The following is a 55,721-nucleotide window of genomic DNA, read 5'->3' as shown; positions in this document are numbered from 1 at the left end:
CACCCCGAATGCCCCGCGCCGGTTCCACTTCATCTCAGGGCTCCCGCGCGCCGGCACCACGCTGCTCGCGGCCATCCTGAACCAGAATCCGCGCTTTCGCGCCGGCATGACCAGCCCTGTCGCCGACATCATGGGGGTTGTGGTGGCGGAGGCCAGCAGCAGGAACGATTTCGCGTTCGATGTCTCGGACGAACAGCGCGTGGCCTTGCTGCGCGGCCTGGTAGAGAATTTTTACTCGGTCGATCCTCGCCCCGAAGCCATCTTCGACATGAGCCGCCTGTGGTGCAGCCGCATGGGCCTGCTCAACACGCTGTTCCCGGGCGTGAAGGTCATTGCGTGCGTGCGCCAGCTGGCATGGGTGCTCGACAGCATGGAACGGCTGGTGCTCAAGCAACCGGTGAGCGTCAGCAAGGTGTTCCGCTACGACACGAATACCACGGTGTATTCGCGGGTCGAAGCGCTGACCGACCCGCGTGGCATGGTCGGCTTCGCCTACCAGGCCACGAAGGAAGCGTTCTACGGCGAGCACGCCCGCGACCACCTGCTGCTGCTCACCTACGAGAGCCTGGTGCGTGACCCCGAAGCGGCAATGCGGGCGGTGTACGCATTCCTCGGCGAACCGTGGTTCGCGCACGACTTCGACAACATCGAATACAGCGCCGATGAGTTCGATGCGCGCGTCGGCATGCCCGGCCTGCACTCCGTCCGCGCCAAAGTGGAAGCCGTCGAGCGCACGCCGGTATTGCCACGCGAAGTGTTCGGACGTTTCGCCAACGAGGCGTTCTGGGCGGATCCCAAGAACAACATCAACCAGGTGGCCATCGTCTGACCGTGCGGGCCGCGCGAGACGGCGGCGGCCGCTTACGTTTCTGTCACATTCGTCAAAGCATGCTCCTGCCACCGTTCCATACAGGGGTATACCCATGCGCGCAGGTCTCATCATCGTCGGCGTCATCCTTATCGGCCTGGGTATCTGGGTCGTCGCCGGCAATGGCAGCTACAAGAAAACCGATACGCTCGTGCAGATCGGCTCGGCCAAGGTCGAGGCGACCCACGACAAGTCGCTGCCGCAGTGGGTGGGTATTGCGGGCATCGTGATCGGCGGCATCGTCGCCGTGGCGGGCATCGCCCAGAAGCGCTAACGGCGCCCCGGAGGGGCTGTGGGCAGGTCCCGGAGCCCCCTCTCCGCTACAATGGGCGGATGGACGTATCCCATCTTCTCGACGGCCTGAACGACGCGCAGCGCGAGGCCGTCAGCGCCCCGCCGGGCCATTACCTGATCCTCGCGGGCGCCGGTTCCGGTAAGACCCGCGTGCTCACCCACCGCATCGGCTGGCTCACCCAGGTTGAGCGCGTGCCGCCGTGGGCCATCCTCTCGGTCACATTTACCAACAAGGCCGCAGGCGAGATGCGCTCGCGCCTGGATGGCATCGTGGCCGGCGGCACCCAGGGCCTCACCGTGGGCACCTTCCACGGCATCGCCCACCGCCTGCTGCGCCGCCACTGGCGCGAGGCCGGGCTGGTCGAAGGCTTCCAGATCCTGGATTCGGATGACCAGCAGCGGCTGATCAAGCGCGTTATCGCTGGCATGGGCCTGGATGAAGCGCGCTTCCCGCCGCGCCAGGCCGCCTGGCAGATCAACCAGTGGAAGGACGAGGGCAAGCGTCCCGACGGGATCGAGCATCGCGACCACCCGGTCACCCGCACCTTTGTCGAGGTCTACAAGGCCTACGAACAGCAATGCCAGCGCGCGGGCCTGGTCGATTTCGCCGAATTGCTGCTGCGCGCCCACGAGCTCTGGCTGAAGGATCCGCACGTCCTCAAGCACTACCAGGACCGCTGGCGTTACCTGCTGATCGATGAGTTCCAGGATACGAACACGCTGCAGTACGCGTGGATCCGCGTGCTGGCCGGCACCACCGGCCAGGTCTTCGTGGTGGGCGATGACGACCAGGCGATCTACGGCTGGCGTGGCGCAAAGGTGGAGAATGTGCAGCAGTTCCTGCGCGATTTCCCGGGTGCGAAGACCATCCGCCTGGAGCAGAACTACCGTTCCACCTCGACCATTCTCAATGCCGCGAACGCCGTCATCGCCCGGAATGGCGGGCGCCTGGGCAAGCAGCTGTGGACCGATGGCGATGAGGGCGACCGCATCGCACTGTACGCCGCTTACAACGAACAGGACGAAGCGCGCTTCGTCATTGAACGCATCCGCGAATACATCGCCGAGCATGGGAATGCGCGCGATTGCGCCATCCTTTACCGCTCGAACGCCCAATCGCGCAATTTCGAAGAGCAGCTGATCCAGCGCGACCTGCCCTACCGCGTGTACGGCGGCCTGCGCTTCTTCGAGCGCGCGGAAATCAAGGATGCGCTGGCCTACCTTCGCCTCGCCTCCAATCGCCACGACGATGCCGCCTTTGAGCGTGCCGTCAACACGCCGCCCCGCGGCATCGGCGACCGCACGCTGGATGAATTGCGTCGCCGCGCCCGCAGTGAAGGCAGCTCCATGTGGGAGGCCTCGCTCAACGAGATCGCCATGGGCTCCCTGGCCGGCCGCGCCAAGAACGCCGTGCGCGCGTTCCTCGCGCTCATCGATGAAATGCACCGCACGTTCCGCGGCGGCGATGTCGAGGGCGACGAAGCGCCTGCCGGCCTGAGCCTGGCCGAACAGATCGAGCACGCGATCATCCATACCGGCCTGCGCGATTTCTACGAAAACGACAAGCGCGGCAACGGCGAGGCCCGGGTGGAGAACCTGGACGAGCTGGTCAATGTTGCCAGCCGTTTCGAGATGACCCCGGAAGATACCGACGCCGGCCTCAACGAGCTTTCCGCGTTCCTGTCCCACGCCGCGCTCGAAGCCGGTGAAGGCCAGGGCGAAGCCTGGGACGATTGCGTGCAGCTGATGACGCTGCACTCGGCCAAGGGCCTGGAGTTCCCCGTGGTGTTCCTGGTGGGCATGGAAGAGGGCCTGTTCCCCAGCCAGCGCTCCACCGAGGAAGACAACCGGCTGGAAGAGGAGCGGCGCCTGGCCTATGTGGGCATTACCCGCGCACGCGTGAAGCTCTACGTCTCGCACGCCGAATCGCGGCGCATGCATGGCACCGAGATGCTGGCACGCCCCTCGCGCTTCCTGGGCGAGATTCCGCCCGAGCTGATCGACGAGCTGCGCCCACGCGTGCAGGTGTCGCGCCCGGCCTATGCCGATCGCTTTGCCGGGGGCGGTAGCAGCCTGGAGGAGCCGATGCCGGTGAAGCTGGGCCAGCGGGTCAGCCACCCCAAGTTCGGCGAAGGCACCATCGTCAGCGCCGAGGGCGCGGGGGCCCACATGCGGGTCCAGGTCAACTTTGAGGATGAAGGTTCGAAGTGGCTGGTTTACGCTTACGCCAATCTCACCGCGCTGTAAGGGGCTGCATTCGCGGCGCGCGGGGGGACTTTAGGCAGGGCCGCGCCTGCCGCTAACGGGGAATCGGGCGTCGCGTGCGCCCGGGTTGGGGTGACATGACCGTCGTACTAGGGCACGGACGCAGCGCATGACGATACCTTGGTTCCTGGCCCATCTTGGCCTGGATGCATCCGCTGGCGAGCGCGATGTGAAGCGGGCCTACGCCCTTCACCTGAAGGCCATCGATCAGGCGGGAGATCCCGCGGCATTCGACCGGCTGCGCCAGGCCTACGAGGTGGCGCGCAGTTTCGTGTCGGGTGGAGGGGCGCAGGGTGACTTTCCCCTCCCCGAGGAGCTACCTGCTCCGGCAAGCACCCGTGCCGAACCCGGGGCCCCCCTACCCTCCGCAGCACCCGTGGCACACGAAGAAAGCCCCGTGGCCATGGGAACCCGGCTGCTGGACCGCTTCTGCGGGCGGGTTCACGAAGGAAGTGATGCCGATATCACCAACGAACTTGCGTCCTGCCTTGCCGTGTTGCGGCTGCAGCGCCCGGAGGCGGCCGTGGCCTTCGAGGCTGGGCTGGTCGAGCGGCTCGCCGTGGGCGGCATGCGCCAGCGCGCCGCCATCTTCCGCATCGCGCTGGCGCAGTTCGGCTGGAACGATGTCAGCCATTTCCGGCAGCTGGGCGCGGAAGGCCGCTGGGTCGAGACGATCGAACGCCAGCGCCACGAGCTCTCAAAAACGTGGGACGGGCCGCGCCTGCTGAACACGCTCGAAGCGCTAGCCCGGGGGGCGCCCCTGGCCGCCCACGTCGCCCTGTGGCCCGCGGCCAGCGAGGCCCTGGTACGCCAGCGTGAATTCATGGCGCTCCACCTGACCGGCCGGCAGGCGGACGCATGGGAACGCCTGCACGAGCAACGCGTGGCCGCGAACGTGACGGCGCCAGCCCACGGCGCGGGGTACTGGTTCGGGTGGATCCTCCTGGGCTTCCTCGCACTGTGCCTGCTGAGCGCGATCTTTCACTAACCCGGGAACCAGGCGCGGCGTGTTCAAGGCTGCGCGCTGGCTGCCGCTAAACAACGGATGGTGCGCCGGCATGGCGCACGCATGTCAGGGACACGCATGATCGTCGGTATTGACCTTGGTACGACCAACAGCCTCGTCGCCGTCTGGAAAGACGGCGGCCCCCGCCTTGTGCCGAACGCCTTGGGCAGCTTTCTTACACCCTCGTGCGTGGGTATCGATACCGATGGCCATGTCCTGGTAGGCGAGGCAGCGCGCGAGCGCCTGCAAACCCACCCGGGCCTTACTGCGGCGCTGTTCAAGCGCTACATGGGCAGTGCGCGCGTCATGCGGCTCGGCAACCGGGATTTTCGTCCCGAGGAACTTTCGGCGCTGGTGCTCAGATCGCTCAAGGCCGATGCCGAGGCATTCCTCGGCGAGGAAGTGACCGAGGCCGTCATCACGGTCCCCGCCTACTTTTCCGACGCGCAACGAAAGGCCACGCGGGTAGCGGGGGAGCTTGCCGGCCTCAGGGTCGAGCGGTTGCTCAACGAGCCGACCGCCGCAGCGCTCGCCTATGGGATGCACGAGGGCCAGCGAGAAACGCAGTTCCTCGTGTTCGACCTGGGCGGCGGCACGTTCGATGTCTCCATCCTCGAGATGTTCGAAGGCGTGATGGAGGTACGCGCCAGTGCGGGCGACAACATGCTGGGGGGCGAGGACTTCGCCAGCATGATCGCGGAGCTCGCCTTCGCCCGCGGTATTCCCGACGCTGCCCGTGCCGACGCCAGCTTCATGCAGCGGCTAGCCGCGCGCGCGGAAGCCGCGAAACGCGAGCTTGGTGCGCAGGGCAAGGCGTCGTTCGAGATCAGCTGGCAGGGTTCGCAGGCCCGTGTCGAACTCGACGCCGAGGCATTCGAAAAGCTCTCCGAGCCACTGCTGAACCGCCTGTGGCGGCCCATCGAACGTGCGTTGCGCGATGCGCGGATCCGCGCCGCCGATCTCGACAACGTCGTACTGGCTGGCGGCGCAACACGCATGCCCATGATTCGTTCGCTGGCGACGCGCATGTTCGGTCGATTCCCCGCGGTGGGCCTCAACCCCGACGAGGTGGTCGCCCTGGGCGCGGCGGTGCAGGCCGGCCTGAAAATGAAGGACAAGGCGCTCGACGAAACCGTCATGACCGATGTATGTCCCTATACGCTGGGGACCGAGGTCGTGCGATCGCTGGAGCAAGGGACGATCGTCGAGGGTTACTACGCCCCCATCATCGAACGTAATACCGTCGTGCCGGTAAGCAAGGTCCAGCGCTTCTTTCCTGTCCATGCACAGCAGCGCGAGATCCTCATCACCGTGTACCAGGGCGAGTCGCGCATGGTCCGCGACAATATCCGGCTCGGTGAGGTCAAGGTCGCCATCGAGCCTGGCACACCCCACGCCAACGGCGTCGATGTCCGGTTCACCTACGACGTGAACGGCTTGCTCGAAGTAGAAGTCAGCGTCGTGGCGACCGGTGAAACGCGACGCCTTGTGATCGAAAGCGGCCAGGCGCACATGTCGGCTGCGGACATCGCGCGCCGGCTCGAGGCACTCTCGGCGCTCAAGATCCACCCCCGCGATACGCTGGAGAACCGCACCTTGCTCGCACGAGCGGAACGGATGTACGAACAGCTCCTGGGCACGGCACGGGACCATGTCGGCCAGATGATCATGCGCTTCGAGCAGGTACTGGCGACACAGGACGTGCGACTCATTTCGCGGGACGCGGCACAGTTTCGTGATGCGCTCAAGGCCATTGAGTCCGATGGATACTTCGCGCCAGATCACGGAGGCTGAGTCCCGTGCAGACGCCGTGGTTCCTCGAAGCGCTGGCACTGGGGGCGGATGCCGATGCGCCTAGCGTAAGGCAGGCGTATGCCGCGCGCCTCAAAGCCATCGATCCCGCCACGGATCCGGAAGGTTTCGCGCGTCTACGCGAAGCCTACGAGCGGGCGCGGGATTGGCTATCGCGGCCTGGGCAAGCGCCGGAATGCAGTTGCGAGGACGAGGCTGGAACGGTGTCGCCAACGGAGGCGAACGCGCACGGAACGGGCGAGCGCCCCACCGCGCTGGCCGCCCTGGCCGCGCAATGGCTGGAGCAGCTGGGGCAGCGCATCCAGGCTGCGGAGCCGCCCGACCTCGATGCCGAGTTCGATGCCTGCACGCGCGACTTGCGCCAGCACCACCTCGATGCGCCATTCCTGTTCGAGTGCTTGCTCGTGGAAGCGTTGGCCAACCAGCAGCTAGGCCATCGGCTGGCGGTATTCACCGCGGCATCGGCGCGTTTCGGTTGGGGCGAGTTTGCACACCTCAGTTCACTCGGCCGCGGCGGCGCGTGGATCGATGCGGTCGAACGTGAACGGCATGCCTTTGCCGGCATCGATCCGGCGCGGCGTGAGCACGTGCTGCACTGGCTGTCGTACTACGGCGATAACGATACCCCGATACCCGCCCCAGGCGCACGCGCATGGCCGCCCATCCACGATGCACTGGCGCAATATCCACGGTTTCTCGGCCTGTATATTTCCGGATCGCGTGCTGCGGCGTGGAACCGACGGCACGAGGAAGTGGCCGGCGTGGCCCACCGTTTGGCGATGGGCAATGCCGGGCGCGCCCAACACGACGCGGCACATCGCGCGATGCACGCACCCGTGGGAAACCGGCAGAGCCGCGCCCGCCGCAACGCGAGCATCACCTGCGTCATGTTTTTTTTCTTCGCCACGTGGATCGCTGGCCTCACGCGCCGCGCTGAACCCGAGCCTGCGGATGCGATGGCACGGCATGTACCAGGGACGTCTGCTGCAGAGCGGTCACGAGCTTCCGCGTGCATGCAGACGGTGGACGAGATCAAAAGCCTGCTCACGCAACCGACCGACGAACAACTTACCCAACTCCGCGAATGCCGGCTTCTGCTCGATCGATTGCAACGCGCGGAGGCAGCGCCACGCCAGGCGGCGCCCACGTACTAGCATGGAAATGATTCCCTGGCACCTCGAAGCATTGGGCCTGCCTCCCCACGCGGATGCGGTGGCGGTGCGGCGTGCGTACGCCATGCAGTTGCGCCTGATCGACCAGGCATCTGACCGCGCAGGGTTCCAGCGACTTCGCGAGGCCTACCAGGCCGCACTGGCATGGTGCGATGAACACTCCCAAGCCGACGAGCCGGCAAGCGATACCGCGCCGCCGACGTCCGTGGTCGCGATACATGCCACTGAGCAGCCGGGGCCAGGCAAAGACGAGGCGGCTGACGAAGCCATGCGCGGACTTCGCGAGGCCATGCGCCACGCAGGCGAGGCGGCGATCGCCGGGCTCCTCGACCACGCGCTCGCGTCGTTACGCCACGGGTACATCGATGCACCCGGCCAGTTCGAAGATCTGCTGATCGATGCAATGCGCACCTATGCGATCGATCGACGGCCGGCGTTATTCGACGCCGCCTCCCTGGCTTTCCACTGGCATGAAGTTGGCCGCCTGCGTGCTGGCGATCCACGCGCCATCTGGATCGCGCGTGTGCATGCGCAAGCCGAAGACTGGCTCGCACTGGACGCGGGCTGGCGCTCCACATGGGTCGCGTTGCTCACGCGTGCACAGGCGGGTATCGACGACTACACCGTGCGGCGCTGGCCCGATATCGGAAGGTTGTACGAGAGGATTCCCGACTGGCTTACGCTTTACCTGACACCAGCACAACTGCAATCGTGGCAGGACGCGTTCGAAGGGTTGCCACCATCGACGCGCGAGGAGTACATCCAGCGCGCCGCGCCCGTTACCGCCTTGTCTCCGCAGCGCAAAGGGCATACGCCGCGTCGCGGGCGGTTCCGCGTGCCGCCGCTCGCATGGGCCGTTTCCTGGTTTGCCCTCATGCTCTTCTACCTCATTGCGAACGGCATTTTTACGGCCAGCAAGCAGGGGCGTAGCGAACCACTGCCGCATTTCAACGAACCCCCGTTGACGCCACGGGAGTGCGTGGAACTCTACGCGCGTTTCGACACGCCGGACGCCTTCGCCGGCATGGCCCCTGATGAGGTCGTACATGCCAAGCGGCGCGCGCAGCAATGTGCGCTGGCAGGCCATTGGCGGCCACCGGGCGGCGTCAACCGCGCGCCCGGCCGCTGACCGAGCTTACGGGGACAGGCGCGGCACGCCGTGCTGGTCGCGCTCTTCTACCGCCGTTACCCGCGTGTCGATGCGGCCTAGCCGCATCTCGGGCAGGCTCTCCGCCGACTCACCGCGCATAAGCGCGAACGCGTTGCGATAGCAACGCTGCGCGAGCTCGGGCTGCTGCTCGCCTTGGTAGACATCACCCAGCGCCTCCCATGCCGCGGCGCTCGGCGCAATGGCGAGCGCGCGTTCGAGGTAGGGTTTGGCCTTGCCCCAAAGCTGCATGCGCACGCACATGCGGCCCACGGTCGTCAGCAAGACAGGATCGTTCGGGTGCGTGTCGATCCACGCCTCGGCACGGCGTACGCGCTGCTCGAGATCTTCCGAGCCCATGCCGCCATAGGTGGCGACAAGTTCCGGTGACCATTCGCGCCGAAGTGCGGATTCGATCTCATCCATGGCGGCCATGGACTGGCCATAGCGCATGGCCTGGCGAGCGTAGGCATCGATGGCAGAAGGCAGCCGACGCTGGCCCTTCGGGAGTTGCGACCAGAAACCCGTGAGCGATGCGCCATCGGGCTGCGCAACGATGGCCGCCGCCACCACGCGCGATTCCAGGTCGTTGAACGCGGGCGCGCCCAGTTCGCCACTCTTGCGCAGTGGTTCCAGCGCACGCATCGCGTTGCGTGCATCGCCACTGGCCAGCGAGGCCTCGGCGAATTCCACCCAACCGGCCGGGGTGAGCGCGCCACTGTTCGCCTCGGGCGCCAGCAACGCCGCACCCTCGGCGGCACGCCCGGTACGGCGCATGAGCCGCGCACGGAGGACGCGCGCAGCTCGCGGTGTTTCCTGGGCGGCCAGGTCCAGCGTCTCGATCGCGCGCGCCGATTCACCATGCCGTTCCGCGGCTTCGGCCGCAGCCAGCAACGCCGGCCCGCGCACCGAGGGGTAACGCGCAGCACGGTTCAGGTCGCGCTCGGCTTCGCCGTGGCGCCCTTCGATCAGCGCGACAAGGCCATCGGCGAGGCGACGCCGGCTCAGGCGGCGATGGCGGCTGTTCATGGCACCAAACGGCCAGCGGATGAGCGCGACGAGAAACGCGATGGCCGCCCACGCCACGAGCAAGAGCACGACGCCGGTGACGACGGTCATCTGCAACGTCGTGCCACGCAGGTGGATCATGACGTAGCCGGGATCATCCGCGACCCAGTGCCACGCGAACGCCGCGAGCACCGCGACAAGGATGAGCCCTACGATCCAGCGCCAGAGCTTCATGGCGTGGCCTTCGCGGCGGAGGATGCCGCCGCGGGTGCTGCGGCCGGTGCTGCGGCCGGTGCCGCCGGAGCGGGGGCCGAGGTCGAATGCGCGGGTGCCGCCGTGGCAGCGCCACCATTAGCCTTCAGCGCATGCACCGAGCGCAGGTTGCGCAGTTCTTCCAGCGCAGCGCCCAGCTTCGGTTCGCCGCCCTTCGCCTGGCTGGCAAGCAGCGTGGCAATGCGCTGGCGCGCCGTCTGTACCGAGGGTGCCTGGGTGTTGAAGTGCGCCACGAGCGTCGCATCGACGCGCTTGAGCGCGTCGGCACGTGCACGGTCGTCGTAGGCCAGCACGGCCGCTTCGGCATGTGCCACATCAAGGGCAGCAAGTTCACGCGCCAGGCGATCGTCGGCCAGGCCGAGCGGCGTGCCTTCGTCGTGGCTGATGCGCACGATGCTGCCAAGGGCGTTGCCCGCGCGTTGCCAGAACGTCCGGTCTTCGTCGGCGCCCGCCTGGCTGTCGATATTCTTCAGCGGCAAGGTCGGGATCTGCGCGCGCAGGTCGGCTAGTGTCGCCAGGTCGTTTGCCCGAGCCTTCGGTTGCACCGCTTCCAACGCTTCGCGCTCCGCGGTGAGGTTCTGGCGAACCGCGGCAAATGCGCTGTCGTTCACGCCGGCGAGCGTCTTGTCAGCCAGGTCGTAAGCGGAGAGGGCGCCACTGGCATCGCCGAACAACGCGAACCGTTCCTTCGCCATGCGCAGCAGCGATTCGGCCTCATCCAGCAACATGGCGTCATGTCCGCTCAGGCTACGCTCGGAAAGATTCGCCACGGCGTCTTCGAGGTTCTTCGTGCGCTCGGCCATGCCAAGCACTTCCTCGCGCGCCGAGCGGTTCACGCCATCGGCATCGCTAAGGCGGCGACGAAGGTTCGCATTGTCGTCGCGCAGTCCGTCCACCGCCGTCTGCAGCGTATCGACCTGGCCCTTCAGCCCATTGGCGGCGCCAAGGTCCTGGCGCATGGTCCAGACGGTCCACGCGGTGTACCCCGCGGCCCCTGCCGCGGCGAGCGCGAGCAGTATGGCAAACGCCAGGCCGCCACCGCCCCTGCGTGGTGCAGGATCGGGTGCGCGCCGTGCACCGGCGGGCGGGGTGGGAGCGGCCGGGGCCGGGTTGGCCGGGGCGGATTCGGTCGGAGGCGTCTCGGTCGTCATGCCGGGCATGCTAGCAGGCCATACGCCAACGCACGGAATACATCCTTCAACGGCGCGTGAATGACACTTCGGCCGCGGCGGCCAGCAGATCCGCCGGCAAGGCCGACTGGGCAACCACCACCCGCTCGAAACCCATGCCCTGCGCAACCGCACGCAGCCGCTCGCTGCTTACGACCGCGACGGCCTGGACCAGGCGGCGCCAGGCGGGCGCGATGAGCGCCCGGTGCAGGTGATCGAGGGCTTCGGCACTGGAAAGCAGGACCGCCGAGCGACGGGTCAGCTTCAAAAGCGGATCGATATGGCGGCGATCGATCCGGGGGGCCACGCGGTGATACACGTGCACTTCGTCGAGCGTGGCACCGCGGGCGACAAGCTGCTCGCGCAGCACGCCGCGGCCGCCCGGTGCACCGATCAGGGCCACGTGGCGCCCGCTGACACTGGCCAGTTCGGGCAGTGCGAGTACGCCTTCACTGTCCTGCGAAGTTTCTGGGAAGTGGACATTGGCGACACCCACGGTCTTGAGTGCGCGCGCCGTGCCACGGCCCACCGCCACAACCGTCGCGCGCGTGGCCAACGGCAGTACGTCTGCCGCAAAGCGCACCGCGGCGGGGCTGGTGAAGACGAGGACATCGCCCTCCAGCGCGCGGCGCAGGGAGGCATCCACCGCCGTGGCATCTTCCGTGGCCCGGAGCGACAGCCCGGGCACGCTCACGGGAATGCCGCCCAGCTTGCGTACGCGACGGGCAAGCGGGCCCGCCGTCCCGGCAGGACGGGTAATAACCACAGTAACGTTACGTAGCGGATGCGAACGACTCACGGGTTGCTTCCTGCAGGGGGGACCGACGCGGGGACACGCGAGGATAGAAAAAGCAGGTAGCCCCCGACCAATGCCGAAGGTTGGGGCAGGCCGTACGGATGCGAACGGTTAGCCGCGTTACGTAGACTTCCGCGTCTATGACGATGCCCGACCCGACTTTCGCCACTCTCGAACGCTTCATCCTCGACAGTATCCCCCTTGCGCGAGCCATGGGTATCCACATCCCGGGATGCGATGGGGAGCGCCTTGTGATGACCGCGCCGCTGCAGCCCAACATCAACGACAAAGGCTGTGCGTTCGGCGGCAGCCTGGCCAGCCTGATGACCCTGGCATGCTGGGCGCTCGTGGAGGCCAACCTGCGCCGTCGCGGCGATGACTGCGACCTGTTCGTCGGCGATTCGTCGATCCGCTATCTCGACCCGGTCTGGGATGACCTGCGTGCGGAAGCCAGCCTGAGCGTGGGCGGCAGCTGGAAAACGTTCTTCACCACCCTGGACGCCCGTGGCCGGGCCCGTGCCGACCTGTCTTGCGTGGTGCCCGGAACCGGCGAAAAGCCTGCCGCCACCCTGTCGGCACGCTTCGTGGCCAAACGCCGGGCATAATGCCCCCCGACGCCACGTTGGAACCCGCCATGCGCCGCTTTGCCCTGCCCACCCTCGCCCTTGCCTGTGCTGCCACGCTGGGCGGTTGCGCCAGCGATATCCGCAGCGACTCGCTGACCCGCACCCTTAACCAGTACGCATCGGCCATTCGCTGGGGCGATTTCGCGATGGCGCAATCGTTCGTGGACAAGGATTACGCCAAAGATCACCCCATGAGCTCGCTGGAACAGAGCCGGCTTAGCCAGCTGCGGGTGACCGGCTATGACGAGGGCGGCGGCCCCCGCCCCGATGGCGACGACGAGGTGGTCCAGACCGTCCAGATCAACGTGGCGAACGTGAACACCCAGGCCGAGCGGAGCTTTGTCGACCAGCAGCGCTGGCATTACGACAAGGAAAAGAACCGCTGGACCCTGATGACCGGCCTGCCGGACTTCTCCCCCCACTGATCCCTATATAATCGCCGGTTGATCCACGGGACGAGCAAGGACCCGATGAACGACGTACTGCACAAGTTGCCTGAGTTCGCGAGCAACCACCTCGCCCTGGTGGGCCTTTTCGTGGCCATCCTGGTGGCGCTGATCGCCATGGAAGTCGGCACCCTCTTCCGCAAATGGAAGGGTCTCACCCCGGCCGGGCTCACCCAGCTCATCAACCGCGATAACCCGCTGATCATCGATCTCTCGGCCAGCGCGGATTTCGAGAAGGCCCATGTCCCCGGCGCGAAGAACGTGGCCGTCAGCCAGTTCGACCCGGAGCACAAGGACCTCGCCAAGGCGAAAGATCTCCCGGTGGTGCTGATCGACAAGGACGGCCGCACGCTGTCCAAGCCCGCTAACCGGCTGATCAAGGCGGGCTTTACCCGCGTGTTCGTGCTCGATGGCGGCACCTACGCGTGGCAGAACGCCCAGCTGCCCACCGCGAAAGGCAAGAAATAATTCCCTACAGGCCGTGGATACCCGCCCGGCCGTGCAGGATAGCCGCCAGGACATCCGGCGCCACATCGAACGAATCGTAGAACAGCCGGTCTTCCGGCAGGCCGGCATCAAGAAACAGATCCCGCCCTGCCGCGATCATGGCTGGCGGGCCGCTCATGTACAGGTCGAACCCGGAAAGGTCGGGATGATCGGCCAGCAAAGCCTCATGCACCAACCCGTCGCGTAAACCCGCGTCGCGCGCCGCATCCGTGTCCGACAGGACCGGGGTGAATGTGATCCACGGCCGATCGGCAGCCCAGCCGCGGGCCAGGTCGGCCAGGTAAAGGTCTTCGGTGGTCCGCACGCCCCAGTACAGGTGCATGGGGCGCCGCGTACCCAGTGCGATGAAGTGTTCGACAACCGCCTTGACCGGTGCAAAGCCGGTGCCCCCGGCCATGAACAACATGGGCCGCTCGGAATCTTCACGTGGTACGAACGTGCCCAGCGGCGCTTCGATCATCAGGCGATCACCCACCTTGAGCGAGTCGTAAACCCACGATGTGAACCCGCCGCCAGGTACGTGCCGTACGTGCAGTTCCACCAGGCCATCGGGGCGCGGGCCGCTGGCGATTGAGAACGGACGATGCTTGCCGTTATCGAGCACCACATCGAGGTACTGGCCCGGGAGCCAGCGCAGCGGTTCACCCAGCGGGCGCAGCCACAGGCCCACCACATCGGGCGCCAGCATGCGCCGCTCGGCCACCTCGGTTTCCACACGCCGGTGGGGGATGTCCTCCACCGACGCGATCTCGCGGGCCTGGATGGATATATCGCCGCAAGGCACGGCCTGGCACATCAGGATGCCGTGGTGCGCGCGTGCCGTGGCCGAAAGGCCGACCGGCGGGTTGTATGGATAAGCACACGTGCCTTCGACGAGCGTGGCCTTGCAGCTGCCACACACACCGCCACGGCACGAGTACGGGAGAGCGATTCCCGCGCGCTGGGCGGCTTCAAGCACGGTTTCGTCGGCGGCCGCGTCAAAGCGCTTGCCGGAGGCGATCAGGGTTACGGTAGGCACCCGCACATTGTAGGACAATGACGGCTTTCCCATGGAACCGTGCCCGCCGATGGCCATCTGGAAGCAACCGCTCGACCTCGACCGCATCAACGGCTGGAGCCGGAACACGATGATGGAGACGCTGGATATCCGCTTTACGGCGTTCGGCGACGACTGGCTGCGCGGCACCATGCCGGTGGACCACCGCACCCAGCAGCCGTTCGGCCTGCTGCACGGCGGCGCCTCGGTCGTACTGGCGGAAACCCTGGGTAGCTCCGCGGCCCTGCTCACGCTGGATGTGGAGAAGGAAATCGCGGTGGGACTGGACATCAACGCCAACCATATCCGCGGCGTACGGGGCGGCATCGTCACGGGTACGGCCAAGGCCGTGCACCTGGGGCGTACCACCCAGGTCTGGGAGATCCGCATTGAAGAGGACACCGGCAAGCTCGTGTGCCTGTCGCGCCTGACCATGGCCGTGATCCCGTCACCCGGCGGCGCGCCCGGGAACCTGCGCTCGTGAGCCAGGCGGCGCCCTACGCGGCGCTGTCCCCCGATGTGGTGCTGGCGGCCGTGGATGCGGCCGGCACGTGGAGCGATGGCCGCCTGCTCACGCTGAACAGCTACGAGAACCGCGTGTTCCAGGTCGGCCTGGAGGATGGCGGCTTCGTCGTGGTGAAGTTCTACCGCCCCGGGCGCTGGAACGACGCCGCCATCGGCGAGGAGCACGCGTTCGCCCTGGAACTGGCCGCGGCCGAAATACCCATGGTGGCGCCCCTGGTGTTCAACGGGCGAACCATGCTGCGCCATGACGGCTTCCGCTATGCGGTGTACCCGCGGCGCGGCGGCCGTGCGCCATCGCTCGAATCCGCCGACCAGCTCGAATGGCTAGGGCGCCTGCTCGGGCGCATGCATGCGATCGGTGCGCGCGAGCCGTTTCATCACCGCACGACACTGGACCGTGCCACCCTGATCGACGCCCCTGCGCGGGCGGCACTGGGCTCCGACCTTCTGCCCGCCCACCTGTTCGATGCGTACCGCGCGGCGGTCATGCGTGTCGATGACGCGGTCACTACCCGCTTCGACGCCGTGGGGCCCGTGCACCGCCTGCGCCTGCATGGCGATTGCCACCCGGGCAACGTGCTGTGGACGGATGCCGGCCCGCACTTCGTCGACCTGGACGATGCCCGCATGGGCCCCGCCGTGCAGGACCTGTGGATGCTGGCCTCCGACGACGCCATGTTCCAGGCACTGCTGGAAGGCTACGGCCAGTTCCGCGATTTCGACCCCACCGAACTCGCCCTCGTGCCTGCGCTACGCGCCATGCGCCAGGTGCATTACGCGGGGTGGATCGCGGAACGCTGGCACGATCCCGCCTTCCCCGCCGCCTTCCCGTTCGCCGCCGAGGCACGCTGGTGGGAGCAGCACATCGCCGACCTGCACGAGGCGGCCGAGGCACTCTGAACGGCCGTTCGGCCAGCCGATAGCGCGGGCGGCCATAATGCGCCGTCCGCTACCTGGGAGTTCGCATGCATTCGTTTTTCACCCGTGTCATTGCCGTGTTCGAGATTGCCGGTGGCCTGTACGGCCTGGTGCGCCAGGTGGACCACCTGCTCGGCTCGCGCATGAGCGGCCTTGATGCGGTGGTGACCGTGCTCGGCGTGTTGCTGTTCGCGTTCATCCTGGTGGCCGGCGTGCTGCTGGCCAGCAACGATGGCCGCGGTACCCAGATGTCGATCTGGGCCCAGTTCCTGCAGGCACCGCTGGTTGCCACCTCGTTCTTCAGCTACGCCCTTTCCTCGGGCGCCTACGCCAACCTTTCCATGACCCTGCAGCGCTCGCCGCGGCTGGGCTTTGACTGGGCGATCGCCGAACACGGCTGGCTCCTCGCCCTAGGCGGCCCCTCCGCGCCGCACATCGGCATCAACCTGCTGGCGCTCGTCTCCTGGCTCATCCTGCGCTTCGGGCGCTAAGGGCCGGTATCATTCACCGATGAATACCGCCGCAATCCCCCAGATCCAGCTCAAATCCGACCGTGTCCCCGGCCATCCGTGGGTGTGGTCCGCCCAGGTCATCAAGCCCGCCGAGCGCATTCCGCCCGGCAGCGTCGTGGACGTGGTGGACGCGAAAGGCCGCTTCGTGGGCCGCGGCTTCTGGAACGGCCACGCCCGGGTCGCGCTGCGCCTGCTCACCACCTCGCCCGACGAGGCTATCGATCCTGAGTGGATCGCCGCCCGGATCGAGCGTGCGGTGGACCTGCGCCGCAACCTGCTCCGCCTGGACGATGTCAGCGACGCCTGGCGCGTGGTCCACAGCGAGGGCGATGGCCTTTCCGGGCTGGTGGTGGATCGCTATGCCAACCATCTGGTCGTCGAGTATTTCGCCGCCGGCATGTGGCGCTTCCGCGACACGATCCATGCCGAGTTGCAGAAGCATTTCCCGGGCGCATCGCTCTACTGGTTCGCCGAGCAGCATGTGCAGCGCCAGGAATCGTTCGACGTGCGCTCGAACGATGCGCCCGCAGCCGTGGATGTGCACGAGCATGGCCTCGCGTTTCACGCCGCGCCAGGCTTGGGCCACAAGACCGGTTTCTTCGCGGACCAGCGCGACAACCGCCGCCGCTTCGCCGAACTGGCGCGCGGCCGTCGGGTGCTGGATCTGTGCTGCAACGCGGGTGGTTTCGCCGTTCACGCGATGAAGGCCGGGGCACGGGAAGCCACGGGCGTCGATGCTGACGCGGCGATCCTGGAAGTAGCGCGCGAAAACGCCCGGATGAACGGCGTGGACGCCCGCTTCGAACAGGGTGATGTGTTCGAGTGGCTGCGCGCGGCCATCGCCCGCGGTGAAACCTGGGATGCCGTGGTGCTCGACCCGCCCAAGCTCACCCGCGATCGCAACCAGGTGGTCAACGCGCTGAAGAAGTACTTCGCCATGAACCGCACAGCGCTCGATGTCCTGGCGCCGGGCGGCATCCTGCTCACCTGCTCATGCACGGGCCTGGTGGGCGAAGACGATTTCCTGGAGATGATCCGCCGCGTCGCCCTCAATGCCGGGCGCGATATCCAGGTGCTGCACGTGGATGGCGCGGGTGCCGACCACCCGGTGGCCAGCAACGTCCCCGAGAACCGTTACCTGAAGGCCGCGTTCTGCCGGGTGGGCTAATGCCTGACGGCACGTTCACCGTGCCTTGATCGCCGGCCGGCACACACTGCCGGCCATGTCCCGACGACCTCCCGCCAACGCCCTCGTGGTGGCAACCGATGAGCGGGCCCACGCGAAAGCGGCGGGCCTCGTTTACGTGTGCGACACGGATGATGGGATCACACGGTGCAAGCGCGGCAAGAGCTTCCAGTACATGGACGTCGGTGGAAAGCGCGTCACCGATGAGGACGTACTCGCCCGGATCCGTTCACTGGCAATCCCGCCCGCTTACACAAAGGTGTGGATCTGCACCAACCCGCGCGGCCACCTGCAGGCCACCGGGCGCGATGCACGCGCTCGCAAGCAGTACCGCTACCACGCGAAATGGCGCAGCGAGCGCGACCGGGGCAAGTTCACCCGCATTCTCGAATTTGGCGCGGCGTTGCCGGCGCTCCGTAAGCGCCTGCGCAAGGACCTCGCATTAGCCGGGCTGCCACGCGAAAAAGTGCTCGCCCTGGTGGTGAGCCTGCTTGAAGAAACCATGATCCGCATCGGTAACGATGCGTACGCCCGCGAGAACAACTCGTTTGGGCTTACCACGCTCCGTTCGCGACACGTCGCAGCACGCCGAGGCCGTATCGAGTTCCACTTCCGCGGCAAGAGCGGGCAGTGGCGCGATGTCGTGCTGGATGACCGCCGGCTGGTGAAGGCGGTACGTCGGGTGCAGGAATTACCGGGGCAGCGCCTGTTCCAGTACGTGGATGACGAGGGCCAACGGCAGCCCGTGGATTCGGGCATGGTCAACGACTACCTGCGGGAAGTCACCGGCGGCGAATTCACCGCTAAGGATTTCCGCACCTGGGGTGGCACTGTCCAGGCCGTGGCGGTGCTCGCGGCCACTCCAATCCCCGAAGAGGGCGGCGAACGAGCTGTCAAAACGGTGCTTGCGCAGGCGGTGAAGGATGTCGCGGCCGTGCTGGGAAATACTCCGGCGGTGTGCCGCGCATCGTATATCCACCCGGAGGTTTTCCTGGGCTGGGCCGATGGTGACCTTCACCGGCGGGTGCCCCCGACAGGCCCGCACCAGCCACGCAAGTTGGAAACGCTGACCCTGGCTTTCCTCCGCCGACGCCTGCGTGCCGGCAAGCGCTCCCCATGAGGCATATGGACGGCTATAGTGCGCGCACGGGGTTCGCGTTCGATCTTGCAGGGGTTTTGGAAACGATGTGGCGGTGGAGTGTGATTCCCGTGCTGCTGGCCTTGGGCCCGGCCAGCTTTTCCGTGAGTGCGCAGAACGCGCCCACGGCGCCCCCGCTCGTGCCGGTGGATGCGCAAACCCACCGCGGCGTGGTCGACGATACCTGGATCATCGCACCCAGGCGGCTGGCTGACGCCACGCTTGAGGCCGTCAAGAATTATGCCGACGAAGGCGATATCGCGGCAGGTATCTCGCTGCGCTACGGGATCGACCACGCCGAGTGGATCATCGCCGATGTCTTCATCTACCCCGCTGGTCAGGGCGATGAGCCGAAGATGCTGGCCCAGGCCGTGCAGGATTTCCGCGAATCGGTGGCCTTCGCCGAGCGCCAGGAAATCTACCGCAATGTGTGGTGGGGCGACGAATCACCGTATACCGCGAAACTCGCCGGGGGCCGCCACCAGGATGGCCGCTTCCTGCCCATCGTGTTCGATGCCCAGCGCGACATGCTCACCTCGCGCACGTACCTCTTCTACCGGAAGATGTACTTCGTGAAGGTACGCCTGAGCACCACGGTGGAGGCGGTGGATTCCCTCACCGAGAATGCCGACCGGTTTATCGCCAGCCTGCTCGATGGGATCGATATCGTCAGCGTCGGCAGCTGCGGGCGAAAGCTGGATGTGGTCGGCCTGGATGGTGGGGTATCCCCACCGGCAGATATGCCTGACGGCGTGAGCCCGGATGGGTACAGGGTGGCACTGAAAACCACGAAAGCGGGTACCCCGGTATACGGGCCGCAAACCACGAAAACCATGGCGCTGGCACTCAAGCGCCAGGTGGCGACGGGCTGCACCACGTTGCAGTACAACCCACCGCTGGAAGACGACAACCGCACGGTGCTGCACCTTCAGTTCAGCGCCGATGACTGGGGCGCCTCCGCGCACCCGTCGAACTGAAGCGGCCGGGACGCGTCCCACGCCCCGGCCGCTGCCGGGCAGGCCCGGTGGACACACCCCTATCCGTGGGTGCCCCCACCGGGCTACGACGACCCGCGCATGATGCTGTCTTGCCCCGCCAGATGGCTATGGAAGGATTCTGAAAAACGCGGCCGATCGCACCGGCGCGGTGGTCGGCTGACCGGCCGACCGGTCAGGGGCCGGTTCCCGCAAACGTTGCCGGCTATGCCTATCGGCCAGAAGGCAGGGGATATGGCGCCGGCCTACGAAATATCTCAAACTCCGCCCGCGGGACCTTCAGGGGAGGCAGGTCCGCGCCGGCGTCACGTACCAGGGGGTATGCGGGCCGCCACCACGCTTCCATGTCGCCTGCAACCGGCCCGCCTGCGCGCCGGCACGGCTGCATGCGCTTATTTACCGAGGGAATCGAAATGAATCGTCTATGGAAGCACGGCATGGTCGTGGCGTGCGTGGCCAGTATTACGGCCTGCGCATCGATTACCGGTGGCCGCTACCAGAAGGTGGACGTGCACAGCCAGACGTCGTCTGGCGCGCCGATCACCGGTGCGTCCTGCGCGCTCACCAACAACTACGGCACCGTGAACGTCATGACCCCGGGCACGGCCAAGGTGCATCGTTCGGCCACGCCGCTTTCGGTCAACTGCACGAAGGATGGATCGGTCGTCGCGCAGCAGGTCTTCCCCGCGTCGATCCGCGGCATGGTGTGGGGCAATATCCTGATCGGCGGCCTGATCGGCATCGTCATCGATTTCTCCAACGGCGCGGCGCACCACTACGGCAACCAGTTGCAGGTGCTCGGCACCGATGCTGGCGGCGTCGCCGCGGCAGCGGCCCTGCCCGGCTCGCCCGTGGCCGCGGCCCAGGCGGTCGATACGAAGCCCACCACCGATGCACCCGCGCCCGCGGATACACCCCAGCCGCACGAAGCGCAGATCGCCACGGCACTGCAGCCAGGCGGCATGGCCAGCCTGGATCCGCGCGTAGGCAAATCCATGTTCAACGCTGCACAGGACGTGGCAGCGGTGCAGCAGTGCGACCGCGGTATCCGCGTGCTCGAAGTGGACGGCCAGCACGCCGTGTTCTTCACCCAGTGCGATGGCCGCGCGCAGAAGCTGCACATCGAGTGCAACGGCGCGGAATGCGTGCCCCTGCTCCCGCCGCAGAGCTAAGCAGGCTGGTGGATGGCGGGCCTTACGGCTCGCCATTCCAGCGGTCGAGGCCGCACCCGCTATCGGATCTGTATCAGCCTGCCACGGCCGCCGCGCGCTCGCGGCTCCATGCGCGCCAGCCCATGGCCGCCAAGATCACAAAGCCGGCGTAGAGCACGGCGGTGATCGGCAGCGACTTGTAAACGTATTCGCCGACGTAGATCACATCGACCGCGATCCACAGCCACCATGCGGCGGCGTGGCGTCGTGCCTGCCACCATTGCGCGACAAGGCTGAACGCGGTGAGCGCTGCATCCAGCCAGGGTAGCGATGCATCGGTCCAGCGATGCATGGCGTAGCCCAGGGCAAGTGCCGCGGCGGTGCCGACGGCGAGGTGCAACGTGGCGCTTCGCGTATCCAGCGAGGCGACGCGCACGTGGCCACTGTCATCCAGGTTGCGCATCCAGCGGTGCCAGCCGTAAACGATGAGCAGCGCGAAGATGACCTGGAGCAACGTATCGGAATACAGCTTTGCATCGACGAAGATCCATGCGTAGGCGATGACCGAGACCAGGCCCACCGGCCAGCACCACGGGCTGCGGCGCGCGGTCAGCCACACACCCGCCGCGCTCACGATGGCCGCGGCCAGCTCGAAAAACGAGAGCTCAAAGTTCATAGGTCACCGACAGCCTTGCGAGCCGCGGCATGCCTGGGAACAGGTAGCTATCGCCACCCGAGCTGCCGGTATCGCGCCAGTAGAAGTGATTGAAGACGTTATCGACGTTCAGGCGCCAGGTCATCGCGTGCCCGCCAAGCGACGTCGCGAAGCGCAGGCCCGCATCGAAGACATGGTACGCCGGGACGCGGGTAGTACCGTCGGGCGTCGCCACGTTACTGCTGGCGTAGCGCCAGCCACCCAGCACGGCCAGGCCAGGCGCGAACGGCAGGCTGTAATCCGCATAGACCGCCGTGCGGTAGCGCGGCACGTTCACTACCTGGTGGTCCTCGTACGAAGGCGTACCGGTATTTTCGGCACGCGCGCGGATCACGTTAGCGCTCGCGGTAAGCCGCAGATTATCGGTAACGCGGCCGGCAAGGTTCAGCTCCACACCCGTGTGCACTTCCTGGCCGCGCTGCACGAAGGTAAAGCCCTCGGCGGTACTGTCTGGCTGCGCGAACTGGTACGGCTGGCGGATGCGATAGACCGCCGCCTGGAGGTCGAGCGCATCGTTGACGGCGTATTTCACGCCCGCTTCGATCTGCCGGGAATGCAGCGGCGGCAACGTCGTGCTGCCGTTCGAGGTCCAGTAGGGAGCCTCGCGCCCGAGTGAAAGACCCTCGCCGTAACTCACGTACGTGGTCAGCGCTGATACCGGCTGCCACAACACCGCTGCCTGGGGCAGCGTTTTCGTCATACGCGTATCACGCTCGAGCACGCCCGCGTCGTCGTAGGCACGCTCGTGCAGCTTCACGAACTTCGCTCCCGCCAGCACCTGCCAGGTGTCGGACAGGTGCACGCGATCGATCGCGAAGAGCGTGTGCTGCCAATCGGTCAGGCGGCGCTCGGAAGGACCGGGCTGGTTGGGCGATGAGGGAAACACCGGGACCACCTGCTCATCGATATTGGCGGTGCCGACGTAGTCGTAGACGTCCGCGCGCTGGTCCACCGTGCGTCGAAACGCAGTGGCACCCACGTTCAGTTCGTGATCGATGGTGCCCGTGGCGAACGCTCCCGTTAGTGATGCGCGCACTTCGTCGTTCTGCCGGGTATCGTCGGGGCTACGGTAGTCGTACGCATCGTAATCGCCGTTTGGCGCGAAGAAGTACCCGGGCGTGGCACCGCTCGCACACGATTCGGCATAGAAGCAGCCATACGCAAACGCGACATTGTCATCGATCACGGTGTGGCTATGGCCCGCGGAGAGCTGCGCGTTCCACTGGTCGCTGAAACGGTAATTGAAGCGCAGCGTGGTGTTGCTTGAGTCAATGCCCACCGGCCGCTGCCAGGGCTGGTAGCCCAGCAGGCGCGTACGGCTGGGGTGTTCGGGAATCTCCGTGCCGCCCAGCAACTGGTAACCGGAAGCCGAACGGCCACCGCTCGTCTGGTAGTCCGTATCGAGCAGGAGCGTCGCCTTATCGGTGACTTTCCAGTCCGCCGAGATCGAGAGGAACGTGCGACGGGCATCCGTATGCTCGACAACGCCGTGCGTACGTTCGTGCGCCGCGTTCACGCGCACGCCGAACGTCGGCGTGAACCACGTGCCAAGGTCCAGTGCTTCGTACGCCGACCCATGCGAATCCGTGCCAAGGGTCACATTATGGACTTCGGCCGGGCGCTTGCTTACGTAATTCACCAGGCCGCCGGGTTCAACGACGCCGGCTTCAAGGCCGCCAAGGCCCTTCAGCACTTCAACGCGCTCCTTGCCCTCGAGCGCCATCAGCTGCTCCGCGGACATGATCATCCCGTTGAAGCGGAACCCGGTCGCGAGATCGAGCGGGAAGCCACGAATCGACACATCCTGGTAGTAGCCCGCCGGCGCGTAGTTATCGTTGATCGCGGCATCGCCGCGGACCAGTTCGCTCAACGAACGCGGCTGCCGGTCATCGATTTGCGCACGCGTGATCACCGTGATGGCGGCGGGCGTGTCATGCAGCGGGGCACTGCCAAAACTTCCGAACGTATCCAGCTGCGTATCGGCTGCCTGGTAGCCCGCGGCGGTATTGGCATGCACGTCGATCGAAGGCAGCGTACGCGCCTGCTGCGGAACATCGTCGGCAGCATGGGCGGCACCGGCGAGCGACAGCACGGCAAGGGCGAGCGGGGTACGGATCGGGGTCATGGTCGTCTTCGTGGGGAACGGACGAAGCGACGGCGGGCACGGACCGGCCCCAAGGCAGGCTCCGTGACTCTGCAAGCTCCCTACGCCGGTACTAACCGGGTCAGGTTCCAAGGGACTCTCTCAGCCTGGCAACGCCAGGCACCCCCGCTTCAAGGCCTCTATTGAACCACGAATCCGGCCCCGGCGTGCCGGATCTGCTCAAGCAGGCGCTGGCCCGGCGGCGTGGCAAACCAGGCGGCATGCCCATGGAGGAAGGTGTACCAGGCCACATCGGCGTGGTCACGCCGCCCGGTAATGCCTTCGAAGTACTCCACCTCGGACAGGGCGAAATCCACATGGACGATGGGCAAAAGGTTGGCCAGGTCGTCAAGGTCGCCCTGATCGAGCGGGCATACGCTCTGGTAACCCGCGATCAGCGCCAGCGCCAGGTCGGCATGGCCGATCTCGCCGCGCGCGATATCCAGCCATGCGATCGCGTTGCGCTCAATGGCGGTCGCCAGGTCGTACAGGGCGAACGTTGCTGCGCTCAGGCCCATGTCGAGCACATCCGTAATCGCGGCATCATCGCCGCTGTTACTCCAGCACAGGTTGGAAACGTGCCAGTCGCCGTGGGTCCATAGGCGAGGCTGGCGGGCCATGCCTGCGTGCGCCCGCGCGTGCCAGGGCGAAAGCGTGCCACGCAATTCTTCATGCCAGTCTCGGTCACGCAGGTAGGCTGCCAGTGCCGGCCGGTCGCCAAGCTGCGCCTCGAGGGCAACCACCGGGTCCGCTGCGGAAACGATCTCTGCCCTGGCCACGAGGATATGCGTGGTGCGCTGGGGCGCGTCGTACCCCGCAGCCACGGTATGCACGCGTGCCAGCATGGCGCCAGCCAGCCACGCGTGGCGCAGGCCACCCACAGGCGACCACGAGAACGCATCACGGTAGATATCCGCACCCCGCGCCGGCGCGTGCACTTCATAGACCCACTGGCCCCTGGCCAGCGCGGTGTGGCCTTCGCCATCGGGGTAAGCCGCGGGTATGGGGATGCCCCCTGCGCGCAGGCTGGCCGCGAACCGATGTTCCTCGGCAAGGGCCTCTGCGGAACGTACGCTCGCGTGGTGGCGCTTCACGAAAACCGTGCCGAGTGCCGTTTCCACCAACGCCGCCGCCGATAGCGGACGCGGCGAACGCCAACGGATGGCGCGCGCCGCGCCAGCCAGCGGCACGCTCGCCAGCAGCGCCGTGACTTCATTCTCGGTGAGAGCGGGCCAATCGGGCGGTAGTTCATCGCCGGCCAGGCCATGCGCAAGGTGGGCGTCATCGATCATCGTGGAAGTGTAGCGGCGCCGGCGCCGCCTTCCACGGGATCAGTCGCCGACGAGCGAGTCGACGATCCCGTCTTCCACCCAGCTGCGCAACAGGGCTCCCGCTTGCCGGGCCGCGGTATCCGGTTCGTGCAGGCGCGTCAGCGCTTCGCACATCTCACCGAACGACGCCCCGGCCAGGGCAAGATCAAGGCAGGCGCACTCCGGCGCCAGCATGCTGGTGAACCGGGGCGAAAAATCCCGGCGCCACACACGTACCCCCGCATCGACATCGAAGATTTCCGCGGCCGGGGGCATTCTTTCGCTCGCCAGCGCATGCCAGATGGCGGCGGCGTTGCTGCGCGTCCAACGAAAACGCAGCGTGGGTACGAAGCGGATTTCCACGGTATCCCAATCGGCGGAGACCAGGCCATCCAGACCGATCGGGCGCGCATCGGGGCCGGAAAGGGTGCGCCGCAGGTGCCAGTCCAGCCAGGCAAGTTCCGCGATCTCCGGATCCGCAGGGTAGTGCCCATCCAGCCAGGGGATGTAGCTCTCCCCGTAGGCGTCCAGCGTCCATGAATCCGGCGGCGTCGCCGCCACATAGGCCTCGGCCAGTTCGTCGAACACACCATCGCCCAGCCACAGGCGCGTCTTCGCGTAGGTATCGCGCAGGGAGGCGACCAGCTGCGACCGGTACTGGTTCGTATACACGGCCATACCCCGGCCATCCAGGCCTTCCACGGCCGGGCCACCGCGGAGGGTCGAGGCGAAACGGGTCTGGAGGTCGCGAAGGTTCATGGGCGGACGGTAGCACCCCATTTGTGGAGAAACTGCGTGGTCCGCCACGCCTTGCCGACCGGAACGCTATTTCGGCAAATCTTCGTGATGGCGCTGTATTCCGCCTGGCTACTGCCGCTATATCATTCACCAAGAAAGCGTCAGCTGTAACGGGACTGTTCCGGACGGCGGCTTTTTCCGAACGGTCGCGACGGCGGCATTGAGGGTGGCAGTGAGGAGTTCCCACACGGATCCGTTGGCCTGGGGCCGCTATCTGGCGGTCGCGGGCGCGTATGCCGCTTGCTACGAGCTCACACGCAATATCTCGTTCTCACACTGGATGCTCCCGGCTGGCCTGCGACTGGCCTGCCTGCTGCTCGTGCCGCGCCGCTACTGGGCCGCCCTGGCCGTTGGCGAAACCCTGCCCATCGCCGAGATGGCTGCCCTGCATGCCTCGAGCTTCGGCGTGCTCTGGGCCTGCATGGCGGCCCTCCCGCCCATCCTGGTCTGCATGCCTGCCATGGCCTGGTTGCGCAGCCGCTACGCGGTCGTTCGCCCCGATGGCGAGGTGAACATGGGCTATATCCTGACGGCGACGCTCATCTGCGCGGTGATCACCACGGCCGCCAATGCCCTGGTCCTGTCCACGGTGAACATGGCTGATGGCTCGCCAACGCCGGCGATCACGCTGCCCCTGATGCTGGCCTGGGTCCTCGGCTGCTATCTGGGCGCCCTCACCCTCACACCGCTGATTCTTGCCGTTCGCGAGCGGATCGCCCTGCTGCCTCGCCGCACGGTTACCTGGTCCGCGATCCGCCATAGCCCGCTGCTGCGGGACGCCGTGCTGTTCGCCGTGCCCTGCCTCGCATTGCTGTTACTGGTGGCTAACGGCGCCGGCGAAGATGATGGCCTGCTGACATGGGTTCGCGTCGGCATGGCTGTACCGGTCATCGCGCTGACCTTGCGGCATGGATGGCATGGTGCGGCCGTGGGCGGCATGCTGGCCAGCGTGGCCCAGGCAAGCACATCGTTCCACCTGCAGGATCCCGCCATGATCCGCTCCCAGGCCGTCCTCGCCTTCGTCGCGACCACGGCATTGATCTTCGGCGTGCGCGTTGCGCATCGGGTCGCTGCGGCACGCCTTGCCGCACACCCCGGCGTGCCGGCACCTGCACCAGCACCCGCCCCCTCGCCGCGGCGCTGAGCCTACGGGCGAGCGTCGCCGGGCAAGGCCCGACGACGCCCGTTCAAGGCCTTAGAGCAAACGCGAGGAACACTCGATCGGATTCTTGCATTCCACCACGGCGGCCGTGGAGGGCTGGACCAGCGTGGCCACGTGGCCTGGGCGCGCACTGGCGCTTGCGGCGCTGTGGGTTGGACCGGCCTGGGCAGCGCCCACACCGAGCGAGAGGAACGACAGCGAGACGAGGAGCGTACGGAACGAGATGGACATGGCGGAATCCCCATAGGTGATGCCGGGCCACCACACGACGCGGCGACTGCCGGCGGGTCGATCATGGGGAGGGCGCCCCCAGACGCCCTCCCCACGCCGATCCTCCCGGCTTTTGCCCGGCCACGCTGGGGTTACACGCGTTCCATGCCGATTTCGCGCAACGATGGGGCGCCTGGGGCATCCCTCCGCCAGTGGGCCTTCATCAGGGGCAGGCCGGCTCGCGGGGCGCCAGGTGCAGCCGCAGGGCCCAGCGCACCATCAGCGTGGCGACGCCGATATCAACGAGCACTTCGCTGGGCCATACGTCGCCATAGAAGAAGCCATCGACATTGGCGAGCATCCCGTAGATGCCAATCGTATTGACGCATGCCCCGGCGACCAGCAACGCACACGCCACGCGCGCGAATCGCGAAAGCCGTTGCTCGGTGATGAGCCATCCGGACATCAACATCACCGTGAGGCAGGCGACAAAATCAACTACAAGCAAGACAGCCATCACTTCTCACCTCCAGCGATGCGGGACACGACGCGATCAGCGATACCATCGCCATGGCGATCGAGGACCCGTTGCACGATAGATGTGAGTTTCAGCCCGAAACAGCCGACAAGGAACGACACACCAGCCTGCATTTCGACATCCGCGTCAGGAAGGAAATGGCGCTGAAACGCTGGCGCGATGAATACGGCGATCAGCGTTCCGCAGATCACCTGTACGACGGCACGTCCTCGCGAGCCGACCTTGCTCATGGCGACAGGAAGTACCGCGCCACCCACGGCAGCGAGAAGCAGCCAGAAACGATTCAGAAGCAACGAATCCATGACACCTCCTCAGGGGTTGGCGGTCTCGGAAAGGTTGCCCGACCATGTCGAGCCACGCCGCTGGAATCGTATGGAAACCCCCTGTTTTTCCGGGTTGAGCACGAAGTCGCCGGGATATAGGGCTTCGCAGAAGCCACCACCGTTGCTGGCCGGCTTGAAGCGAAAGTGCGAGCTTCCGCCAGACTCCTCAAGCAATTCAGCCGCGGCCGCGCAATTTCGCGGCTCACCGAAATGCACGCGAATTGCCTCGGCTTTTCGCCATACTGTCGTGCGAACGGCCTGCGAACCATCACGCACCACACCCTGCCACGCACCATCGATCGAGGAGGCGTGCGCTGCAGCCCCCACGCACGCGAGAAGGCCTGCCGCGATAAGTCTTGTCATTGTTCCATGTGTCATGTTCGACTCCTTGTCAAAACGGGACAAGCGTCCCCGGGGAAACGATGGCTTCGCCATCGCAATACAGTCGCGGTATCCATCCGTTGCCGGCGTCGCAGCGCACCTTCAATCGGCGCGGCTTTGTACGTGCCATCCACGCGAACCGGCCACGCCTGAGGGCAACGCATACCTCGCCGCGTTTGTCGCGGGAGAGATATCCCTCGAACTCAATCTCCATCAGTGATACGCGCGGCCCCCGCGTCCTGGTCATCACCTCCCGAAGATGGTCCAACAGCGCCATCAGCGGAAAGCGCGTCGCGTGCCCGGTCATTCGTTTAACCATGCAGGCTTTCGGTTGAATCCCACCTGGTAGCAAATCCATTGCAGGACGACCTGGTGCTCGCCGATCTGCAGGATCGTGAAGCTCTTTTCAGTGGCGAGGATCCTCCCCCGCGGCGAATCGTTGAGGCAGCGATTGAGCAATTCACGCGCCTCCTCGGTCTGCGTCTCAGCGCTCATCTGGTTAGGATTATTGCTGCCAACCACGATCCGCTTCACGTAGCGGACATCGGTGAGATCAAACATCACTACTCCCGGAAGGTCGTGGCGCCGCGGCGCCACGACTGTCGATCATCAGGTCACAGGGGTTCTCAACCCGGGTCCGCCGACGTGGCCGGCGAAGACGACCGGGCCGGATCGTGAGCCTTCGGCGTCCCGGTCTTTGCCACCACCGCCGTCTGCAGGATATCCATGACACGCGCAAGCCCTTCCGGCATGCCGCCATCACGCGCCTGGACGTTCACGTGGTACTTGGCCGAGTTATCCGTGGTGCGGGTATTTTCCTTATGCGATGCCACGGAGCCCTGCACCGAAACTTTCGCACCGAACCCGCCCCACGATGCATCAACCGTGGCACCGATATCCAGCGAGCTCTTGTCGTGCGTGGCCGCCTTCACTTCCATATCGAACGTGATGTCCACATTCTCCACGGCCAGGGTCGGCACCTTCACGATGGAAAGCAGTGGCACGTTCATCTCGACAGCTTCGTCGACCCATTCGCCGGCGGCATTCTGTACCGGCCGGGTGAATTTGAACGCGGATGTGCGCGTCGTACCGGTGCTCTTGCCCTCTGCGTCCTGCTCAAAACCCACTTTGTTGATGAAGTCTGCCGTGGCCTGGGCCAGGCGCACCTGTGCCTCGCATGCCGCCATCAGCGGCGCGCCCACGAGATCGCCCATCGGCAGACCGCGGAACTGTTCGGAAATCGTCATAACGTCACTCCTTTACGTATCGACATTGGCCCGCCGTGCCTCATGCGCCGCGGGGTTCGGCCGGGTGTGGGGGGGGGTTAGTCGCCCGGCCTGAACGTCTGGAAGACCCCTTGGGTCATCGTTAAATGATTGGTGAGCCGCGCCACGCCGTCCGTGGGTTCAACACCCTCGACACGCAGCTTCACCTGCACCTTGCCCACGCCGCTGTCGCCGCGCCGCGCCGCCGTATCCAGCGCGACGGATCGCTTGCGCATCTTCGACAGGAACGCCCACCGGCTTTGCCCGAGCGTTGCCGCGCCATCGTCGTCCGCGGCATCACTCTCAACGAACGAACCAAGTTCGGCATCGAAGCAGATCTCCACATCCTTGATGCGCAGCGACGTTGTTGGCACAAGTGGCAGCAGCGGCGCACGGTATAGATCTTCATCCCCATCCCGTGCGCCTGGTTGCATCGATGGCATGCGAATGACCACGCTTTTCGGTCGATTGTCTTCATCAAAGTATTCGCCGAGCCTGGCCACCTGGGCCTGTTCAATGCGGGCCTGGGCTTCGACCACGGCACCTGCCATGGCTTCGATCAGGCCCTCAAGCGGCGTTCCCGTCATCGTGGCGCGCTTGCCAAATCACGCGTGGCGTTCATCATCGTGGGCATCGCTTTCTCCTTGCGTCGGCGGAGTTCGCCGTGGATTCACTATCGCCGCATGAGCGGCGCGGGGGTATCGGCGATGGCCTGAGATGCACGTCGTGCTTGTGCCGAACCATCCATCAGCTCTCACGACTCCAGCGTTACCAGGCCCACCCGCAACGCAAATCGCGTCAGGTCGGCGATGCCCTCCACGCCCAGCTTGGCCTGGATGTGTTCTCTGTGCGTGCCTACCGTCTTCATGCTGATATGCAAGCGCTCGGCGATCTGGCGGGTAGATAAGCCTTCGGCATACAGCTGCGCGACCTCCTTCTCACGCGGGGTGAGCACCGATGCAGGATCGTCCCCCTGGCGGAACGCCTCGACCAGGATGTGCGCAAGCTCGGGGCTAACGTGGTATCGCGCGGAAAGAACACTCTCGATGCCGTCGATCAGATGGGCGAACGTGCAGCGCTTCAGGACGTAACCGTGCGCACCCGCATCAAATGCCGCACGGACGCAGGGCCGGTCTGCCGTCTCGGACAGGCATAGCATGCGCGTATGCGGACAACGCACGGCCACGCGACGGGCCGCCTCTATGCCGTTCAGGCCCGGCATGCTGTCGTTGAAGACGAGCAGGTCGGGTTTCCTGTCCACGCACAGGCGCAGGCAATCGCGCCCATCCCCCGTGCTCCCCACCACCTCGAAGCGCGGCTGCGCATCAAGGAGGGCTGCAAGCCCCTCCCGCATCAGTTCCTGCTCGTCGGCCAGCACAACCCGCACGGGCCGCGCCGCCCCCTGTGACAGAATGCCTTCCGCACGGTGGCCGCCTACATGGTTCCCTTGCATCTACCTACTCCTGGTTTGGGCAGGTGCGTACCGTCGGCGAGAGAACATTCTCACGTCCTTCCGGGAACCTTACGGACTTGCAAACTTCAATTACCTCAAGCAGTTGCCTCCGCCGGCGACCGCCCCCGGTGGCATGCAGCAGTCCTTCGCATCTTCTCCCTTTCTCATTGGCGACTGGACCGTACGCCCTGGCCAACGCACCGTCAGCCGACGCGGCGAGGTGCGGGTACTCGAACCACGACACATGGATGTCCTTTGCGCCCTGGCTGGCCACCCCGGCGACGTGGTGAGCCTGGAATGGTTGCTTGATACCTGCTGGGGCGGTGGATTCTTTGGCGACAACCCCGTGCACAAAGCCGTGGCCATGCTCCGCCGTTCGCTCGGCGACAACACCGCACAGCCGCGATACATCGGGACGGTGCGTAAGCGTGGTTACCTGTTACTCGCCCGCGTCAAACCGTTGCGCGAACCAGAAGACCGTATCGAAGCCGCCATACGCCGCTGGGGCATGTCACCCGCGTTCCAGCGAAGAATGCGCGCATTAGGTCCGGATGATGCGGAGCAATGGCAGGTGCTGGCTGCGGTGTTGCTACGCGTTGCTTCGTCGCTGGTAAGCCACGGCGCCCTGCGTGACGCCCTCGGCACCGTCGATGAGGCGCGCGGCTGGCTTGCCACGCAGGTACGCGACCATCATCCGGTATGCCCGCAACGATAAACGTGCAGTGCTCACGCTTTTGACGGCGGGCGGCGGCGAGGCTTCACACCGGGCAAAGGCGCGTGCTGCCACAGGTCCCAGTACGGCGGTTCGCCGATGGCATCGCCAAGGAATTGCAGGAAGCTCTGGGTTTTGCGCGATCGTTGCCTGTTGGCCGGGTAGACCGCGTGGATTCCGAGGGCATCCGGCTCCAGTGCCCAGGTGTAGTCGGTGAGCACCGGTGCCAGTTCCCCACGCTCAAGGTAACGGCTGGCCAACCACGTGGGAAAGCACACGATGCCTTTGTTGCCGCGTGCCATTTCCAGCAGGTATTCGATGTAGTTGCTGCGCACGTTGCCGTCCGCCTCGGCGACCACGAACGTGCTCTCACCCTGGCGGTAGTGCCATTTCTGTGGGCCGTACGGCGCCTGGTACACAAGGCAATTGTGTTCTGCGAGATCTGCCGGCACCCGTGGGGCGGCGTGCGCCTCAAGATAAGCCGGCGATGCGCACAGCGCGAACTTCTGCAACGCCAGGAGCCGCGCGAGCATGCGTGAATCGTTCAACTCGCCAATGCGGATGGACACATCGATGCCCGCTTCCACCGGATCGGAAAACGTATCCGTCAACCACAAGTCCAGTTCAACGCCTGGGTGGCGCTCCTGGAACGCCATGAGGATGGGGGCGAGATGCCGCCGCGCGAACGCGGGTGGCGCGCTGATCTTCAACCGCCCACGCGGTTCGTCCTCTTCGCCGATGTGCTCCCCGGCCTGGTCGATCTGCTCGATCGCCTCGCGCACGGATTCGTAATAGCGCTGCCCTGCATCGGTCAGGCGCACCGCGCGCGAGTGGCGGGTAAACAGCGCCTGGCCAAGCGCATGTTCCAGCGCGGCGATATGCCGGGAGGCGGACGAAGGCAGCAGATTCAGCTCGGCCGCCGCCTGGGAGAAGCTCCCGTGGGTCGCGACGCGCACAAATAGACGCAGGGCGAGGAGGTTCACATGCTTGTACATGGCAGGGCCTTGCTTGCCGGGTAGGCAAGGTTACTTTGTCGAAATAACAATTGTATGCCTGACAGGTCAAGCGTAGATTGTCATTCAAGCAAAGCAGACGCGCCTGGTGCCGTCAAAACGGCATTTGGTCGCACCCGGCGACCCTCCCCCTTCCGCGCCTCTTTGCATCCCAACCGGTGCGCACCCCTGCCCGGCCGCTTTCTGCGTGCCGGATGGCCGCGTGCGGCCTGCGATATGCCAGGTGAAGTTTATGCAGTGCAGTTCAAGGGCCCCCGTGCGCGCATCACGCCGCCGCCGGAAGGCGTTGTGGAGCGCGAGCGTGTTCATGGCGATGGCCTCGTTCGGGGGTGGCGCCACAGCGGATGACGCCGATGCGCCGACCGAGAGCGTGGCGAGTGTTCGCAGCCGCTGGGAGAAGCACGGCGTGACGGTACGCGGCGACTACGTCTCGGAGACGTTCCGCGTCGCAAGCGGCGGCCTCAAGCGAGGTACGCGGTATGCGCAGCAGGTGCGCTTCGGCCTCGATATCGACATGCGGAAGGCAGCCGGCTGGTCGCAGGGCGCATTCCACATCACGCTCAACGATCGAGCGGGGCGCGGCGTCACCACCGACCTGGCAGGCAACCGCATGCCGATCCAGGAGGTGTACAGCAGCCAGTTCCTCAAACTCACCGAGCTGAGCTACGACCAGGATGTGGCGAATCACCGCGCCAACGTGAAGGTCGGCCTGTGGGCCATGGGCAACGATTTCGGCGGCCTGCCCATCCTGTGCGAACTGGTGAACGCTGCGTTCTGCGCGCACCCGCTCGCGATGTCAGCCGGTAGCGGCTGGGGCAATTACCCTAATGCGCGCCCCGGTATCCGCGTGAACTGGCATATGTCACCACGCGTTGATCTCCGTGTGGGCGCCTTCCAGGTGAACCCAGGCTACAGCACCGAGGACCATGGTTTCTCGCTGCATGCGCGTGGCGCGACAGGCACCCTGTTTCCCCTCGAACTGGACCTGCACAGCCGCGATGCACAGGCGGCCCACGCGGCGGAGCTGAAGCTCGGCACCTATTACGACTCCAGCCGCGTGGCGCGCCAGGGCGGAGCCGGAAGCGTCAGTGGACGATACGGCGTGTACGCGCTGGGCACGCAACGCGTATATCAGGAAACACGCGATCCGCGGCGCGGCCTGACACTTGCGGCCGAAGTCATGAAGGCCGATGGCCGCAGCGCGCAAATGACCGCGTGGTATTCCGCCGATGCGATCTACCAAGGCACCTTCCCTGGCCGCGACCAGGACACCATCGCGCTCGGCTACGTGCGTGCCGTGATCAACCCCAGGATTAACCGTGCATGGCGTGCCACATACGCCGCGCCTATGCAGGATGCCTTCCTCAACACACTGCCGGATGCGGAAAGCGTCGTCGAGCTGAGTTACGGCTGGCGCGTAAACCGGTGGTTTCTCGTGCGCCCCGATGTCCAGTACGTGATGGACCCGGGCGCCTTCTCGCAACGCCGTACGCAAAACGTGATCGCTTTCGGCGTGCAACTGAAAGCGACGCTCTGAAACGAAAGGTGGCAACGATGAACAAGAGCAAAGGTGCGTCCACCGCACTGATATGGCTGGCTCGCCTGCTAGGCGTGCTTGTCGCGCTGATGGGCGCGGGCCTGTTATGGGGCGGCGTCACCCTGGCATCGCTGGGTGGCAGCTGGTACTTCATCGGCATGGGTGTGGCCCTGCTGCTTGCGGGCGCGTTGCTTGTCGCTGCGCAGCCGCTCGGCGTGAAAGTGTATGCGGTGGCCCTGCTCGGCACGGCGGCCTGGTCGCTATACGACACCGGCTTCAACTACTGGGGCTTGATCTCGCGCCTGCTCACCTTCGCCGGCGTGGGTGTGCTCGTTGGCGTGGTGTACCCCGCACTGAAGCGCCGCAGGGGCGAGCAGGCCAGCCGCACGGCTCCCCTCGCTACCGCGCTACTCGCCGTGGGTGTCGCCATCTCGCTTGCCTCCATGTTCACCCGCCACGGTGTCACGCTCGATACCGCACAGGTACCCGCAACAGCTACGACCGCGGAGGCCCACGTTGCCGACTGGACCGCATGGGCGGGTACGCCGGCGGGCACGCACTACAGCGCGCATACCGCGATCTCCAAACAAAACGTGAAGGACTTGCAGCTGGCATGGTCGTTCCGTACCGGCGATATCCCCAAGAGCAATGGCTTTGGTGCGGAAGACCAGGATACGCCGCTGCAGATCGGCGATACGGTATACGTGTGCACGCCACACAACGAAGTGATCGCCCTGGATGCCGATACCGGCGAACAGCGCTGGCGTTTCGATCCGAAAAGCGAGGCGCCCAACTGGCAGCGTTGCCGCGGCCTCGGCTTCCACGACGATGGCAGTGCCAATGCGAACGCCACGCCGGTGGCGACGGGCGCAATGGGCGAATGCCGCCGCCGGATCATCGAGACCACGATCGATGCGCGCCTCATCGCGCTCGACGCAGATTCCGGCAAGCGTTGCAATGGCTTCGGTACAAACGGTGAAGTGAACCTCCGCGAGGGCCTTGGCCTGGTCAAGCCTGGCTTCTATACGATCACCTCGGCACCGCTGGTGGCGGGCGATCTCGTCGTGATCGGTGGCCGCGTGGCGGACAACATCGAAACCGATGAGCCCACCGGCGCCATCCGTGCGTTTGATGTGCACACCGGCGCGATGGCATGGGCATGGAACCCGGGCGATGAGGACGTCAAGGCGCCCCCGCGTCCGGATGGCACCTATACGCGTGCTACGCCCAACGTGTGGACGGCCATGGCGTACGACCCGAAGCTCAACCTGGTGTACCTGCCCACGGGCAACACGACGCCGGACCAGTGGGGCGGCGAACGCACGCCCGCCGACGACAAGTACAGCTCCTCGGTCGTTGCACTGGATGCCGCCACGGGCAAGGTGCGCTGGCACTTCCAGACCACGCACCACGACCTGTGGGATTACGACCTTCCCGCACAGCCCGCCCTCGTGGATGTCCCCGATGGCAAGGGCGGTACATTGCCGGCGCTGCTGCAAGTCACCAAGCAAGGCCAGATCTTCATGCTGAACCGCGCGACCGGCCAGCCGATCGCCGATGTCGTGGAGAAGCCCGTTGCGGTGGGCCATGCGAAGGGCGAGCGCTATTCGCCGACACAGCCGTTCTCCGTGGGCATGCCGATGATCGGCACCCAGCACCTCACCGAATCGTCCATGTGGGGGGCCACCCCGTTCGATCAGCTGTACTGCCGCATTCAGTTCAAGAAGATGCGCTACGAAGGGCCGTTCACCGCACCCGGTGAAGACATCTCGCTGCAGTGGCCCGGCTCACTTGGCGGCATGAACTGGGGTGGCGTCTCGATCGATGAAGCGAACGGCCTGATGTTCGTCAACGACATGCGCATCGGCCTGTGGACGCGCCTGATCCCGCGCAACGCCGTGAAGGGCAGCGGCGGTGGTGTCGAGATGGGCCTGGCCTCGATGTATGGCACACCGTACTGGTCGGATCGCAACCGTTTCATGTCGCCAGCGGGCATTCCCTGCCAGGAGCCTCCCTTCGGCACCATGACCGCGATCAACCTGGCCACGCGAAAGATCGCCTGGCAGGTGCCTGTCGGCACCGTGCGCGATACCGGCCCCATGGGGGTGAAGCTGCACCTGCCGATGCCCATTGGCATGCCCACGCTGGGCGCTTCGCTGGCCACCCGCTCGGGCCTGGTGTTCTTCGCCGGCACGCAGGATTACTACCTGCGCGCATTCGATGAATCTACCGGGAAGGAAGTGTGGAAGGCCCGCCTGCCGGTGGGCAGCCAGGGCGGCCCGATGACCTACGTCTCGCCGAAGACCGGCCGCCAGTACATCGTGCTCACGGTGGGTGGCGCGCGCCAGTCGCCGGACCGCGGTGACTACGTGATGGCCTGGGCACTCCCCAAGGCGAAATAAACAAAGAGGGCGCGGTAAAAAACACCGCGCCCTCCTCACTCAATAAAAAACGCCGCATCCTCCGCACCCGCATACCCGGTAAGCGCCGTAAGCACGACGCGCCGCGTCTGCGCCAGCCGCTCCTCCACCCACGCTTCAAGCAGTGGATCATTCGGCAATACGAACTCGGCGATACGCGCCGGGGTCAACTTGCGGCCGTACGAGAACCGCCATTTTTCCTCATGCAGGCACGCCGCAGCGATCACCAGCATCGCTTCACTGAGCGGCTTGCGTGGCAGCAGCACCAGGCAATCGTCGTTCACCGCGCATGGCTCGAACTGCACGAAGGCTTCGCCGATTGATCCGGTCTGTGCGACGGTGACGAACGGTGGCTGCATCACCTGGCCGAACTCCAGCCAGCCGTAGCAGCCGTTGTAAGCCTCGGTCGGCGAGATGACGAGCGTTTCGCCATCGGCGATGCCATCGCGACTATGCAGCTCCTTCATGCCATACACGATATCGAACGCATCGCCGATCGTGCCCGGCCGGGCGGCATCGGAGAGTGCCTTGGCGTTGTCCTTCTTCGCCTGCGACATCAGGCTGCGGTAGCCCGACATACGGATGCCGCCCTGGCGTACCTGTTCGCGCTGCACCGTGACCTCGCGTGAGTAGCGCGCGTAGAACGAGGCGAGACGGCGCAGGTGTACATCCACGGCATCCTGCACTTCTTCGCGGCTAGGCGGCGCGGATGCCACATAGGCACCGGCGGCCCACTCGCGCTCGCCGGATACATGGCCAAGACCCGAGAAGCCAGGAATGGCACGCTTGTTGACGATGGCGTCAACGGCCTGGGGAATGTCGTTCGGCTCGGTGGGCCGTTCTACGCGAATGCCTTTGCGCAGCGTCAGGCCATCGTGGTGCAGGCGCACGAACACCGTGGCAACGCTCGGGTCGTGCTTGACGCCTTTCTCGAGCACCACCACCGAGGTCGTGGCCGAGGCATAGGGCTGGAACAGCTCATCCGGCAATTGGCACACCGCGAGCAGGCGGTGGTGCTTGAGGATCTTGTGCCGCCACGCGCCCTTGCTCTTCTTCACGATCAGGCTGGTGGGCAGCACCACCGCCACCTTGCCGCGATGCTTCAACGCCTCAAGCGCACGATCGACAAAATCTTCCGACGGTGTATCGGAGGCCTTGTGCGGGAACGGCGGGTTCATCAACACCACATCCACGTTCCCTTCGGGGAAATCGGGCGCGGTGAAACAATCTTCCTGGTGGATCTGGGTGGCGCCGTCGCCGCGCAGGATCATATTGGCGACGCAGAGCGCCGCCGTGACCGGCTCGGTTTCGAACCCGTAGAGCTGCTTGCGCGCCACCTTCACCATTTCCGCGCGGCTCAGGTCATGCGCCCGCAGCAGGCGGTCCATGGCGGCGACAAGGAAGCCACCGGTGCCGCACGCCGGATCCAGCACGTGATCCTTCGGACCCACTTCGCACACATCAGCCATGAACTGGGCGATATGCCGGGGCGTGAAGTACTGGCCGATCGTGTTGCCGCCGGTGTAACGGAAGAAGGTTTCGTAGAGTTGGCCCAGGTAATCGTGCTCGGCGGTGAGCACGCTGACGTTGAGCTTTTCGAGGATGCGCGCGATCTCGACCGCGCGCGTGGCGAGCTTGGTGTTCGCCTCCTCCACGTGCAGGCTGCGGCCGAGCGCCGGCTTGCCGGCTTTCTCGAACGCGCGCAGGCATTCAGCGTTGATGTCGCTGAGGATGTGATCCTCATCGCGGCGGATGCGGCCCTTGGAACTGGCGAGCGCCAGCATGATGGCGGCGACCACGGCCGGGCGGAACTCATCCTTGATCTTCGCCTCGCGGAGCAGGCGGTTGATCTCCTCGGCGCGACGCGCCAGCACTTCCGGCGGCGGGATGGTCGGGCGCAGTTCGGGGCGGCCGTGCGGCGATGCCACGCGCTCGAGATCGGTGCGGTTGGGAATCCACGAGACCGGCTTGCCGCCATAGGTCACGATCGACCATTCACCATCGGCGTAGCGGGAGACCCGCAGCTCGAAGCTATCGTCGGAGGTGCCGGCCAGGCCGATGGCCAGCGGCGCGTAACCTTTCTGCTGGAAACGCTCGGCGTAATGCTGTGCCTCGCGAAGCGCCTTGCCGTGTTCACTGCTGAGCTTCTTGGCCTCGACCACGGCCAGGACTTTCTCGGTGACCTTGTCGACCAGCAGGGCCTCGGGGTAACCGCTACCGCCACCGGTCTTGCTGGCCTGCTTGAGGGCTTTTTCGATCAGCGGGAAGGCGGCGTATTCGTTCTGCAGTAACACATCGCCAACGGGAGGCTTCTTCGGGTTCCACCCCTGGGCGCTCAGCAGCTCATCGAGCAACTTTTCGCTGCGCCGTTCGGAGATACCCTTGGATTTGCTCATCACCACTCCGCTGCCGCCTGCCATGCGACAGAAGCCAATAACCTACGGTGCGGAGGTCTCAGGCGGCGAGATTGCCGGCGTGCGCCTCCGTTCCCAATGCGTTGGAAGCCACGCGCTGGCCCACGAACCACTGTCCGAGGCGCCGCAGCAGGGGCTTCTCAAGGTAATGATAGCTGAGCAGGCCGGTACCCATGGCGCCTGCGACCATGACGGCGGTCAATGCGACCGGGTTAATGACCCCGATCCAGCCCAGCCGCGCGAAGGCGCCGACCATGGCATCGAACACGATCACGTGCCACAGGTAGAGCGAGAACGAAGCGTCGCCGAGGTATTGGAGGGCGCGGGGCATGATCCAGCGGCTGCGCAGTTCAAGGGTGATAACGCCATAGATAATCACTGCGGCAGGCATCCCCCAGCAGGCCACGCGCAGGAGATACGAGGCGGGATCGCGTGCGACGAGCCAGGTCCCAGCGGCCATCCATACCGTCGCCGCCAGGAACATCGTGCCGTGGAACTTGCGCGCGCCCCTTTCGACGAGCATCCCGACAGCCATGCCAAGGAGGAACTCGAGAAGGATGGGGGCGAACAGGTAGTCCAGGGGTGCCGTCCAAGGACGCCATGCGCTGGCAATGGCAGCACCGATGAGCACGCTGAACCAGAACGCCAGACCCCAAAGCGCCCGCTTTCCGAGGAGCAGAAGGCTTAGCGCTGCAACGCCGTAGAAGTAGACCTCATAGGTGAGCGTCCAGGCGACCCCGACGACGTAATTGGGGATGGTATCGACCAGCATGAGTAGCTCGACGACCGGCTTCTTCAGCGGGAGCGCCGTGGGCGGCGACCAGAGCAGGACCAGCCCCGCGGCGGCGAACGCGATCCAGTACAGCGGATAGATCCGGATAAACCGCTTCATCGCAAAGGCAAACACCGCCCTGCCCCTGCCGACCTGACCCAGGCTCGCCACGGATCGCCGGACGACGTGGTAGATGATGAAGCCGGAAATGACGAAGAAGATATCGACACCGGCCGGGCCCACGGCGGCGAAGAAGGGCTTCGCCCAGTGCGTTCGCATCGGCACCAGGCTCCAGAACATGTGGCACGAGACCACCATGAGCGCGGCGATGGCACGCATGCCCTGGATGTTGCGATATGTCATGCGCGATGGCCCCGACCGACGGCGTCGTCGTAAGTGCCATGCGGCATCGCGTACGTTGCACGAGGGCGAAAGGCACAAAAAGAAAGGGCCCTGATTGCTCAGGGCCCTTTCCGGTTTTGGCTGGGAGACTAGGATTCGAACCTAGATAAACGGAGTCAGAGTCCGTTGTCCTACCGTTAGACGATCTCCCAAGAAACCTATCGAAGCGCTCTGACCGTCGTGCTTCGAATTGTAGCGCGTGATTAGCGCTTGGAGAACTGGGTAGCGCGACGTGCCTTGTGGAGACCGACCTTCTTACGCTCAACTTCACGAGCGTCGCGGGTCATGAAACCAGCCTTGCGCAGCGGCGACTTCAGCGCTTCATCGTATTCGACGAGGGCGCGGGCGATGCCGAGGCGGATGGCGCCGGCCTGGCCGGTGATACCACCGCCGGCGACCGTCACCATGATGTCGAACTTCTCGGCGTTGTCGGTCAGCTCAAGCGGCTGGCGGACGATCATGCGCGAGGTCTCGCGGCCGAAGAAGATGTCGAGCGGCTTGCCGTTGACGACGATGCCACCGGTGCCCTTGCGAAGGAACACGCGAGCTGCCGAGGTCTTGCGACGACCGGTACCGTAATTCTGCTGGATAGCCATGGCGATTCCTTAGATGTCCAGCTGCTGCGGCTGCTGGGCGGTGTGCGGGTGCTCGGCACCGCCGTACACCTTGAGCTTGCGGTACATGGCGCGACCCAGCGGGTTCTTCGGCAGCATGCCCTTGACGGCGATCTCGATCACGCGCTCCGGGTGCGTGGCCAGCAGATCCTTGAGACTCGTGGTCTTCAGGTTGCCGACGTAGCCGGTGAAGCGGTGATACATCTTGTCGTCCAGCTTCGCACCGGTGACAGCCACCTTCTCGGCGTTGATCACGACGATGTAATCGCCGGTATCGACGTGCGGGGTGAACTCGGGCTTATGCTTGCCGCGGAGACGGCGCGCGACCTCGGTCGACAGACGACCCAGGGTCTTGTTCGTGGCGTCGATCACGAACCAATCGCGCTTGACGCTCTCCGGCTTGGCGCTGAACGTTTTCATTTCGAAAATACCTGGTTTGCCGCCCTGCAAAGGGACGGAACACGGAATCGGTGAAAGCAAAGACGCGAGAGAATAACTGACTTATCCTGCGTCGCGCAAGCCCACCATGCAGGTGAGCTTCGGGCCGACAATGATAGCAGAATGACGCGGTCTTTACACAAGCCCTGCCAATGGCAGGTACGCCGGGCGCGACAAGCAGCCGCAGCGCATTCACCCCGGTGGGGTGGTCCGGCATTGTAACGTGTACAGGTCCCCACATTCAAAGGAGCCGCCCGTGTCCGTCCGTACCTTTACCCCGTTCGACCGCTTGCTGGCCGGGCTGGAGCGCGCCATGGAGGCCGTGGCCGGCTCCCCGGAGGCGCACCGCCGCTCCCCCGGCGATGCCGTGCCGGATGCGCCGATGGACGATGCGGAACGCCGCCACGCGGCCGGCCTGATGCGGATCAACCACGTGGGCGAGGTCTGCGCCCAGGCGCTCTATATGGGCCAGGCCGCCCTGGCCCGCACCGATGACACGCGCCAGCACCTGCTGCACGCCGCCCAGGAAGAAACCGACCACCTGGCCTGGTGCGCCGAGCGGCTGAAGCAGCTGGATAGCCGCCCAAGCCTGCTCAACCCATTGTGGTACGCCGGCAGCTACGCCATCGGCGTGGCCGCGGCTGCCGTGGGCGATCCGATCAGCCTGGGTTTCGTGGTGGAAACCGAGCGGCAGGTGGAGGCCCACCTGGCCGAGCACCTGCAGCGCCTGCCCGCCCAGGACGATCGCTCGCGGGCGATCCTGCGGCAGATGCAGGAAGATGAGGTGCGGCATGCGGAGGCGGCCGAAGCGCGCGGGGGTATCGACCTGCCCTTCCCTATTCCGCGGTTGATGCATGCGGCGTCGGCGGTGATGAAGGCCGTGGCTTACAGGGTCTGAGGTAAGCGGGGATCGCGCGCAAGCGCGCTCCTACACGAGATCTGCCTGCGTACGTTCTGGCTGCAACGAAAAAGCCCCGCTTTCGCGGGGCTTTTTGTTACATCAGGTTGCGGCCGTGGAAGAGTTCCTCGATCTCGCGGCGGAGCAGCGATTCAATGCGCTGGCGCTCCTTGAACGAGAGATCGTCGGCCTGGGCCTCGAACAGATACGTATCGAGGTCGAAGTCCTTGATGTGCATCTTCGTGTGGAAGATGTTTTCCTGGTACACGTTCACGTCGAACATCTCGTACTTCTGGCGAATGTGCTTTGCCAGGTAATCCTGCACCGAGTTGATCTTGTGATCGATGAAGTGCTTCTTGCCCTTCACGTCACGGGTGAAACCGCGCACGCGGTAATCGGCGATGACGATATCCGACTCGAAGCTGTCGATCAGGTAATTCAGGGCCTTCAGCGGCGAAATCACGCCGCACGTCGCCACGTCGATATCGGCGCGGAACGTGGCAATGCCGTTGTGCGGGTGCGTTTCCGGGTACGTATGGACGGTAATGTGGCTCTTGTCCATGTGCGCTACCACGGCACCGGAAATGGTGTCGCGGCCGAGCTTCTCGACCACCGGCTCCTCGGAGATGAGGATGGTGACCGAGGCACCCTGCGGATCGTAATCCTGGCGCGCAATGTTCAGGATGTTCGCACCGATGATCTCGGCCACGTCCGTCAGGATCTGGGTCAGGCGATCGGCGTCGTACTGCTCATCGATGTACTCGATGTAGTTCTGGCGCTGCTGCTCCGAGACGGCATAGCAGATATCGTAGATGTTGAAGCTCAGCGCCTTGGTGAGGTTGTTGAAACCCTGCAGGCGAAGGCGGGGAAGCGGTTTGACCACAGCGACTCTCCGAGGCCGGTGATGACGGCCAGCAGCAGACACGGGTTAGCAGCAAGGGTCCCCGCAAAAAAGGAATTGGATGGCTCACGGCCAGACTGACAAGTCTGCCCCTCGTTTATGAACGGCCTGAGACAGGGTCCGGCCGCCGAGGGGGTAAAATTATGGGGCAAAGTGGCGAGAATTTGAACAACTTGGGTTGGATCGTCATTTATGGTGGATTTTGTCCACCCTTTGTCTGCAATAATCCGGCCGGGGACATGGCGAGTCGGCGACGCCCGACGGAAAACCGTCGGCAAGCTGCTGATTTGGGGGCGCCATGCCATAGAAGGCTCAACGGAATCTGCTGTGGCTCAACTTAAATATCTGTTGCAACAGGCATTCGAACGGTCGCAGGCTCCTCTGAGCTTCGCGCCAGACCCGGCTTCCATGGGTCGGTTCCTGGATGCCTGCCACCGGCGACGCTATCCGGGCAAAACCGCCATCATCCGCCCGGGTGACCCGGCCAATACCCTTTACTACGTGGTGGAGGGCTCGCTCGCCGTCTGCACCGAGGATGAGGAAGGCCGGGAGCTGATCCTTGCCTATATCAACCGTGGCCAGTTCATCGGCGAGATGGGGTTGTTTGTCGAGCAGGCCCAGCGTGAATCGCTGGTACGCACGCGCACGGCCGTGGAAATGGCCGAAATCAGCTACGAGCGACTCTTCCAGCTCCTGGAAGGCCCGCTGGCGGCCGAGTGCCCGAAGCTGCTGTTCGCGATCGGCTCCCAACTGACCCACCGCCTGCTGCGCACCTCGCGCCAGGTGAGCCGCATGGCTTTCATGGATGTCACCAACCGGGTATCGCGCACGCTGCTGGACCTGTGCACGGAGCCCGATGCCATGACCCACCCGGATGGCACCCAGATCCGGATTTCCCGCCAGGAAGTAAGCCGGATCGTCGGCTGCTCCCGCGAAATGGTGGGCCGCGTCCTCAAGCAGCTGGAAGAGGAACGGATGATCGATGTCTCGGGCAAGACCATCGTGGTGCGCGGTACGCGCTGACCACTGACGCAAAAAGGGGCAAGCACCGGCGTGCCTGCCCCTTTGGATGCGATCCGGGTGCTCTGGAAGGCACCCGCCAGGCGCTCAGGCACCCTCGTACACCATGTACACATCTGCCCGCTCGTAGTGCGAGCCGGGGCGGATGGCCTGTTGCCGCCGGAACCCGGCGCGCTCGTACATGCCCAGCGCGCGGCCAAGGCGGCTGTTGGATTCCAGGAAGAGCCGCTTGCCACCCTGCTCGCGCCAGGCGGTGATCGCGGCATCCAGCAGCTTGCGCCCGGCACCCAGGCCGCGGAAATTCTCGTCCACGCCCATCTTCGATAGCTCGTAAACGCCATCGCCCTCGTGCAGCAGGGCGCAGGTGCCGATCACCTCGCCCGCATACAGCGCGAAGAAAATGCCGCCACCGGGCTTGATCACGAGCGTTTCGGGGTCGGCGAACAAGGCCCTGTCCACGTCCTCGACGCGGAAATGGCGCTCCAGCCACTGCTGGTTGAGCCGACGGAAATGATCCGCATAAGCCGGGTCCCACGGGATCACGGCCACGCCCTCGCGGGCCAGCGCCGCACGCTGCTCCAACACGGCAGCCACCAGTGGCTTTTCCGCCAGGGCCTGCTCACAGCCATCGATCGCATCGAGCAGTTCCACCATGCGCGGCCCCATGGATTCAGCCATGCCACGGCGCAGCGCCAGCCACACGGGGCCGAGCGCACCGAGCGCACGCTCGCCGGCATCGGTAAGCGCCAGGACACTGCGGCGGCCGTCACCCGGGTCACGCTGGCGCACGACCATGCCTGCCTCGACGAGCCGATCGGCCAGCTGGCTTACGGCGGAGTGGGTCTGGCCGATGGCCGTGGCCACCTCGGTCACGGTCGTGGGGCCCACGTCGCGCAGGAAGCGCATGACCGGGAACCAGCGTGATTCGATGCCCGCCCCGCTCGCGCGGTAGACCTCGTCCACGGCCTGGTAAAAGTAATCGCTCAAGGCCTTTAGGCGGCTGCCTATGGCGAGCTCGCGCAGTGAAGACAGGTACATCGGGCATCCATGGGGAGTACGGGGCGCAGGCGATCAGGCTAGCGGCGGCAGGATGCCACGCGCAAGCGACACCGCAACATCTTTCTGGTTCAGTACCAGCCAAGCACCTCGAGCTTGTCCCCGAGCGGCTTCCGCATCTTCTTCAGCGTCCGCTTACTGGGGTTCACGAGCCTGGCAGCGTCCGCCGCTTTCAACATGGCCAGGTCCGACGTGGAATCACCATAGGCGACCGCCCACGGCCGGGCAATGCCCGCCCGCTCCACGGCCTTTACCTTCATGCCATCCACGTTGTGGCGCACGAAGTGCACCCCGAACACGCCACCACGCACCTGCGATGCGACGAGCTCAGGGCCTTGAAGGTTCACTTCATCCAGGATGGCCTGCACGAGCGTGCCATCGTTGCCGGTGACAATGACAACGCGATCACCCGCCTCCAGGTGGCGGCGCAATGTCGCCACGCCATCGCGCACGAACACACCGGGCCGGCGCGCATAGGTGCGGGCGAACTCGGTGACGAGACGCTTGTAGTTCTTCTCGCTGCGCCCGACGGTCACGACGCGCAGGAACACGCGCCCAAGGATGCGCGTGCCTGCGGCGCTGCGGATCATGAAAGGCACGAACGGAAGCCACGGCAGCGCCAGCAGCAGGCGCCAGCGGCCGAAGCCGGACAGGCGCTCACGGAAATAGAGTTCCAGCGTCTGGTGGCGCACGATCACGCCATCGAAATCGAACAAGACAACGCGCTGCGCGTCAGCGGTGGTGTCTGATACCACCGCTTCATTCCCCTGTGTCATGCGCTGCTCAGTATTTGTGCTGAACGGTCGGGGCATGAACCCCGAACAGCTTTTGCAGTTCCGCGCCCGGATCGGCCGCGCGCATGAAGGCCTCACCCACGAGGAACGTATGGATGCCCGCCTCGCGTAGCTTGCGGACGTCCTCGGGCGTGTGGATGCCGGACTCCGCGACGATGGCGGTTTCCGAACCCACGCGATCCTTCAGCTTCAGCGAGGTGCCGAGCGAGGTCTCGAACGTGCGCAGGTTGCGGTTGTTCACGCCGATCAACGGTGCGGGCAAGCCAAGCGCGATCTCGAGCTCTTCCTCATTGTGCACTTCGACCAGCACGTCCATATCGAGTTCGGCCGCCAACAACGACAACTCGGTAAGCGCGCCCTCGTCGTAGATGACGTCGTCGCCTTGCTTATCACCAAACGCGGCGACGATCAGCAGGATGCAATCAGCGCCGATGACCCGGGCCTCGTAGACCTGGTATTCGTCGACGATGAAATCCTTGCGCAGGATCGGCAGGCTGCAGGCATCACGCGCCTGGCGCAGGTAATCCTCGTGGCCCTGGAAAAAATCGGCATCCGTGAGTACCGAAAGGCAAGTGGCACCGCCCTTCTCGTAGCTACGCGCGATCTGTGCCGGGTCGAAATCGGCGCGGATAAGGCCCTTGCTGGGGCTCGCCTTCTTAACCTCGGCGATCACGGCGGGTTTGCCGTCATGCAGGCGAGCGTCAATGGCGGCGACGAACCCGCGCGTATCCGGAAGACCCGCAATGAGTGCGGCCATGTCGTCGATCGAGCGCTTGCGCTTGCGCTCGTCGATCTCTTCCGCCTTACGGCTGAGAATACGATGGAGGATGTCGGGCATCGGTGTCGCTTCCTAGGGTAAGGCCGGGGAGTGGGGTAACCCGACGATATCAGGCGCCGAGCCGCTGCGTCGCGGCCACGAATGCTTCCAATTTTACACGAGCCGCGCCGCTGGCAATGGTCGCCCGGGCCAGGTCGATACCCGCCTGGATGCTGGGGGCCACATCCGCGGTATACAGCGCCGCGCCCGCATTCAGGCAGACAATATCGTGGGGCACGCCGGGGACGCCAGAGATGGCATCCAGCAGCATGGCCCTGGATTCGTCCGCATTTTCGACCCGGAGGTTGCGGCTGGAAGCCATCGACAGGCCGAAATCTTCAGGCTCCACCTCGTATTCGGTGACCTTGCCATCGCGCAGTTCACCCACCAGGGTGGCGGCGCCCAGCGATATCTCGTCCATGCCATCGCGGCCCCACACGACCAGCGCGTGCTTCGCGCCAAGGGCCTGCAAGACGCGAACCTGGATACCGACCAGATCGGGATGGAATACGCCCATGAGGATGTTCTGAGCGCCCGCCGGGTTCGTGAGCGGCCCCAGGATGTTGAAGATTGTGCGGACGCCCATCTCGCGGCGCACGGGCGATACCACCTTCATCGCAGGGTGGTGGTTGGGCGCGAACATGAAGCCGATATCGACCTCGTCCATGCACACGGCCACCTGGGCCGGCAGCAGTTCGATGCGGGCGCCCAGCGCCTCGAGCACATCGGCGCTGCCCGACTTGGACGAGACGCTACGGCCACCGTGCTTGGCCACGCGCGCGCCGGCTGCCGCAGCGACAAACATGGAGGCCGTGGAGATATTGAACGACGAGGCGCCATCGCCACCGGTGCCCACGATATCGATGAAATGCGGGTGCGGCGTGGCTTCCACCTTCGCGGAGAGGTCGCGCATAACGCGCGCCGCGCCGGTGATCTCGCCCACCGTTTCCTTCTTCACCCGCAGGCCGGTCAGGATGGCCGCCGTCATGAGCGGACTCACGTCACCGCGCATGATCTGGTGCATCAGCTCGATCATCTCGTCATGGAAGATCTCGCGGTGTTCGATAGTGCGCTGGAGCGCCTCGGAAGGGGTAATCGGCATGGAACGTCCCAGGGCGTGGATCAGGCGGCGAGCGGCAGCGGCATGCCAAGGAAGTTACGCAGCAGGTCGTGGCCGTGCTGGGTAAGGATCGACTCGGGGTGGAACTGCACGCCCTCGATATCGAGCGTGCGGTGGCGCAGGCCCATGATCTCGTCGATGGAGCCATCCTCGCGCTCGGTCCAGGCGGTGACTTCCAGGCAATCGGGCACCGAATCCTTTTCGACCACCAGCGAGTGGTAGCGGGTCGCCTCGAACGGATTGGGCAGGCCGGCGAACACGCCCTTGCCCAGGTGCTTCACCGGGGAGGTCTTGCCGTGCATGATCTCGCGCGCCCGGATGACCTTGCCGCCAAACACCTGGCCGATGGCCTGGTGGCCCAGGCAAACGCCAAAGATGGGCAACTCGCCGGCCAGTTCTTTCAGGATATCGAGCGAGACGCCCGAATCATCCGGCGTGCCCGGCCCCGGCGAAATCATGATCCGCGAGGGCTTCAGGGCCCGGATATCGGCCACCGTCAGCGCATCGTTCCGTACGACCTTGACCTCCTGCCCCAGCTCGCCGAGGTACTGCACGAGGTTGAAGGTAAAGGAGTCGTAGTTGTCGATCATGAGGAGCATGGCGGGGCCTGCCGGGTCTGAATCGGGGGTGGGGCCTGCCATTCTAGCCTCCTCCTGCCCTACCCTGCTCACACTGATTTCGCCCGCCGGGCGACAGGATGCCCCGCATGCGCAACCTCGACTTCAGTTCCTGGCAGGGCCTGCTCTCCACGCTGGTGGGGCTCGCCATCATCACCCTGATCGGCGTCGGCATCCGCCTGCTGGCCATGCAAACCGTGCAGCAGCGGCGCGAGCGGGCGAACCGGCAGATCAATGAGCGGCTGCGGACGCTGATCGCGGCCTATAAGACACTAGGCGGATCGTTCACCGGGAACCTCGCGGTCGATCCGACCCATCTGCGGCAATTGCGCGAGCGTGGCGAGGGCGATCCTGCCGCGGCGCTGCTGCTGTCCGCGGCTTCCGGCAATGACCGGGCCCGGCGCGTACGTGACGCGGTGGAGGCAGCGCTGTCAGACATCGTGCTGCTGGGCACGGAGAAACAGGTGGAGCTCGCGGCGCGCGCCGCCAATGAGCTCGTCGCCGGTCGCCCGATCCATACCGACGAGCTGGTGATCTCACTGCGCGACTTCATCCGCGAAGTGCTCGATCTCGATCCCATTCCCGCAAGTGTGCCCATCCCCAGGCAGGGCCCCGCGCGTACGGCCGGCCAGGGTGGCAAGGGCGGTGGCGGTGCGGGTGAAGGGGGTGGCGGAAAAGGCGGTGGCGGTGGCGGTGGCGGTGGCGGGATGGGCGGCGGTGGCATGGGCGGTGGAATGGCCGCCGGCGCGGGCGCAGGCGCAGGCATCGGCATCGGCCACGGCCTTTCGTCCACTGAGGACGATGACCCACTAGCTCATCGATAGCCCCTGTAGGAGCGCGCTTGCGCGCGATTCAGGTGTGCGACATGACCTCGCGAAACGCGGCGCCTTCGATACCCCGGATCGCGCGCAAGCGCGCTCCTACATCGACATCGTTTAGCCGATCGTCGCGAGGATTTCTTCCGTCGACGTCGTTTCGCCAAGGCGCGGGAAGATGTTCTTGATGCTGTTCTCGTGCGCATCAGCCTTCAGGTCGGCCATGGCATCGGTAACGAGCACCACGTTGTAACCCAGCTCGCTGGCATAGCGCGCCGTCGATTCCACACCGATGCTGGTGGCGATGCCGAGGATCACGACCTGCTCCACGTTCAGGCCGCGCAGCGTCCGGTCGAGGTCGGTGGTCTGGAACGCGCCCCAGCGCTTCTTGGTGACGACATGGTCGGTCGGCGCCTGCTCGAGTTCCGGGACAAACGCCTTGAACGACGGATCCTGAGGGACCTGCGCGATACCGCCGTCGGTGCGGCCCGGGGCGCCGGCATCCACGTTCACGAGCACGACGGGACGCTTCGTCTCGCGGAAAGCGCGGGCGATCGAAGCGGCCTTCGCCACGACAGGCGCCGCCGGCGACGCGACGGGAAGGTTGACGATGCCCTGCTGCAGGTCGATCACGATCAGCGCGGCGTTGGCGTCGAGTTGGGTAAGTGCCATGGGGATGCTCCTTCAGGAGTGGGGTTTGGAAACGTCACCCGCACGCGGCAGCGTGCGGTCGAAAAGAGTGGCGATGAGCAGAAGCGCGGAGACACCCGCCATGGCGGCAGCCAGGGCGTGCAAGCCGTGATCCGTGGGCTGGTGGCCGTAGCAGGCGCCGATCACCGCTGTCGCGGCCATCGCACCGACATAGGAGAAGGTGCGCTGCAGGCCCGATGCCGTGCCGATCTGCCCCGGCGGCGCCTGGATGTACACCGCGGCCTGGGTGGTAACGGACACCAGTCCCTGCGGAATGCCGAACGCCGCCACGGCCGCCGCCATCAGCCACAACGGCGATGCGGCATCGATACATAGCAAGGCGATGGCACCCGCGATGGAGCATGCAAACGCAAGCAGGAACGGGCCACGGAGCCCTTGGGTACGCGCGCCCGCGATGGAGCCGACCCCCGCAAGGATCGATAGCGGCAAGGTAGCGATACCGGCCTGTGCCGCCGAATAGCCGCCAGCGCCTTCCACCCACTGCGCGAAACCATAAAACACGCAGTAGACAACGGTGAATGCGAGGGTCGCGCGCAGGTAGGTGATGCTGAGCGGCTTGTGCTTCGCCAGCATGCGCAGATCGATGAACGGATCGGCACGGCGCAATGAATGCCACGCCAGCAGACCGGCGCACACCGCGGCAACAGGCAGCGCTATCCAGCGTGGGTGATCGATATCGAGCAGGAAAACCATCAACGCAAGCAACACGCCAGAGAACAGCCCGATACCGGCGACATCCAGCTCCTTCCACAACGAGCGTCGTTCGTTGCGCGGCGGATCCTTCGGGATCCACGCAAGCACCAGGAGCAACGTGACCAGCGCCAGCGGAACGTTCACGGTAAAGATCGCATGCCAGCCGAATGCACCGGTAAGTACGCCACCGAGCACCGGGCCGACAGCCGCCGTCGCGACACCCATCAGCGAAAGCAGCCCCATCGCCGTACGTGGCGGCGGGCTTCCTGTCGCGTCGGCGCGCTCGCGGAACAAGCGCATGGCTGAAGGGTAAGCGCCCGAGGTACCTATACCGAGCAACATGCGCACGACCACCAGCCAGCCGAGCGACGGCGCGATGCGTCCGGCGACACCAGCGATCATCACCAGCACGAGCGATGCGAGGTAGACGCGACGTGCGCCGACGAGGTCCGCGATGCGCCCCAGCGTGGGCTGCGCGACGGCACACACCAGGTACAGCGCCGCAATGAGCCAACCCGTCTGCGCGACACTCGCGTGGAACTCCGTCGCAATCGGCACCAGGGCCGTGGCGATCATCGTGGAGTTGATGGGATTAAGGCAGGAACCGAGCGCGAGCGGCAAAAGGAAGCGCACGCCGAAGGGATTGGCAGCGACAGCGCTGCCAGCGGCCGTGGTCACGCCGGATCCTGCGTGCTCGTTTCGGCCAGATTCCGGATCACCCGTGCGGCGACGGCCAGGTCATCGCGGTCATGCGGCGACATCCGCGAGATCGCCTCGGACAGCCAGGCGTGCTTCGCCGCCTTCACCCGGCGCCGCGCCTCGATGCCTTCCTCGGTCAACGCATAAAGGAACTGCCGACCATCCGTCGGGTGCGCCTCACGCGCCACCAACCCATCCTGCTCCATGGTCGCCAGCGTGACGCCCATCGATTGCGGCTTCACTGCCTCGGCGCGTGCGAGATCGGCGGTAGACGTAGGCCCGGAGGCCTCCAGCCGCGCCAGCACAGCCGCCTGCGACCAGGTCAGGCCAAGGTTGTTGGATTCGGCGCGCACTCGGCGCACCAGCAGGCCGCACGCGGTGAGCAGGTCACTGGCGGCGATGTCGACGGGCGATGGCGACGGCTTGGGCATGCCATCAAACTAAGGCCGCGCTCGGCCGATTGCAAGGTAAACTTGCAAGTTAGGCTTCGAAAGTTCTTGCCGGTCGAGGGTGTGAGAAACGAGAACGTATGCAATAACCAATAGTTTGGCGTGATCGCCAAACTATGAGCGAATTCACGCAAAGGTTGGCGCTTACGTAGCGATAACGCCAACTACACCCCTGATCTACATGCATTAATTAGGCAGCTTCGTCACGGACGCGCAAACTATGGGCGAAACGCAACTGGTACCGAGACTACCGACGCTCAAGTGCCACCATTAAAGCACTGACCGAATAGTCGCCTTCCCGCTATCCAGATCCGTGCCTGCGCGGCCCCCATGCTAGCGGCGGCATTTTCCGGCCACCTGCTTCTCAAATGGCGTCAATAGCATCAGAAAGATTTAGCAGCGCTCGGCCGATGCCGGGGATAATGACGGTCCCAGCGCCTTTCAGCGGTGCCGCGACAAGTCGCGCGGCATGCATTACGCCTTCGTATCCCTGTTGGCTCGCGTGAGCCAATATCAAGTGCGTGCGAAAGCCTGCCGCTTGAACGTCACGGTCTAGCAAGGACTGACCAATGGCCATTGCCTCCACGGCGAACTGGGCTCGTGAGAGGATGAGTTCTTCGTCGATCATCGCCATGGGAACCCCGGTTCCTTCAAGCGGGGCATGGCCCATCCCCTGAGCTGCTTTCGCACTGTGCCGGACAGGTCTCCGGTCAAGACGTCCTCATGTCCTTTAGCCTGGTTGAAGTCCTCTGCGAACTGCTGCGCCTCGGTGAGAAACGCCCAGTACATGATCCATTGGATTCCCTCCAACGCGGACCTCGGGTCATTCAAGCAGCGCGCCAATCTGTTCTACGCGGCGACGCAGCTTCAAATCCAGATTTTCTCCGACGATGAGACAAACGTTATCGCCGGCCGTGAGGCGGCCGCCAGACTTAATAATGTCGATCTGACCGACATTACCGACATTATCCTGGACATGAGTGCGCTGTCGGTGGGCGTCAGTTTTCCGCTGGCAAAGCTGTTCTACGAATCGGGCTGTCGGCGCGCAAGCTACCGGAGTCTTCAATCCAATAGCCACGAATCGCATTCACCTGGACGCCATCGGCGCTAAGCCTCTGCATGCCACTGGCAAACATGTCAGTGCCCGTCCCGAGTGTCGCCGCACCCCCTTCAGCGCGTATCTCGAAGCCGAGTGTTCCTTCTGAATCGATAGCCATGATCAAACCGTGACCACCGTCCCCCGTCGGATCGAGGTACCGATATTGAACAGCACCACCGCCCAACGACTCCTTGGTAAATTCTGATGACACGTCACCGCGAGGTGTCGGCGGACCCAAAGCATCTGCTGTCGTGTTTGGAACAACAAAACGCCCGCTTGGAGCGGGCGTGCATTGCCGCCGCCAATCTTATAAAACCAGTTCAAACACTTCCAACTCGCCTTCCGTGAGTGGGACCTGACACGCGCATGCGCGCTTCTCACCAGCCCCGCTTACAAAGTGATAGATGTAGCAGTCGTCGTACGGGCTGTATCCACCACTGGTGAAAACAACAATTTCATCCTTACGAAATTCACAACGACCGATCTTGGTTTCGTTCGTCAATTGATATGAAGAGCCTGGAATCAGTTCAATGGCCACAGCTCAGCCTCCAAAGGGTTCAAAGACATTACGGTTGTTCGTGAAGTATTGAGTGCCGCCACCAGTTCCACGCGCCAATTCTGGAAGACTCAATTTTCCGGAAGTATCCGCTGCCGTCGAACGGAGAACAGAGGCGTCCTCGGTCGTAACATAAATGATGGGTTTGCGCCCCACTGAGCTGATGCCAATTGCCTCCGCAGGCGTCCCAACGGGAGCGAAATACCCGCCAACCGGACTGCCTGGAATTTGATACTGCACAACCTTTGAGCCCCCCGGGCAACGTAACAACTTCGACTGGTTGTGAGAAATCGATGCCACCCATGTGTGAGGCGATTCGGTCGTCGTCCCAACCCAGCGTCTTGTAATACGCATTGGCGGTCGCCTGCCGTGCCGCAAGTGTTTCTGCATCAACAACCACGCCACCTACGTTTGCTTCGTTTGGAACCACTTCCGGCTCAGCCACCGGCCTGGTTAACTGGGGCCCGTTGACCCACTCCGGATTCCATGCCGCCGCGGTCAAGGTCTCGGTCCTGCCCAGCGCCTTCGTCACCGCGCCCAGGCCGAATAGACTCAAACCCGCCTCAACCACGCCAAGGCCGAACTGCAGTTTGCTCCCGGAGTAGTACCCGTCGGCGATCGAGTTTACGCCATGGGCTGTGCCTACGCTATTCAGCGCGAGGGCCGCCATTGGCGAAACGGCGGCAAGAGCGGCGAACCCACCGCCCGCCGCAAGCGATGCTTGCAGCAGAACAAATTGCGTGGCGTCGGACTGAAGCACGCGTTGAATCTGGGCGTTTTGGACGGACTCGTGGGCCGCCAACGCTTCGCGGCGGGCTGACACCGCCACAAGGTCAGCCTGATCAGCGCGGAATTGCGTCGATGCGTCCAGGCCGGCGTTCCACATGGCGTTGTCCGCTTCCGAGTAACGATCCGGCCGGATTCGCGGCCGATAGGACCGGCGAACCGGTCACGCTACCGGCGAAGCCGCGCTGGGTCGCGATCGAGCCAGCCTGCGGTCCCTGCACTACCCCCGTCGCCGCACCGACGGAGAGGTTGCCGGTGCCGACCACCATGCGTGTGTCGTCAGGCGTCAGGCGAATATCGTCGCTGATATCGATCCGCCCTGTCGTAATGGGTGTAAGGCTTTCGACGTGTTCAATCTACCTCCAAGGCACTCATTGATGAGTTGCTCCAGGCAGATGTGGTTCTAGTCACCACCGCCGACTGGCCATCCGAACTCTTCCTATGGCGCCTGCATCAAGATGGATCGACCTAGGCGTTGATACAAACTTGGAGCGAGCCACATGCACGAGTCGGCCACGTTATTTCGTCTCCCGCCTCCGGACCGTCGGGAGAACACCTTTTCGATCACCAAGGTCGTTTCCTTCGAACCTTTTCCAAATGGCCCGATGATGGGCTAATCCCATTACCGGCTTGCGGAGCGAGCTTCTTGCCGGGCGCAGCAAATCGACTCAACGTAGTCGCCAACTTGGCGGTACAGGTGACCATCGACGTGCTCACTAGGCCATCACCATCGGCTACCTGGAACTACACACTCAACGATGTCTCAGACATCGCCTCACTGGGTGGACACTACGAAGGACCAGCCTCTCCAGAGGTAGTACGAGGCATGGCGGGGACGCTGCCTTGGCCAACATGACTTGCGACGCCGTGGCTTGGACCTGGCAGTGGCCTGACCTCCTGAATACTCAATTGCTTGTTCTCGATAGTGTCGCTCAGTTGCTTTGCAAAAATCGTCAGACCGGGGCAAAGCGCGAGCGCGGCGGCCTCCTTTTCGTCAGCCTTGACGATCCGCGAGGTGTCGTGCTCGCACGCGCCACGCCTCCCCACGTTCGAGATAAGAGTGCGCGATACTCGCTGGACCTTGATCCGGGCCGGTGCGAAGCCGAGATCCGGTCGGCTAACTGCGTAGGGTTAAGGCTGATCGGCCACTGGCACACCCACCCAGAGGACGTGCCTGCGCCCTCAATGCAGGACATTCATTCATTCCGCGCATTTGGTGA

59 protein-coding genes, 1 tRNA gene and 1 riboswitch (2 of these 61 cut by a window edge) are annotated in these 55,721 nt (G+C 65.0%); of the genes, 26 read left to right on the top strand and 34 right to left on the bottom strand.

From position 1 onward, the window contains the following. From ABIE56_RS10255 to ABIE56_RS10225, 7 genes are all read left to right on the top strand, one after another. Positions 1-829, top strand: partial view of a sulfotransferase family protein gene (locus tag ABIE56_RS10255; RefSeq protein WP_429243709.1) — the 3' portion only. The gene continues 17 nt to the left of window position 1, outside the view; 829 of the gene's 846 nt are visible here — the last part of the coding sequence; its start codon lies off the left edge, out of view; it ends in the stop codon at positions 827-829. A gap of 94 nt (positions 830-923) precedes the next feature. Next, positions 924-1,142 (top strand): hypothetical protein, encoded by a 219-nt coding sequence (locus ABIE56_RS10250; RefSeq protein WP_429243708.1) that lies wholly within the window; start codon positions 924-926, stop codon positions 1,140-1,142. 59 nt (positions 1,143-1,201) lie between these two features. Further along, complete coding sequence (gene uvrD, locus ABIE56_RS10245) at positions 1,202-3,409, top strand: DNA helicase II (protein WP_429243707.1); 2,208 nt, start codon at positions 1,202-1,204, stop codon at positions 3,407-3,409. Between the two features lie 127 nt (positions 3,410-3,536). Next, the gene (locus ABIE56_RS10240; RefSeq protein WP_429243706.1) at positions 3,537-4,415 is read left to right on the top strand and encodes a hypothetical protein; all 879 of its coding nucleotides are present in this window, start codon (positions 3,537-3,539) and stop codon (positions 4,413-4,415) included. Positions 4,416-4,511: 96 nt separating this feature from the next. Beyond that, a complete protein-coding gene (locus ABIE56_RS10235) occupies positions 4,512-6,227 on the top strand; it encodes an Hsp70 family protein (protein ID WP_429243705.1) in 1,716 nt (571 codons plus the stop codon). 5 nt (positions 6,228-6,232) lie between these two features. Further along, positions 6,233-7,399, top strand: coding sequence for a hypothetical protein (locus tag ABIE56_RS10230; protein ID WP_429243704.1), 1,167 nt, complete (start codon positions 6,233-6,235; stop codon positions 7,397-7,399). Between the two features lies 1 nt (position 7,400). Then, positions 7,401-8,546, top strand: coding sequence for a hypothetical protein (locus tag ABIE56_RS10225; protein WP_429243703.1), 1,146 nt, complete (start codon positions 7,401-7,403; stop codon positions 8,544-8,546). 6 nt (positions 8,547-8,552) lie between these two features. Here ABIE56_RS10225 and ABIE56_RS10220 read toward each other — a convergent pair whose 3' ends face one another. From ABIE56_RS10220 to ABIE56_RS10210, 3 genes are read right to left on the bottom strand one after another with little or no spacing between them, the layout of a single operon-like run. Next, complete coding sequence (locus ABIE56_RS10220) at positions 8,553-9,806, bottom strand: heme biosynthesis protein HemY (protein WP_429243702.1); 1,254 nt, start codon at positions 9,804-9,806, stop codon at positions 8,553-8,555. Continuing rightward, positions 9,803-10,996: a uroporphyrinogen-III C-methyltransferase gene (locus ABIE56_RS10215; protein WP_429243701.1), complete on the bottom strand. Its 1,194-nt coding sequence runs from the start codon at positions 10,994-10,996 to the stop codon at positions 9,803-9,805. The genes ABIE56_RS10220 and ABIE56_RS10215 overlap by 4 nt, the downstream gene beginning before the upstream one ends. A 46-nt stretch (positions 10,997-11,042) precedes the next feature. Beyond that, on the bottom strand, positions 11,043-11,813 hold the full coding sequence (locus tag ABIE56_RS10210) for a uroporphyrinogen-III synthase (protein ID WP_429243700.1): 771 nt from the start codon (positions 11,811-11,813) through the stop codon (positions 11,043-11,045). A gap of 137 nt (positions 11,814-11,950) precedes the next feature. Here ABIE56_RS10210 and ABIE56_RS10205 point away from each other — a divergent pair, with 137 nt between their 5' ends. Genes ABIE56_RS10205 through ABIE56_RS10195 form a run of 3 tightly spaced genes read left to right on the top strand, consistent with a single transcriptional unit; the run spans position 11,951 to position 13,350 of the window. Then, positions 11,951-12,415: a YiiD C-terminal domain-containing protein gene (locus ABIE56_RS10205; protein WP_429243699.1), complete on the top strand. Its 465-nt coding sequence runs from the start codon at positions 11,951-11,953 to the stop codon at positions 12,413-12,415. A 29-nt stretch (positions 12,416-12,444) separates the two neighbouring features. After that, entirely contained in the window at positions 12,445-12,861 is a 417-nt protein-coding gene (locus tag ABIE56_RS10200; RefSeq protein WP_429243698.1) for a hypothetical protein, read from the top strand. Between the two features lie 45 nt (positions 12,862-12,906). Beyond that, entirely contained in the window at positions 12,907-13,350 is a 444-nt protein-coding gene (locus ABIE56_RS10195; protein WP_429243697.1) for a rhodanese-like domain-containing protein, read from the top strand. 4 nt (positions 13,351-13,354) lie between these two features. Here ABIE56_RS10195 and ABIE56_RS10190 read toward each other — a convergent pair whose 3' ends face one another. Continuing rightward, a complete protein-coding gene (locus tag ABIE56_RS10190; RefSeq protein WP_429243696.1) occupies positions 13,355-14,407 on the bottom strand; it encodes a 2Fe-2S iron-sulfur cluster-binding protein in 1,053 nt (350 codons plus the stop codon). A 49-nt stretch (positions 14,408-14,456) separates the two neighbouring features. Between ABIE56_RS10190 and ABIE56_RS10185 the strand changes: the two genes are divergently transcribed. From ABIE56_RS10185 to ABIE56_RS10155, 7 genes are all read left to right on the top strand, one after another. Beyond that, positions 14,457-14,909 carry a hotdog fold thioesterase gene (locus ABIE56_RS10185; RefSeq protein ID WP_429243695.1) on the top strand — a complete coding sequence of 151 codons (453 nt, stop codon included), beginning with the start codon at positions 14,457-14,459 and terminating at the stop codon, positions 14,907-14,909. Further along, positions 14,906-15,850: a serine/threonine protein kinase gene (locus ABIE56_RS10180; protein WP_429243694.1), complete on the top strand. Its 945-nt coding sequence runs from the start codon at positions 14,906-14,908 to the stop codon at positions 15,848-15,850. The genes ABIE56_RS10185 and ABIE56_RS10180 overlap by 4 nt, the downstream gene beginning before the upstream one ends. 65 nt (positions 15,851-15,915) lie before the next feature. Continuing rightward, complete coding sequence (locus ABIE56_RS10175) at positions 15,916-16,359, top strand: hypothetical protein (RefSeq protein WP_429243693.1); 444 nt, start codon at positions 15,916-15,918, stop codon at positions 16,357-16,359. A gap of 19 nt (positions 16,360-16,378) precedes the next feature. Further along, the gene (locus ABIE56_RS10170) at positions 16,379-17,548 is read left to right on the top strand and encodes a class I SAM-dependent rRNA methyltransferase (protein ID WP_429243692.1); all 1,170 of its coding nucleotides are present in this window, start codon (positions 16,379-16,381) and stop codon (positions 17,546-17,548) included. Positions 17,549-17,603: 55 nt separating this feature from the next. Beyond that, positions 17,604-18,686, top strand: a complete 1,083-nt coding sequence (locus tag ABIE56_RS10165) for a DNA topoisomerase IB (RefSeq protein WP_429243691.1) — start codon at positions 17,604-17,606, stop codon at positions 18,684-18,686. Further along, positions 18,683-19,681 carry a hypothetical protein gene (locus ABIE56_RS10160; protein WP_429243690.1) on the top strand — a complete coding sequence of 333 codons (999 nt, stop codon included), beginning with the start codon at positions 18,683-18,685 and terminating at the stop codon, positions 19,679-19,681. The genes ABIE56_RS10165 and ABIE56_RS10160 overlap by 4 nt, the downstream gene beginning before the upstream one ends. Before the next feature lie 431 nt (positions 19,682-20,112). Then, positions 20,113-20,871 (top strand): hypothetical protein, encoded by a 759-nt coding sequence (locus ABIE56_RS10155; RefSeq protein WP_429243689.1) that lies wholly within the window; start codon positions 20,113-20,115, stop codon positions 20,869-20,871. 73 nt (positions 20,872-20,944) lie between these two features. On the opposite strand, the gene pnuC is transcribed toward ABIE56_RS10155, so the two are convergent. The 4 genes from pnuC to ABIE56_RS10135 form a co-directional block, all read right to left on the bottom strand. Continuing rightward, positions 20,945-21,526, bottom strand: coding sequence for a nicotinamide riboside transporter PnuC (gene pnuC / locus ABIE56_RS10150; protein WP_429243688.1), 582 nt, complete (start codon positions 21,524-21,526; stop codon positions 20,945-20,947). Then, positions 21,516-23,690, bottom strand: a complete 2,175-nt coding sequence (locus ABIE56_RS10145) for a TonB-dependent siderophore receptor (protein WP_429243687.1) — start codon at positions 23,688-23,690, stop codon at positions 21,516-21,518. The genes pnuC and ABIE56_RS10145 overlap by 11 nt, the downstream gene beginning before the upstream one ends. A gap of 60 nt (positions 23,691-23,750) precedes the next feature. Next, positions 23,751-23,846: riboswitch (TPP riboswitch) on the bottom strand. Positions 23,847-23,848: 2 nt separating this feature from the next. After that, on the bottom strand, positions 23,849-25,000 hold the full coding sequence (locus ABIE56_RS10140; RefSeq protein WP_429243686.1) for a phosphotransferase enzyme family protein: 1,152 nt from the start codon (positions 24,998-25,000) through the stop codon (positions 23,849-23,851). A 39-nt stretch (positions 25,001-25,039) separates the two neighbouring features. Then, entirely contained in the window at positions 25,040-25,777 is a 738-nt protein-coding gene (locus ABIE56_RS10135; protein ID WP_429243685.1) for an HvfC/BufC family peptide modification chaperone, read from the bottom strand. A 211-nt stretch (positions 25,778-25,988) separates the two neighbouring features. Between ABIE56_RS10135 and ABIE56_RS10130 the strand changes: the two genes are divergently transcribed. Next, entirely contained in the window at positions 25,989-26,960 is a 972-nt protein-coding gene (locus tag ABIE56_RS10130; protein WP_429243684.1) for an MASE1 domain-containing protein, read from the top strand. 51 nt (positions 26,961-27,011) lie between these two features. Here the strand turns inward: ABIE56_RS10130 and ABIE56_RS10125 are convergent, their stop codons facing one another. The 8 genes from ABIE56_RS10125 to ABIE56_RS10090 all read right to left on the bottom strand — a co-directional run bounded on the left by ABIE56_RS10125 (position 27,012) and on the right by ABIE56_RS10090 (position 31,148). Next, the gene (locus ABIE56_RS10125) at positions 27,012-27,209 is read right to left on the bottom strand and encodes a hypothetical protein (protein ID WP_429243683.1); all 198 of its coding nucleotides are present in this window, start codon (positions 27,207-27,209) and stop codon (positions 27,012-27,014) included. A 202-nt stretch (positions 27,210-27,411) separates the two neighbouring features. Then, on the bottom strand, positions 27,412-27,654 hold the full coding sequence (locus tag ABIE56_RS10120) for a hypothetical protein (protein WP_429243682.1): 243 nt from the start codon (positions 27,652-27,654) through the stop codon (positions 27,412-27,414). A 50-nt stretch (positions 27,655-27,704) separates the two neighbouring features. Next, positions 27,705-28,028, bottom strand: a complete 324-nt coding sequence (locus ABIE56_RS10115) for a hypothetical protein (RefSeq protein ID WP_429243681.1) — start codon at positions 28,026-28,028, stop codon at positions 27,705-27,707. 9 nt (positions 28,029-28,037) lie between these two features. After that, on the bottom strand, positions 28,038-28,427 hold the full coding sequence (locus ABIE56_RS10110) for a hypothetical protein (protein WP_429243680.1): 390 nt from the start codon (positions 28,425-28,427) through the stop codon (positions 28,038-28,040). Between the two features lie 306 nt (positions 28,428-28,733). Then, positions 28,734-28,991, bottom strand: coding sequence for a hypothetical protein (locus ABIE56_RS10105; protein WP_429243679.1), 258 nt, complete (start codon positions 28,989-28,991; stop codon positions 28,734-28,736). Between the two features lie 65 nt (positions 28,992-29,056). After that, positions 29,057-29,677, bottom strand: a complete 621-nt coding sequence (locus ABIE56_RS10100) for a DUF2589 domain-containing protein (protein WP_429243678.1) — start codon at positions 29,675-29,677, stop codon at positions 29,057-29,059. A 77-nt stretch (positions 29,678-29,754) separates the two neighbouring features. Beyond that, a complete protein-coding gene (locus ABIE56_RS10095) occupies positions 29,755-30,282 on the bottom strand; it encodes a DUF2589 domain-containing protein (protein WP_429243677.1) in 528 nt (175 codons plus the stop codon). A 167-nt stretch (positions 30,283-30,449) separates the two neighbouring features. Then, positions 30,450-31,148 carry a LuxR C-terminal-related transcriptional regulator gene (locus tag ABIE56_RS10090; RefSeq protein WP_429243676.1) on the bottom strand — a complete coding sequence of 233 codons (699 nt, stop codon included), beginning with the start codon at positions 31,146-31,148 and terminating at the stop codon, positions 30,450-30,452. Here ABIE56_RS10090 and ABIE56_RS10085 point away from each other — a divergent pair. Beyond that, the gene (locus tag ABIE56_RS10085) at positions 31,108-31,863 is read left to right on the top strand and encodes a winged helix-turn-helix domain-containing protein (protein ID WP_429243675.1); all 756 of its coding nucleotides are present in this window, start codon (positions 31,108-31,110) and stop codon (positions 31,861-31,863) included. The two genes, ABIE56_RS10090 and ABIE56_RS10085, sit on opposite strands and share 41 nt — an antisense overlap. 11 nt (positions 31,864-31,874) lie before the next feature. Here the strand turns inward: ABIE56_RS10085 and ABIE56_RS10080 are convergent, their stop codons facing one another. After that, entirely contained in the window at positions 31,875-32,855 is a 981-nt protein-coding gene (locus ABIE56_RS10080) for a LysR family transcriptional regulator (protein WP_429243674.1), read from the bottom strand. A gap of 325 nt (positions 32,856-33,180) precedes the next feature. Here ABIE56_RS10080 and ABIE56_RS10075 point away from each other — a divergent pair, with 325 nt between their 5' ends. Together ABIE56_RS10075 and ABIE56_RS10070 are read left to right on the top strand one after the other, a co-directional pair. Beyond that, positions 33,181-34,410, top strand: a complete 1,230-nt coding sequence (locus ABIE56_RS10075; RefSeq protein ID WP_429243731.1) for a carbohydrate porin — start codon at positions 33,181-33,183, stop codon at positions 34,408-34,410. Positions 34,411-34,427: 17 nt separating this feature from the next. Next, positions 34,428-36,812, top strand: a complete 2,385-nt coding sequence (locus ABIE56_RS10070) for a membrane-bound PQQ-dependent dehydrogenase, glucose/quinate/shikimate family (RefSeq protein WP_429243673.1) — start codon at positions 34,428-34,430, stop codon at positions 36,810-36,812. Positions 36,813-36,847: 35 nt separating this feature from the next. On the opposite strand, the gene ABIE56_RS10065 is transcribed toward ABIE56_RS10070, so the two are convergent. The 5 genes from ABIE56_RS10065 to rplM form a co-directional block, all read right to left on the bottom strand. Beyond that, positions 36,848-39,226 carry an N-6 DNA methylase gene (locus ABIE56_RS10065; RefSeq protein ID WP_429243672.1) on the bottom strand — a complete coding sequence of 793 codons (2,379 nt, stop codon included), beginning with the start codon at positions 39,224-39,226 and terminating at the stop codon, positions 36,848-36,850. Between the two features lie 58 nt (positions 39,227-39,284). Next, positions 39,285-40,379: an acyltransferase family protein gene (locus tag ABIE56_RS10060; protein WP_429243671.1), complete on the bottom strand. Its 1,095-nt coding sequence runs from the start codon at positions 40,377-40,379 to the stop codon at positions 39,285-39,287. A 117-nt stretch (positions 40,380-40,496) separates the two neighbouring features. After that, a tRNA-Gln gene (locus ABIE56_RS10055) sits at positions 40,497-40,570 on the bottom strand. Between the two features lie 51 nt (positions 40,571-40,621). After that, positions 40,622-41,014, bottom strand: coding sequence for a 30S ribosomal protein S9 (rpsI, locus tag ABIE56_RS10050; protein WP_429243670.1), 393 nt, complete (start codon positions 41,012-41,014; stop codon positions 40,622-40,624). A gap of 9 nt (positions 41,015-41,023) precedes the next feature. Continuing rightward, entirely contained in the window at positions 41,024-41,452 is a 429-nt protein-coding gene (gene rplM / locus ABIE56_RS10045) for a 50S ribosomal protein L13 (RefSeq protein WP_045828717.1), read from the bottom strand. A 274-nt stretch (positions 41,453-41,726) separates the two neighbouring features. Here rplM and coq7 point away from each other — a divergent pair, with 274 nt between their 5' ends. Further along, entirely contained in the window at positions 41,727-42,368 is a 642-nt protein-coding gene (gene coq7 / locus ABIE56_RS10040; RefSeq protein ID WP_429243669.1) for a 2-polyprenyl-3-methyl-6-methoxy-1,4-benzoquinone monooxygenase, read from the top strand. A gap of 97 nt (positions 42,369-42,465) precedes the next feature. On the opposite strand, the gene speD is transcribed toward coq7, so the two are convergent. Beyond that, positions 42,466-43,251, bottom strand: a complete 786-nt coding sequence (speD, locus tag ABIE56_RS10035; RefSeq protein WP_036109987.1) for an adenosylmethionine decarboxylase — start codon at positions 43,249-43,251, stop codon at positions 42,466-42,468. Positions 43,252-43,596: 345 nt separating this feature from the next. Between speD and crp the strand changes: the two genes are divergently transcribed. Then, positions 43,597-44,292, top strand: coding sequence for a cAMP-activated global transcriptional regulator CRP (gene crp / locus ABIE56_RS10030; RefSeq protein ID WP_429243668.1), 696 nt, complete (start codon positions 43,597-43,599; stop codon positions 44,290-44,292). A gap of 84 nt (positions 44,293-44,376) precedes the next feature. Here the strand turns inward: crp and ABIE56_RS10025 are convergent, their stop codons facing one another. From ABIE56_RS10025 to ABIE56_RS10005, 5 genes are all read right to left on the bottom strand, one after another. Then, positions 44,377-45,327, bottom strand: a complete 951-nt coding sequence (locus ABIE56_RS10025; RefSeq protein WP_429243667.1) for a bifunctional helix-turn-helix transcriptional regulator/GNAT family N-acetyltransferase — start codon at positions 45,325-45,327, stop codon at positions 44,377-44,379. Between the two features lie 89 nt (positions 45,328-45,416). Next, entirely contained in the window at positions 45,417-46,121 is a 705-nt protein-coding gene (locus tag ABIE56_RS10020) for a haloacid dehalogenase-like hydrolase (protein WP_429243666.1), read from the bottom strand. A gap of 7 nt (positions 46,122-46,128) precedes the next feature. Beyond that, a complete protein-coding gene (trpC, locus tag ABIE56_RS10015; protein ID WP_429243665.1) occupies positions 46,129-46,977 on the bottom strand; it encodes an indole-3-glycerol phosphate synthase TrpC in 849 nt (282 codons plus the stop codon). A 49-nt stretch (positions 46,978-47,026) separates the two neighbouring features. Beyond that, positions 47,027-48,058: an anthranilate phosphoribosyltransferase gene (gene trpD, locus ABIE56_RS10010; RefSeq protein ID WP_247432502.1), complete on the bottom strand. Its 1,032-nt coding sequence runs from the start codon at positions 48,056-48,058 to the stop codon at positions 47,027-47,029. Between the two features lie 20 nt (positions 48,059-48,078). Continuing rightward, complete coding sequence (locus ABIE56_RS10005) at positions 48,079-48,675, bottom strand: anthranilate synthase component II (protein WP_429243730.1); 597 nt, start codon at positions 48,673-48,675, stop codon at positions 48,079-48,081. Between the two features lie 107 nt (positions 48,676-48,782). Here ABIE56_RS10005 and ABIE56_RS10000 point away from each other — a divergent pair, with 107 nt between their 5' ends. Continuing rightward, positions 48,783-49,517: a hypothetical protein gene (locus tag ABIE56_RS10000; RefSeq protein WP_429243664.1), complete on the top strand. Its 735-nt coding sequence runs from the start codon at positions 48,783-48,785 to the stop codon at positions 49,515-49,517. 111 nt (positions 49,518-49,628) lie between these two features. On the opposite strand, the gene ABIE56_RS09995 is transcribed toward ABIE56_RS10000, so the two are convergent. The 4 genes from ABIE56_RS09995 to ABIE56_RS09980 form a co-directional block, all read right to left on the bottom strand. Continuing rightward, positions 49,629-50,180, bottom strand: coding sequence for an isochorismatase family protein (locus ABIE56_RS09995; RefSeq protein ID WP_429243663.1), 552 nt, complete (start codon positions 50,178-50,180; stop codon positions 49,629-49,631). Between the two features lie 12 nt (positions 50,181-50,192). Beyond that, on the bottom strand, positions 50,193-51,590 hold the full coding sequence (locus ABIE56_RS09990; protein ID WP_429243662.1) for an MFS transporter: 1,398 nt from the start codon (positions 51,588-51,590) through the stop codon (positions 50,193-50,195). Next, positions 51,587-52,042 carry a MarR family winged helix-turn-helix transcriptional regulator gene (locus ABIE56_RS09985; RefSeq protein WP_429243661.1) on the bottom strand — a complete coding sequence of 152 codons (456 nt, stop codon included), beginning with the start codon at positions 52,040-52,042 and terminating at the stop codon, positions 51,587-51,589. The genes ABIE56_RS09990 and ABIE56_RS09985 overlap by 4 nt, the downstream gene beginning before the upstream one ends. A gap of 382 nt (positions 52,043-52,424) precedes the next feature. Further along, complete coding sequence (locus ABIE56_RS09980) at positions 52,425-52,694, bottom strand: hypothetical protein (protein WP_429243660.1); 270 nt, start codon at positions 52,692-52,694, stop codon at positions 52,425-52,427. A 153-nt stretch (positions 52,695-52,847) separates the two neighbouring features. Here ABIE56_RS09980 and ABIE56_RS09975 point away from each other — a divergent pair, with 153 nt between their 5' ends. Beyond that, positions 52,848-53,171 carry a hypothetical protein gene (locus ABIE56_RS09975; protein ID WP_429243659.1) on the top strand — a complete coding sequence of 108 codons (324 nt, stop codon included), beginning with the start codon at positions 52,848-52,850 and terminating at the stop codon, positions 53,169-53,171. 295 nt (positions 53,172-53,466) lie between these two features. Here ABIE56_RS09975 and ABIE56_RS09970 read toward each other — a convergent pair whose 3' ends face one another. Both ABIE56_RS09970 and ABIE56_RS09965 read right to left on the bottom strand, forming a co-directional pair. After that, positions 53,467-53,697 carry a hypothetical protein gene (locus tag ABIE56_RS09970; RefSeq protein WP_429243658.1) on the bottom strand — a complete coding sequence of 77 codons (231 nt, stop codon included), beginning with the start codon at positions 53,695-53,697 and terminating at the stop codon, positions 53,467-53,469. Positions 53,698-53,725: 28 nt separating this feature from the next. Then, positions 53,726-54,601 (bottom strand): hypothetical protein, encoded by an 876-nt coding sequence (locus tag ABIE56_RS09965; RefSeq protein ID WP_429243657.1) that lies wholly within the window; start codon positions 54,599-54,601, stop codon positions 53,726-53,728. A gap of 752 nt (positions 54,602-55,353) precedes the next feature. Between ABIE56_RS09965 and ABIE56_RS09960 the strand changes: the two genes are divergently transcribed. Further along, positions 55,354-55,721: the 5' portion of a Mov34/MPN/PAD-1 family protein gene (locus ABIE56_RS09960; RefSeq protein ID WP_429243729.1), read on the top strand. The gene runs 151 nt beyond the window's last position; the window shows 368 of its 519 coding nt (coding positions 1-368); its start codon is at positions 55,354-55,356; the stop codon falls past the right edge of the window.

Origin of the sequence: Luteibacter sp. 621 (genome assembly GCF_050435445.1) — a bacterium.
Taxonomy (GTDB): domain Bacteria; phylum Pseudomonadota; class Gammaproteobacteria; order Xanthomonadales; family Rhodanobacteraceae; genus Luteibacter.
Note: the sequence above shows the minus strand (reverse complement) of the source record. Positions and strands in the feature narration are given on the sequence as shown.

Coding starts and splice junctions, on each gene's coding strand:
- ABIE56_RS10140 (WP_429243686.1), bottom strand. CDS start 25,000: ATGATCGATGACGCCCACCTTGCGCATGGCCTGGCCGGCGATGAACTA.
- trpD (WP_247432502.1), bottom strand. CDS start 48,058: ATGCCGATTACCCCTTCCGAGGCGCTCCAGCGCACTATCGAACACCGC.
- uvrD (WP_429243707.1), top strand. CDS start 1,202: ATGGACGTATCCCATCTTCTCGACGGCCTGAACGACGCGCAGCGCGAG.
- ABIE56_RS10205 (WP_429243699.1), top strand. CDS start 11,951: ATGACGATGCCCGACCCGACTTTCGCCACTCTCGAACGCTTCATCCTC.
- ABIE56_RS10175 (WP_429243693.1), top strand. CDS start 15,916: ATGCATTCGTTTTTCACCCGTGTCATTGCCGTGTTCGAGATTGCCGGT.
- ABIE56_RS10170 (WP_429243692.1), top strand. CDS start 16,379: ATGAATACCGCCGCAATCCCCCAGATCCAGCTCAAATCCGACCGTGTC.
- ABIE56_RS10070 (WP_429243673.1), top strand. CDS start 34,428: ATGAACAAGAGCAAAGGTGCGTCCACCGCACTGATATGGCTGGCTCGC.
- ABIE56_RS09965 (WP_429243657.1), bottom strand. CDS start 54,601: ATGTGGAACGCCGGCCTGGACGCATCGACGCAATTCCGCGCTGATCAG.
- ABIE56_RS10085 (WP_429243675.1), top strand. CDS start 31,108: ATGCCTTCCGCACGGTGGCCGCCTACATGGTTCCCTTGCATCTACCTA.
- ABIE56_RS10080 (WP_429243674.1), bottom strand. CDS start 32,855: ATGTACAAGCATGTGAACCTCCTCGCCCTGCGTCTATTTGTGCGCGTC.
- rpsI (WP_429243670.1), bottom strand. CDS start 41,014: ATGGCTATCCAGCAGAATTACGGTACCGGTCGTCGCAAGACCTCGGCA.
- ABIE56_RS10090 (WP_429243676.1), bottom strand. CDS start 31,148: ATGCAAGGGAACCATGTAGGCGGCCACCGTGCGGAAGGCATTCTGTCA.
- ABIE56_RS10155 (WP_429243689.1), top strand. CDS start 20,113: ATGAATCGTCTATGGAAGCACGGCATGGTCGTGGCGTGCGTGGCCAGT.
- ABIE56_RS10160 (WP_429243690.1), top strand. CDS start 18,683: ATGAGGCATATGGACGGCTATAGTGCGCGCACGGGGTTCGCGTTCGAT.
- trpC (WP_429243665.1), bottom strand. CDS start 46,977: ATGCCCGACATCCTCCATCGTATTCTCAGCCGTAAGGCGGAAGAGATC.
- ABIE56_RS10120 (WP_429243682.1), bottom strand. CDS start 27,654: ATGTCCGGATGGCTCATCACCGAGCAACGGCTTTCGCGATTCGCGCGC.
- ABIE56_RS10020 (WP_429243666.1), bottom strand. CDS start 46,121: ATGACACAGGGGAATGAAGCGGTGGTATCAGACACCACCGCTGACGCG.
- ABIE56_RS10235 (WP_429243705.1), top strand. CDS start 4,512: ATGATCGTCGGTATTGACCTTGGTACGACCAACAGCCTCGTCGCCGTC.
- ABIE56_RS09980 (WP_429243660.1), bottom strand. CDS start 52,694: ATGGCGATGATCGACGAAGAACTCATCCTCTCACGAGCCCAGTTCGCC.
- ABIE56_RS10240 (WP_429243706.1), top strand. CDS start 3,537: ATGACGATACCTTGGTTCCTGGCCCATCTTGGCCTGGATGCATCCGCT.
- ABIE56_RS10025 (WP_429243667.1), bottom strand. CDS start 45,327: ATGTACCTGTCTTCACTGCGCGAGCTCGCCATAGGCAGCCGCCTAAAG.
- ABIE56_RS10075 (WP_429243731.1), top strand. CDS start 33,181: ATGGCGATGGCCTCGTTCGGGGGTGGCGCCACAGCGGATGACGCCGAT.
- ABIE56_RS10165 (WP_429243691.1), top strand. CDS start 17,604: ATGTCCCGACGACCTCCCGCCAACGCCCTCGTGGTGGCAACCGATGAG.
- rplM (WP_045828717.1), bottom strand. CDS start 41,452: ATGAAAACGTTCAGCGCCAAGCCGGAGAGCGTCAAGCGCGATTGGTTC.
- ABIE56_RS10115 (WP_429243681.1), bottom strand. CDS start 28,028: ATGGATTCGTTGCTTCTGAATCGTTTCTGGCTGCTTCTCGCTGCCGTG.
- ABIE56_RS10220 (WP_429243702.1), bottom strand. CDS start 9,806: ATGAAGCTCTGGCGCTGGATCGTAGGGCTCATCCTTGTCGCGGTGCTC.
- ABIE56_RS10135 (WP_429243685.1), bottom strand. CDS start 25,777: ATGAACCTTCGCGACCTCCAGACCCGTTTCGCCTCGACCCTCCGCGGT.
- ABIE56_RS10125 (WP_429243683.1), bottom strand. CDS start 27,209: ATGTCCATCTCGTTCCGTACGCTCCTCGTCTCGCTGTCGTTCCTCTCG.
- ABIE56_RS10110 (WP_429243680.1), bottom strand. CDS start 28,427: ATGACACATGGAACAATGACAAGACTTATCGCGGCAGGCCTTCTCGCG.
- ABIE56_RS10065 (WP_429243672.1), bottom strand. CDS start 39,226: ATGAGCAAATCCAAGGGTATCTCCGAACGGCGCAGCGAAAAGTTGCTC.
- pnuC (WP_429243688.1), bottom strand. CDS start 21,526: ATGAACTTTGAGCTCTCGTTTTTCGAGCTGGCCGCGGCCATCGTGAGC.
- ABIE56_RS10000 (WP_429243664.1), top strand. CDS start 48,783: ATGCGCAACCTCGACTTCAGTTCCTGGCAGGGCCTGCTCTCCACGCTG.
- ABIE56_RS10145 (WP_429243687.1), bottom strand. CDS start 23,690: ATGACCCCGATCCGTACCCCGCTCGCCCTTGCCGTGCTGTCGCTCGCC.
- ABIE56_RS10225 (WP_429243703.1), top strand. CDS start 7,401: ATGGAAATGATTCCCTGGCACCTCGAAGCATTGGGCCTGCCTCCCCAC.
- ABIE56_RS09985 (WP_429243661.1), bottom strand. CDS start 52,042: ATGCCCAAGCCGTCGCCATCGCCCGTCGACATCGCCGCCAGTGACCTG.
- ABIE56_RS10185 (WP_429243695.1), top strand. CDS start 14,457: ATGGCCATCTGGAAGCAACCGCTCGACCTCGACCGCATCAACGGCTGG.
- ABIE56_RS10095 (WP_429243677.1), bottom strand. CDS start 30,282: ATGACGGGAACGCCGCTTGAGGGCCTGATCGAAGCCATGGCAGGTGCC.
- ABIE56_RS10200 (WP_429243698.1), top strand. CDS start 12,445: ATGCGCCGCTTTGCCCTGCCCACCCTCGCCCTTGCCTGTGCTGCCACG.
- ABIE56_RS10215 (WP_429243701.1), bottom strand. CDS start 10,996: ATGACGACCGAGACGCCTCCGACCGAATCCGCCCCGGCCAACCCGGCC.
- ABIE56_RS10250 (WP_429243708.1), top strand. CDS start 924: ATGCGCGCAGGTCTCATCATCGTCGGCGTCATCCTTATCGGCCTGGGT.
- ABIE56_RS10105 (WP_429243679.1), bottom strand. CDS start 28,991: ATGTTTGATCTCACCGATGTCCGCTACGTGAAGCGGATCGTGGTTGGC.
- ABIE56_RS09975 (WP_429243659.1), top strand. CDS start 52,848: ATGATCCATTGGATTCCCTCCAACGCGGACCTCGGGTCATTCAAGCAG.
- ABIE56_RS10005 (WP_429243730.1), bottom strand. CDS start 48,675: ATGCTCCTCATGATCGACAACTACGACTCCTTTACCTTCAACCTCGTG.
- ABIE56_RS10195 (WP_429243697.1), top strand. CDS start 12,907: ATGAACGACGTACTGCACAAGTTGCCTGAGTTCGCGAGCAACCACCTC.
- ABIE56_RS10100 (WP_429243678.1), bottom strand. CDS start 29,677: ATGACGATTTCCGAACAGTTCCGCGGTCTGCCGATGGGCGATCTCGTG.
- ABIE56_RS09995 (WP_429243663.1), bottom strand. CDS start 50,180: ATGGCACTTACCCAACTCGACGCCAACGCCGCGCTGATCGTGATCGAC.
- ABIE56_RS10060 (WP_429243671.1), bottom strand. CDS start 40,379: ATGACATATCGCAACATCCAGGGCATGCGTGCCATCGCCGCGCTCATG.